The organism is Pseudomonas sp. NFACC37-1 (assembly GCF_900101575.1).
GTDB lineage: Bacteria > Pseudomonadota > Gammaproteobacteria > Pseudomonadales > Pseudomonadaceae > Aquipseudomonas > Aquipseudomonas fluorescens_AA.
The window spans coordinates 56,831-106,637 of record NZ_FMUZ01000022.1 but is presented as its reverse complement, the minus strand read 5'-3'; the positions used below and the strand labels follow the sequence as shown (position 1 = coordinate 106,637).

At 60.6% G+C, this 49,807-nt stretch carries 44 protein-coding genes; 26 read left to right on the top strand and 18 right to left on the bottom strand.

Going from position 1 to position 49,807, the window contains the following annotated elements; all coding sequences use genetic code 11:
- The first annotated feature begins 255 nt into the window (after nucleotides 1–255).
- Entirely contained in the window at nucleotides 256–1,224 is a 969-nt protein-coding gene (gene yjiA / locus BLP82_RS20950) for a GTPase (RefSeq protein ID WP_092172502.1), read from the top strand.
- A gap of 156 nt (nucleotides 1,225–1,380) precedes the next feature.
- Here the strand turns inward: yjiA and BLP82_RS20945 are convergent, their stop codons facing one another.
- The 3 genes from BLP82_RS20945 to BLP82_RS20935 form a co-directional block, all read right to left on the bottom strand.
- Nucleotides 1,381–1,920: a hypothetical protein gene (locus BLP82_RS20945; RefSeq protein ID WP_092172499.1), complete on the bottom strand. Its 540-nt coding sequence runs from the start codon at nucleotides 1,918–1,920 to the stop codon at nucleotides 1,381–1,383.
- Nucleotides 1,921–2,145: 225 nt separating this feature from the next.
- Nucleotides 2,146–3,399 (bottom strand): serine hydroxymethyltransferase, encoded by a 1,254-nt coding sequence (gene glyA, locus BLP82_RS20940; protein ID WP_060740543.1) that lies wholly within the window; start codon nucleotides 3,397–3,399, stop codon nucleotides 2,146–2,148.
- 222 nt (nucleotides 3,400–3,621) lie between these two features.
- Nucleotides 3,622–7,470 carry a sensor domain-containing protein gene (locus BLP82_RS20935; protein WP_092172496.1) on the bottom strand — a complete coding sequence of 1,283 codons (3,849 nt, stop codon included), beginning with the start codon at nucleotides 7,468–7,470 and terminating at the stop codon, nucleotides 3,622–3,624.
- A gap of 271 nt (nucleotides 7,471–7,741) precedes the next feature.
- On the opposite strand from BLP82_RS20935, the gene ettA reads away from it, so the two are divergent.
- Nucleotides 7,742–9,406 carry an energy-dependent translational throttle protein EttA gene (ettA, locus tag BLP82_RS20930; protein WP_018601028.1) on the top strand — a complete coding sequence of 555 codons (1,665 nt, stop codon included), beginning with the start codon at nucleotides 7,742–7,744 and terminating at the stop codon, nucleotides 9,404–9,406.
- 174 nt (nucleotides 9,407–9,580) lie between these two features.
- Here ettA and lanM read toward each other — a convergent pair whose 3' ends face one another.
- The 6 genes from lanM to BLP82_RS20900 all read right to left on the bottom strand — a co-directional run bounded on the left by lanM (nucleotide 9,581) and on the right by BLP82_RS20900 (nucleotide 16,842).
- Nucleotides 9,581–12,655, bottom strand: coding sequence for a type 2 lanthipeptide synthetase LanM (lanM, locus tag BLP82_RS20920; RefSeq protein WP_092172490.1), 3,075 nt, complete (start codon nucleotides 12,653–12,655; stop codon nucleotides 9,581–9,583).
- A gap of 84 nt (nucleotides 12,656–12,739) precedes the next feature.
- Nucleotides 12,740–12,898 (bottom strand): hypothetical protein, encoded by a 159-nt coding sequence (locus BLP82_RS31220; protein WP_170842353.1) that lies wholly within the window; start codon nucleotides 12,896–12,898, stop codon nucleotides 12,740–12,742.
- Nucleotides 12,899–13,374: 476 nt separating this feature from the next.
- On the bottom strand, nucleotides 13,375–13,866 hold the full coding sequence (locus BLP82_RS20915; RefSeq protein ID WP_092172486.1) for a GreA/GreB family elongation factor: 492 nt from the start codon (nucleotides 13,864–13,866) through the stop codon (nucleotides 13,375–13,377).
- A gap of 70 nt (nucleotides 13,867–13,936) precedes the next feature.
- A complete protein-coding gene (locus BLP82_RS20910; protein WP_092172483.1) occupies nucleotides 13,937–14,293 on the bottom strand; it encodes a hypothetical protein in 357 nt (118 codons plus the stop codon).
- A 116-nt stretch (nucleotides 14,294–14,409) separates the two neighbouring features.
- The gene (locus BLP82_RS20905; protein ID WP_092172478.1) at nucleotides 14,410–16,263 is read right to left on the bottom strand and encodes an Lnb N-terminal periplasmic domain-containing protein; all 1,854 of its coding nucleotides are present in this window, start codon (nucleotides 16,261–16,263) and stop codon (nucleotides 14,410–14,412) included.
- Nucleotides 16,264–16,353: 90 nt separating this feature from the next.
- The gene (locus BLP82_RS20900) at nucleotides 16,354–16,842 is read right to left on the bottom strand and encodes a DUF3015 domain-containing protein (RefSeq protein WP_057451579.1); all 489 of its coding nucleotides are present in this window, start codon (nucleotides 16,840–16,842) and stop codon (nucleotides 16,354–16,356) included.
- A 272-nt stretch (nucleotides 16,843–17,114) separates the two neighbouring features.
- Here BLP82_RS20900 and BLP82_RS20895 point away from each other — a divergent pair, with 272 nt between their 5' ends.
- The 4 genes from BLP82_RS20895 to BLP82_RS20880 all read left to right on the top strand — a co-directional run bounded on the left by BLP82_RS20895 (nucleotide 17,115) and on the right by BLP82_RS20880 (nucleotide 21,665).
- On the top strand, nucleotides 17,115–19,553 hold the full coding sequence (locus BLP82_RS20895; protein ID WP_060740549.1) for a Lon protease family protein: 2,439 nt from the start codon (nucleotides 17,115–17,117) through the stop codon (nucleotides 19,551–19,553).
- A gap of 328 nt (nucleotides 19,554–19,881) precedes the next feature.
- Complete coding sequence (locus tag BLP82_RS20890; protein ID WP_013694243.1) at nucleotides 19,882–20,223, top strand: PA4575 family protein; 342 nt, start codon at nucleotides 19,882–19,884, stop codon at nucleotides 20,221–20,223.
- Between the two features lie 132 nt (nucleotides 20,224–20,355).
- Nucleotides 20,356–20,844, top strand: coding sequence for a TIGR00645 family protein (locus BLP82_RS20885; RefSeq protein WP_025215565.1), 489 nt, complete (start codon nucleotides 20,356–20,358; stop codon nucleotides 20,842–20,844).
- Nucleotides 20,845–21,047: 203 nt separating this feature from the next.
- Nucleotides 21,048–21,665 (top strand): BamJ family beta-barrel-assembly machinery protein, encoded by a 618-nt coding sequence (locus BLP82_RS20880; protein ID WP_003205746.1) that lies wholly within the window; start codon nucleotides 21,048–21,050, stop codon nucleotides 21,663–21,665.
- Between the two features lie 132 nt (nucleotides 21,666–21,797).
- Here BLP82_RS20880 and BLP82_RS20875 read toward each other — a convergent pair whose 3' ends face one another.
- The 3 genes from BLP82_RS20875 to BLP82_RS20865 all read right to left on the bottom strand — a co-directional run bounded on the left by BLP82_RS20875 (nucleotide 21,798) and on the right by BLP82_RS20865 (nucleotide 23,813).
- Nucleotides 21,798–22,055, bottom strand: coding sequence for a PA4570 family protein (locus tag BLP82_RS20875; RefSeq protein ID WP_003205743.1), 258 nt, complete (start codon nucleotides 22,053–22,055; stop codon nucleotides 21,798–21,800).
- A gap of 205 nt (nucleotides 22,056–22,260) precedes the next feature.
- A complete protein-coding gene (locus BLP82_RS20870; RefSeq protein WP_018601013.1) occupies nucleotides 22,261–22,602 on the bottom strand; it encodes a zinc ribbon domain-containing protein YjdM in 342 nt (113 codons plus the stop codon).
- A 242-nt stretch (nucleotides 22,603–22,844) separates the two neighbouring features.
- The gene (locus BLP82_RS20865; RefSeq protein ID WP_092172475.1) at nucleotides 22,845–23,813 is read right to left on the bottom strand and encodes a polyprenyl synthetase family protein; all 969 of its coding nucleotides are present in this window, start codon (nucleotides 23,811–23,813) and stop codon (nucleotides 22,845–22,847) included.
- A 239-nt stretch (nucleotides 23,814–24,052) separates the two neighbouring features.
- On the opposite strand from BLP82_RS20865, the gene rplU reads away from it, so the two are divergent.
- The 5 genes from rplU (at nucleotide 24,053) to BLP82_RS20840 (ending at nucleotide 27,949) form a co-directional block, all read left to right on the top strand.
- Nucleotides 24,053–24,367 carry a 50S ribosomal protein L21 gene (gene rplU, locus BLP82_RS20860; RefSeq protein WP_003176051.1) on the top strand — a complete coding sequence of 105 codons (315 nt, stop codon included), beginning with the start codon at nucleotides 24,053–24,055 and terminating at the stop codon, nucleotides 24,365–24,367.
- Nucleotides 24,368–24,402: 35 nt separating this feature from the next.
- Nucleotides 24,403–24,660, top strand: a complete 258-nt coding sequence (gene rpmA, locus BLP82_RS20855) for a 50S ribosomal protein L27 (protein ID WP_003205738.1) — start codon at nucleotides 24,403–24,405, stop codon at nucleotides 24,658–24,660.
- A gap of 190 nt (nucleotides 24,661–24,850) precedes the next feature.
- Nucleotides 24,851–26,074, top strand: a complete 1,224-nt coding sequence (gene cgtA, locus BLP82_RS20850; RefSeq protein WP_060740551.1) for an Obg family GTPase CgtA — start codon at nucleotides 24,851–24,853, stop codon at nucleotides 26,072–26,074.
- A 282-nt stretch (nucleotides 26,075–26,356) separates the two neighbouring features.
- On the top strand, nucleotides 26,357–27,475 hold the full coding sequence (gene proB / locus BLP82_RS20845; RefSeq protein WP_072411890.1) for a glutamate 5-kinase: 1,119 nt from the start codon (nucleotides 26,357–26,359) through the stop codon (nucleotides 27,473–27,475).
- A gap of 9 nt (nucleotides 27,476–27,484) precedes the next feature.
- On the top strand, nucleotides 27,485–27,949 hold the full coding sequence (locus BLP82_RS20840) for a CreA family protein (protein WP_092172472.1): 465 nt from the start codon (nucleotides 27,485–27,487) through the stop codon (nucleotides 27,947–27,949).
- A gap of 112 nt (nucleotides 27,950–28,061) precedes the next feature.
- Here BLP82_RS20840 and rpsT read toward each other — a convergent pair whose 3' ends face one another.
- On the bottom strand, nucleotides 28,062–28,340 hold the full coding sequence (gene rpsT, locus BLP82_RS20835; RefSeq protein ID WP_003185593.1) for a 30S ribosomal protein S20: 279 nt from the start codon (nucleotides 28,338–28,340) through the stop codon (nucleotides 28,062–28,064).
- Nucleotides 28,341–28,594: 254 nt separating this feature from the next.
- Between rpsT and murJ the strand changes: the two genes are divergently transcribed.
- The 6 genes from murJ (at nucleotide 28,595) to ispH (ending at nucleotide 36,133) form a co-directional block, all read left to right on the top strand.
- On the top strand, nucleotides 28,595–30,133 hold the full coding sequence (murJ, locus tag BLP82_RS20830; RefSeq protein ID WP_092172469.1) for a murein biosynthesis integral membrane protein MurJ: 1,539 nt from the start codon (nucleotides 28,595–28,597) through the stop codon (nucleotides 30,131–30,133).
- 129 nt (nucleotides 30,134–30,262) lie between these two features.
- On the top strand, nucleotides 30,263–31,201 hold the full coding sequence (ribF, locus tag BLP82_RS20825; RefSeq protein ID WP_053125376.1) for a bifunctional riboflavin kinase/FAD synthetase: 939 nt from the start codon (nucleotides 30,263–30,265) through the stop codon (nucleotides 31,199–31,201).
- A gap of 13 nt (nucleotides 31,202–31,214) precedes the next feature.
- On the top strand, nucleotides 31,215–34,046 hold the full coding sequence (gene ileS, locus BLP82_RS20820) for an isoleucine--tRNA ligase (protein WP_092172463.1): 2,832 nt from the start codon (nucleotides 31,215–31,217) through the stop codon (nucleotides 34,044–34,046).
- Entirely contained in the window at nucleotides 34,039–34,563 is a 525-nt protein-coding gene (gene lspA, locus BLP82_RS20815) for a signal peptidase II (protein WP_092172460.1), read from the top strand. Before ileS ends, lspA begins: the two co-directional genes overlap by 8 nt.
- On the top strand, nucleotides 34,556–34,993 hold the full coding sequence (fkpB, locus tag BLP82_RS20810) for an FKBP-type peptidyl-prolyl cis-trans isomerase (RefSeq protein ID WP_072411902.1): 438 nt from the start codon (nucleotides 34,556–34,558) through the stop codon (nucleotides 34,991–34,993). Before lspA ends, fkpB begins: the two co-directional genes overlap by 8 nt.
- 192 nt (nucleotides 34,994–35,185) lie before the next feature.
- Entirely contained in the window at nucleotides 35,186–36,133 is a 948-nt protein-coding gene (ispH, locus tag BLP82_RS20805; RefSeq protein WP_092172457.1) for a 4-hydroxy-3-methylbut-2-enyl diphosphate reductase, read from the top strand.
- On the opposite strand, the gene BLP82_RS20800 is transcribed toward ispH, so the two are convergent.
- On the bottom strand, nucleotides 36,087–36,626 hold the full coding sequence (locus tag BLP82_RS20800) for a GspH/FimT family pseudopilin (RefSeq protein ID WP_092172453.1): 540 nt from the start codon (nucleotides 36,624–36,626) through the stop codon (nucleotides 36,087–36,089). The two genes, ispH and BLP82_RS20800, sit on opposite strands and share 47 nt — an antisense overlap.
- A 157-nt stretch (nucleotides 36,627–36,783) precedes the next feature.
- Between BLP82_RS20800 and BLP82_RS20795 the strand changes: the two genes are divergently transcribed.
- The 9 genes from BLP82_RS20795 (at nucleotide 36,784) to BLP82_RS20755 (ending at nucleotide 45,182) form a co-directional block, all read left to right on the top strand.
- Complete coding sequence (locus tag BLP82_RS20795) at nucleotides 36,784–37,257, top strand: GspH/FimT family pseudopilin (protein ID WP_092172450.1); 474 nt, start codon at nucleotides 36,784–36,786, stop codon at nucleotides 37,255–37,257.
- The gene (gene pilV / locus BLP82_RS20790) at nucleotides 37,254–37,715 is read left to right on the top strand and encodes a type IV pilus modification protein PilV (RefSeq protein WP_092172446.1); all 462 of its coding nucleotides are present in this window, start codon (nucleotides 37,254–37,256) and stop codon (nucleotides 37,713–37,715) included. The genes BLP82_RS20795 and pilV overlap by 4 nt, the downstream gene beginning before the upstream one ends.
- Nucleotides 37,712–38,425, top strand: coding sequence for a PilW family protein (locus tag BLP82_RS20785; RefSeq protein ID WP_092172443.1), 714 nt, complete (start codon nucleotides 37,712–37,714; stop codon nucleotides 38,423–38,425). The genes pilV and BLP82_RS20785 overlap by 4 nt, the downstream gene beginning before the upstream one ends.
- A 5-nt stretch (nucleotides 38,426–38,430) precedes the next feature.
- Nucleotides 38,431–38,910 (top strand): pilus assembly PilX family protein, encoded by a 480-nt coding sequence (locus tag BLP82_RS20780; protein WP_371856646.1) that lies wholly within the window; start codon nucleotides 38,431–38,433, stop codon nucleotides 38,908–38,910.
- Complete coding sequence (locus BLP82_RS20775) at nucleotides 38,897–42,007, top strand: pilus assembly protein (protein ID WP_092172440.1); 3,111 nt, start codon at nucleotides 38,897–38,899, stop codon at nucleotides 42,005–42,007. The genes BLP82_RS20780 and BLP82_RS20775 overlap by 14 nt, the downstream gene beginning before the upstream one ends.
- A gap of 9 nt (nucleotides 42,008–42,016) precedes the next feature.
- Complete coding sequence (locus tag BLP82_RS20770) at nucleotides 42,017–42,418, top strand: type IV pilin protein (RefSeq protein ID WP_092172437.1); 402 nt, start codon at nucleotides 42,017–42,019, stop codon at nucleotides 42,416–42,418.
- Between the two features lie 57 nt (nucleotides 42,419–42,475).
- Nucleotides 42,476–43,576 carry a glycine oxidase ThiO gene (gene thiO, locus BLP82_RS20765; RefSeq protein ID WP_092172434.1) on the top strand — a complete coding sequence of 367 codons (1,101 nt, stop codon included), beginning with the start codon at nucleotides 42,476–42,478 and terminating at the stop codon, nucleotides 43,574–43,576.
- A 223-nt stretch (nucleotides 43,577–43,799) separates the two neighbouring features.
- Nucleotides 43,800–43,964 carry a hypothetical protein gene (locus tag BLP82_RS31215; RefSeq protein WP_170842349.1) on the top strand — a complete coding sequence of 55 codons (165 nt, stop codon included), beginning with the start codon at nucleotides 43,800–43,802 and terminating at the stop codon, nucleotides 43,962–43,964.
- 855 nt (nucleotides 43,965–44,819) lie between these two features.
- Nucleotides 44,820–45,182 carry a DUF6124 family protein gene (locus BLP82_RS20755; protein ID WP_092172431.1) on the top strand — a complete coding sequence of 121 codons (363 nt, stop codon included), beginning with the start codon at nucleotides 44,820–44,822 and terminating at the stop codon, nucleotides 45,180–45,182.
- A 229-nt stretch (nucleotides 45,183–45,411) separates the two neighbouring features.
- On the opposite strand, the gene BLP82_RS20750 is transcribed toward BLP82_RS20755, so the two are convergent.
- The 4 genes from BLP82_RS20750 to BLP82_RS20735 form a co-directional block, all read right to left on the bottom strand.
- The gene (locus tag BLP82_RS20750) at nucleotides 45,412–46,758 is read right to left on the bottom strand and encodes a sigma-54-dependent transcriptional regulator (protein ID WP_092172428.1); all 1,347 of its coding nucleotides are present in this window, start codon (nucleotides 46,756–46,758) and stop codon (nucleotides 45,412–45,414) included.
- Nucleotides 46,755–48,344: a two-component system sensor histidine kinase NtrB gene (locus BLP82_RS20745; protein WP_092172425.1), complete on the bottom strand. Its 1,590-nt coding sequence runs from the start codon at nucleotides 48,342–48,344 to the stop codon at nucleotides 46,755–46,757. Before BLP82_RS20745 ends, BLP82_RS20750 begins: the two co-directional genes overlap by 4 nt.
- Nucleotides 48,334–48,567 (bottom strand): PP0621 family protein, encoded by a 234-nt coding sequence (locus BLP82_RS20740; RefSeq protein ID WP_092172422.1) that lies wholly within the window; start codon nucleotides 48,565–48,567, stop codon nucleotides 48,334–48,336. Before BLP82_RS20740 ends, BLP82_RS20745 begins: the two co-directional genes overlap by 11 nt.
- Before the next feature lie 125 nt (nucleotides 48,568–48,692).
- Nucleotides 48,693–49,709, bottom strand: coding sequence for an outer membrane protein assembly factor BamD (locus tag BLP82_RS20735; RefSeq protein ID WP_092172419.1), 1,017 nt, complete (start codon nucleotides 49,707–49,709; stop codon nucleotides 48,693–48,695).
- Between the last annotated feature and the right edge of the window lie 98 nt (nucleotides 49,710–49,807).

Sequence of the window (49,807 nt, the reverse complement as noted above, 5' to 3'; positions counted from 1 at the left end):
GCGGGCTTGCTCGCGAAGGCGTCGGGTCAGTCGCCATTGATGTGGCTGACACTCCGCTTTCGCGAGCCAGCCCGCTCCCACAGTTGTTTTTGGGGTGGTCTCAGGATTTGCTTACGCCACAGATCCCTGTGGGAGCGAGCTTGCTCGCGAAAGCGGAGTGTCAGTTAATGATAATGTCGACTGACCCGACGCCTTCGCGAGCAGGCTCGCTCCAACAAAACCGCTTTCCTTTTCCAGGCATCAAGGAGATTCAGTTTGTCCTCTCCCATCCCGGTCACCATCCTCAGCGGCTTCCTCGGCGCCGGCAAGACCACGCTGTTGCGCCATCTGCTCAAGGCCGAGCACGGCCTGAAAATCGCCGTGATCGAGAATGAATTCAGCGATGCCGGTATCGACACCCAACTGTTGGGCGACGAGCCGGTGCAAGTCATGACCCTGGCCAACGGCTGCGTGTGCTGCACCATTCACACCGACCTGACCAAAGCCCTGTACCTGTTGCTCGAGCGGCTGGACAGCGGCGAGATCGCCTTCGATCGTCTGGTGATCGAGTGCACCGGCCTGGCCGACCCGGCCCCGGTGGCGCAGACTTTCTTCATCGACGAGGATCTGCGCGAGCGCTATATCCTCGACGGGATCCTGACCCTGGTGGACGCGGCTCACGCTGACATCCACCTGACCCAGGCCATCGCCCAGGCCCAGGTCGGGTTTGCCGACCGCCTGCTCCTGAGCAAGACCGACCTGGTGGACGCCGCCCAGGTCCAGGCCCTTGGCGAGCGCCTGACGCGCATCAACCGACGGGCACCGATCAGGGTGGTTGAACACGGCCAGATCGACCTGGCCGAGCTGCTCGACATTCGTGGCTTCAATCTCAATGCGGACCTGGGCGCAGGGTTCAGCCTGCGACCGGTGGGCAAGGCAACCCCGGGCGATCGCATCAGCAGCCTGGTGCTGCGCACCGACAAGGCCCTGGATATCGACAAGCTCAGCGAGTTCATGAACCAGCTGCTGGAAGAGCACGGCAAGCAATTGCTGCGCTACAAAGGCGTGCTGAACATCGCCGGCGAACCCCGCCGGCTGGTGTTCCAAGGCGTGCTCAAGCTGTACGGTTTCGATTGGGACACTGAATGGGGGCCCGGCGAAGTCCGGGAAAGCGTGATCGTGTTCATCGCCGACGAACTGCCCGAAGAGAAAATCCGTGCCGGTTTTGAAGCGATTCTGTTTTGATGTCCCCTGCCTGCGACTGGCGAAGCCGCTATGAAAACCAGGCACCTGGATGTGCCTGGTAGATTGGATCGTTCCTGTAAGGACTGCTTCGCAGTCCAGCGGGGATAAATCCCCTCGCCACAAAGGGTTGCCTGGTTTTATATGTTTTGGCTGGCCTCACTTTCCTTCACGCAGGCTCAAGATAAAAGTGATCTTTGATTTTTCTTCGGTCTCGGCAAGATAGAGATAAGGTGAGCCGCGCACTCTTAATCCACCGACATATTTATGAGTGGCGGTCATGAGCGAGACGGGTGTGTGCAGGGTGTTAATGTTTTTCCGTGTGATGATGTTTTGTCGATGATCGATAAGAATAAAGCGCGTCGGATTAACGGTGTTTGGATTTTCTGCGCCGAGCACTTCAAGCCAACTCTTGCTGATCAGTTTATTATAGTGTTCTCCGGGGTTTTTCAGGGTCAGAATATAGCCATTGGGTGTAGGACGAAAATGCAGGATCAATTGAGCGCGCTCCATGCCCTGGGTTTCGGCGCGGATGCCGAGCAAGTGTGAGTGATCATGGGTTTGCGGTTTGCCGGTAAAGAATCCACCGCTGAATGAACTGACGGTTGCCATCGCGGGTTTGCCATGCAATTTTTCAAGTAGATTTACGCGGGCGTCAAACATGCTAAGTGTTGCATGAAAAGAATGTTCACTGTCCATGTGATAAATGAATCCTGTATTGAGTTTTGAAGTGTGGGTGCGGCGAGCTGGATCTTATTGGTTTATTGCTTGTTGGTGGTGTTATCTGTATTGCAGAAAGTTAAGTGCAATGGCAGATGTTGAGTGTTGTAAAGGTGGTTTGGTTAGGTGGCGTGGTCTTTTAAAGGCCAATAAAAAAGCCCGCATCGAAAGATGCGGGCCTTTTATTGCGGTCTGACGGGCTGATTAAGCGCCGTATACCGGCAGCTTCTTGCAGATTGCCTTGACCTTCTCACGCACGGCGTCGATGACCGCTTCGTTGTTCAGGTCCGCCAGGATGTCGCAGATCCAGCCGGCCAGTTCCTTGCACTCGGCTTCCTTGAAGCCGCGAGTGGTCACGGCCGGGGTGCCGAAGCGCAGGCCCGAAGTGACGAACGGGGAGCGTGGGTCGTTGGGTACCGAGTTCTTGTTCACGGTGATGAACGCCTTGCCCAGCGCCGCGTCCGCGTCTTTGCCGGAGATGTCCTGCTTGATCAGCGAGAGCAGGAACAAGTGGTTTTCAGTACCGCCGGACACCACGTCGAAGCCGCGCTCGATGAACACGCCGGCCATGGCCTTGGCATTCTTCACCACTTGTTGCTGGTAAGCCTTGAACTCAGGCTGCAGCGCTTCCTTGAAGCAGATCGCCTTGGCTGCGATCACGTGCTCCAGCGGGCCACCCTGGGCGCCCGGGAAGACGGCGGAGTTCAGCTTCTTCTCGATGTCGGCGTTGGCGCGTGCCAGGATCAGGCCGCCACGTGGACCGCGCAGGGTCTTGTGGGTGGTGGTGGTGACCACGTCGGCGAATGGCACCGGGTTCGGGTACACGCCCGCGGCGACCAGGCCGGCCACGTGGGCCATGTCGACGAACAGGTAGGCACCGACCTTGTCGGCGATTGCGCGGAAACGCGGGAAGTCGAGGATCTGCGAGTAGGCGGAGAAACCGGCCACGATCATTTTCGGCTTGTGCTCGAGGGCCAGGCGCTCGACTTCGTCGTAGTCGATCAGGCCATTGCCGTCGATGCCGTACTGGATGGCGTTGTACAGCTTGCCGGAGGAGGAAACGCTGGCGCCGTGGGTCAGGTGACCGCCGTGGGCCAGGCTCATGCCCAGGATGGTGTCACCGGCCGACAGCAGCGCCAGGTACACGGCGGCGTTGGCTTGGGAACCGGCGTGCGGCTGGACGTTGGCGTAATCGGCGCCGAACAGTTCCTTGGCGCGGTCGATGGCCAGTTGCTCGACCACGTCGACGTACTCGCAACCACCGTAGTAGCGCTTGCCCGGGTAACCTTCGGCGTACTTGTTGGTCAGTACCGAGCCTTGAGCTTCCATCACCGCGGGGCTGGTGTAGTTTTCCGAAGCGATCAGCTCAATGTGCTCTTCCTGGCGCTGAGCTTCTTGCTCCATGGCGGCAAAGAGATCGGCGTCGTACTTGGCAATAGTCAAATCACGGCTGAACATGGCGGTCCTCAAGGATCGGGGGCAGAAAAGGGGGGCATTCTACCTCAACCGGTTTTGGAAGGCATATGAAAGGGCGTCATGTCGCGGACGAATGGGATTCACGTGCCATTCCGCGTCGCCTTGGCGGGCCTCATCGCGAGCAAGCTCGCTCCCACATTTGGGCCTGCGTGCCTGTGGGAGCGAGCTTGCTCGCGATGAGGCCACTACAGGCACCGAAGAACCTCAGTCGAGCATGAACAACGCATCATTGCTGAACTGCGCTTCGAACCGATTGGCCGGCATCGGCCGGCCGAACAGGTAGCCCTGGACTTCGTCGCAACCATGCTCGCGCAGGAAATCCAACTGCTCGTGGGTCTCGACGCCCTCGGCGATCACCGCCAGGTTGAGGCTGTGGGCCATGGCGATGATTGCCCGGGCGATCTGCGCATCCTGTTCGCCGGACGGCAGGCCGTCGACGAAGGTGCGGTCGATCTTCAGCACGTCGATGGGGAATTGCTTGAGGTAGTTGAGCGATGAATAACCAGTGCCGAAGTCATCGACGGCGATGCTCAGGCCCAGGTTTTTCAGCCCCGCGAGGATCTGCATCGCCTCGCTGACTTCGCGCATCAGGATACTTTCGGTCAGTTCCAGCTCCAGGCAGGCCGGTGGCAGACCGGTGCTGCGCAGGATATTGGCGATGCGCGTGCCCAACTGGCCGTCGGAGAACTGCCGGGCCGAAATGTTGACCGAGACCTTCGGTACCCGGACCTTGGCCTGGTGCCAGGTCCTGAGTTGCCGGCAGGCTTCGGTGATGACCCAGTCGCCGACGTCCACCACCAGCCCGAGCTCTTCGAGCACCGGGATGAAATCCCCCGGCGGCACCAGCCCACGTCGCGGATGGCGCCAGCGCAGCAGGGCCTCGGCACCGGTCAGCCGTTTGCCATCGCCGCTGAACTGCGGCTGGTAATACAGCACGAACTCGTTCTGCTCCAAGGCGTGGCGCAGGTCGCTTTCCAGTTCCAGGCGCTCCAGGGCGCTGGCGTTCATGTCGGCCTGGTAGAACTGGAAGTTGTTCTTGCCACGCTCCTTGGCGTGATACATGGCCGTGTCGGCGTTCTTCATCAACTGGCTCAGTTCGTTGCCGTCCTGGGGGCTCAGGGCGATACCGATACTGGCGGTGACGAAAAACTCGCGGCCTTCGAGCACGAATGGCCGGACCAGGCTGGCGAGGATCTGCTCGGCCACAGTGATGGCCCGGTTCAGCGCCATTTCGCGGCTGACGCGTGGTTGCAGCAGCAGGGTGAACTCGTCGCCGCCCATGCGCGCCACGGTGTCGTCGTCGGCGACGCAGCCGAGCAGGCGCGTGGCCATCTCCTTGAGCATCCGGTCGCCGGCGGCGTGGCCCAGGGAGTCGTTGATCGGCTTGAAGCGGTCGAGGTCGAGGAACATGAGCACGACCCAGGTCTTCTGCCGCTCGGCCGATTGCAGCGCGGTGTGCAGGCGATCCTGGAACAGCGTGCGGTTGGGCAGGTGGGTCAGGGCGTCGTAATAGGCCAGGCGATGGATGCGCTGCTCGCTGGCCTTGCGTTCGCTGATGTCGCTGAAGAAGCACACATAACTGGCCAGGTCGCCTTCGTCGTCCAGCACGGCGGTGATGCCGACCCAGGCCGGGTAGTGTTCGCCATTGCGGCGCTTGAGCCAGACTTCGCCTTCCCAAGTGCTGTGCTGTTGCAACTGCTTGAGCACGTAGCGCAAGTGGGCTTCCTGTTGCTCGTCCACGGTCAGCATGTTGGGCAACTGGTCCAGCACTTGCGACACGGCATAACCACTGACGCGACTGAACGCTTCGTTGGCCTGGACAATGTAGCCGGCCGGGTCGGTGATCAGGATCGCCGAGGTCGAGTGCTCGAAGACCGTGGCGGCCATGCGCAGGTCTTTTTCGGCGCGACGCTGCTGGCTGATGTCGCGGCCAACGCCCAGTACGCCTTCGAACGCGCCGTGCTCATCCCACACCAGCACCAGCCGCAACTCGATGGGGATCTTGCGCCCATCGGCGCGCAGGCAGTCGAACAGGAACAGTTGGGTCTGCATCTGGTTGCGCAGCTCGGCCAGTTGCTCGGGCTGGTCGAGGGCCTTGCTGACGCGGTCCATCAGGCTGTAGATGCCGGTCAGTTGTTGCGGGTTGGCGATGATCGATTGCCAGCCGTTCTGGAAAATCCAGTCGGCGGTGTAGCCCAGTACCGCTTGCACCGACGGGCTGACATAGTTGAGCGAAAGCTTGTTGTCGGTGGAGAAGATCACGTCGCTGATGCTTTCGGCGAGCATCCGGTAGCGTTGCTCGCTGTCGCGCAGCGATTCGCTGGCCTCGATCTGCTCGGTGACGTCCTTGGCCACGCCGATGATCCGGGTCACCTGGTCATGCCGGTCCCGGGCCAGTGCCTGTTCGCGAATATCGAAACAGCGCCATTTGCCATTGCGATGGCGAAAGCGCAATTGGCATTGCAACAACTGCGTGTACCCGCCACGCCGTTGTTCCTGGCGCAGGTTGTGGTAGTGATCGGCGTCGTCGCTGTGCAGCAGGATCTCCCAGAAGTACTCGCCCATCTGGTGCAGTTCGGTGCGATCGTACCCCAGGGTCTGGCCCAGGTGATGGTTGCTGAAGATCATCCGCTGGCTGATGACATCCTGCACGTAGAGATGATCCGGAACGGTGCGTACCACGTCGGACCAGAAACCTTCGCGTTCGAGCAGCGAGAGTTCGATCAGCTTGCGGCTGGTGATGTCGCTGATGCTCAGGATGACCGCGCTATAGTCGGGCTGTTTTTCCGGCAGGCGCAGTACCAGCCACAGGTGCTGGTCGCGGCCATGGGCGTCCTGGAGCTTGATTTCCAGCTCCAGTTGCTTGTGTTGGTCGAGCAGCGCTTCGAGCAGTTTCGAGCCGATGGGGTTGCTGTCGGGCGTGCCCTTGCCGACCAGCAACTGCCAAGCCTGGGCACAGGAGTCGACGTTGAGCAGTTTCAACGCCATCTGGTTGACTTCGGTGACGTGAACTTCCTGGCGCAATTGCTCGAGTTGGTGAGCGGTTTGCAGCCAGGCGCGCAATTGATCGCCATTGTGCAGGCCCGCTCGCTCAAAAAAGGCCTTGAGCCCCGACAGGTCCAGCACGCACAGGGCCACGCCGGTGCCTTCGAAAATATCCTGGTAACGCCGTCGACCTTCGTGCAGCTGTCGCTGGCGCCGGCGTATGTTCAAGAGCGCGATGACGGGCAGCAACGAAAACGCCAGGCCCAGCAGGCACTTGCCGATGAAGGCCGGCAGCAGTTGCTCGATCACCTGGCGACGGTCGAACAGCCCGCGCAGTTGCCAGTCGCTGCTGCTCAGGGGCACGGTCAGTACCGTGTTCTCCAGGTCATCCGGTGACAGGTGGGTAGGGCTGCTCGAGGGCAGGCTCTCGTCGCGGCTGATGATCTGCTGGTTGAGGCGGTTTTCCACCAGCCACAGTGGGCGCAGCCCCACATCGGCTTGCTTGGTCAAGGTGGCGAAAAAATCCGGGGTCAGGCGCAGGGCCCAATAGCCACGGCTGCTGCCGCTGGCCTGGTGCAACAACAGATGCACCACGGAGCCGTCTTCGGCATTGCTGAAATAATGGGCCTGGGCCCGGCTGCGCCGCACCAGTTCACTCAGGTAGTCGGCGTCATGGCTGTCGGCGTCGCTGTCACTGAGCACTCGGCCGGAAGGGCTCAGCAGTGCCAGGCTGCGCAATTCGGGTAACGATCGCTGGAGTTTACGAACCAGCGCCTGCTGTTCGTCGGCACTTTGTGGCTGTTCGACGATCGGTAGCAGATTGAGGGCAATTTGCGCGTTCAGGGCCATGTTCAGGCTGACTTGCGCGGCGAGATCGGCGGTGTAGTCGATGGTGTATTGGCGCTGTTGCTGTTGGGTTTCACGCAGTTGGTCAAGCAACTGCCAGAACAGCAGGCCGAGCAACAGCAGCACCAGGGTGGCCAGCGCGCCCTTCAGTGTCCCGCGCAGGGGCGAGCCGGGCACGACAGCGGGTGCGCGAGGGGACAGAGGCGGAGTGACGTTGGACAAGCTGTAATCCTGCGGTTTGCTGGACTGGCGCGACGTGCACTATAAGCCGGACGCCCGAAGGGCGGCTAGCATGCCTTGAGTTGTGGCAAAGTGCCAGCCCCTGGCGGCTGGACCTTGACCGACGGTTGAGGTAGCTTTGCCGGTCAAACAAGAGCGTTCCAGCTCCAGATTCCCAGGCTCTATCCGCCCGCAGGCATTGATGACCGTCAAGTGCCGGCGCCGCGCATGGCCTGGCTCGTTCTTTTCACCTGTCACTGACGCTAGGTTCACCATGGCTCAATACGTCTTCACCATGCATCGGCTGAGCAAAGTTGTTCCGCCGAAGCGGGAAATCCTGAAAAACATTTCATTGTCGTTCTTCCCCGGGGCCAAGATCGGCGTACTGGGTCTCAACGGCTCGGGTAAGTCCACGCTGCTGAAAATCATGGCCGGCGTCGATAACGAATTCGACGGTGAAGCCCGCCCGATGCCGGACCTGAACATCGGCTACCTGCCCCAGGAACCGCAACTGGACCCGAGCAAGACCGTGCGTGAAGTGGTCGAGGAAGCGGTCAGCGTGATCAAGGACGCCCAGGCGCGCCTCGACGAGGTCTATGCCGCCTACGCTGACCCGGATGCCGACTTCGACAAGCTGGCCGCCGAACAGGCCAAGCTCGAAGCGATCCTGCAGGCCAGCGACGGCCACAACCTGGATCGCCAGCTGGAAGTCGCCGCCGATGCACTGCGCCTGCCGGCCTGGGACGCGAAGGTCGAGCACCTCTCCGGTGGTGAAAAGCGCCGCGTGGCCTTGTGCCGCCTGCTGCTGTCGGCCCCGGACATGCTGCTGCTCGACGAACCGACCAACCACTTGGACGCCGATTCCGTCGCCTGGCTCGAACACTTCCTGCATGACTTCCCAGGCACCGTGGTTGCGATCACGCACGACCGTTACTTCCTGGACAACGTCGCCGGCTGGATCCTGGAACTCGACCGCGGCGCAGGCATTCCGTACGAGGGCAACTATTCGGGCTGGCTGGAAGCCAAGTCCGATCGTCTGGCCCAGGAGTCCAAGCAGCAGTCGGCCCATGAAAAAGCCATGAAGGAAGAACTGGAGTGGGTGCGCAAAGGCGCCAAGGCCCGCCAGTCCAAATCCAAGGCACGTCTGCAGCGCTTCGAGGAAATGCAGTCCCAGGAATTCCAGAAGCGCAGCGAAACCAACGAGATCTACATCCCGGCCGGTCCACGCCTGGGCGACAAGGTCATCGAGTTCAAGAACGTCACCAAGGGTTATGGCGACCGCGTGCTGATCGACAACCTGTCGTTCTCCATGCCCAAAGGCGCCATTGTCGGTGTGATCGGTGGTAACGGCGCGGGTAAATCCACGCTGTTCCGCATGCTGATGGGCAAGGAAACCCCGGATTCGGGCAGCATCGAAATCGGTGAAACCGTGCAACTGGCCTGCGTCGACCAGAGCCGCGAGGACCTGGACGGCAGCAAGACCGTGTTCCAGCAGATCTCCGACGGTTCCGACCAGATCCGCATCGGCAACTATGAAATCCCGTCGCGCACTTACGTCGGCCGTTTCAACTTCAAGGGCGGCGACCAGCAGAAGTTCGTCAAGGACCTGTCCGGCGGTGAGCGCGGTCGCTTGCACCTGGCGTTGACCTTGAAAGAGGGCGGCAACGTCCTGCTGCTCGACGAACCGTCCAACGACCTCGACGTCGAAACCCTGCGTTCCCTGGAAGAAGCCTTGCTGGACTTCCCGGGCGCCGCCATTGTGATCTCCCACGATCGGTGGTTCCTCGACCGTGTGGCGACCCACATCCTGGCGTACGAAGACGACTCCCAAGCGGTCTTCTTCGAAGGCAACTACACCGAGTACGAAGCCGATCGCAAGAAACGCCTCGGCGAAGCGGCCGCCCAGCCGCATCGTGTACGGCACAAGAAACTGGCCTGATTCGCGGTCAGTTGCAAAAAACGGAGCCTTCGAAGGCTCCGTTTTCTTTGGCCACCGCAAATTCCCTGTGGGAGCGGGCTTGCTCGCGAAGGCGTCGGATCGGCAAGCACTGTGGTCGACTGACCCAGCGCTTTCGCGAGCAAGCCCGCTCCCACAAGGTATTGTGGCTGTTTTTTATCCTGCGGATTGCTTCGCGAAATCGAGCGAAAGAATATTTGGAAGGGTCGGATCGATCTCATACAGCAAGGCATAACCTGCGCCTGTAATGCCCGTCAGCAGGCTGACGTCGGGAACCCGATCCTGGTCCAGGAAGGGGCCTTCGAAAAACTGCCGGGCGACCTCGCCAAGCGCCTGCTTGACCCTGCTGATGCCCTCGGAGTCATCGGTGTGCCGATACAAGTCATACAGGCAGATCAGATTGCCGAAATCGCCATGGCACAGGTTATAGCCATCGCCCAATCCGTGCTGCCAGAGATTGTTCTCGCAACGCTGGATGTCGTCGAGCACCGTCTGCCGGGTGTTTTCGTCCAAGGCCTCTCCCATCGACTGCATGAGTTGTCGCCTGGCGATGAGGATGCCGCCGTCTCCGTGACACCACTTGGTGGCATGGTCGACAGGGCCCAGCTCTCTCAGGTCCAGCCAGAAACCCTCCCGACTCAAGCGATTTTCACCCTCCAGTACCTGGATGACCAAGGGCACCAACGCCCCATCGCCGGTCACATCATAGGCTTTGCACAAGGCCTGGATGACGCCGGAGAGACCATGGGACAGGCCCGTTAAAATGACGGAGCGGTCATCGCGTCGAAGAAGCTGGCCTTCTTCGATCAGTATCTGGTCCTTTATGTAGGCAACCATGCGCCGAATGGCCGGCCGCACATCCGCTTGCGCCGATAACCCATGGATATTGGCCAACAACGTCACCGCACCACAACAGCCGCCCAGGAAGTCGAAATCGTAGTCTTCAGGGGGGACATCGATCAGTTGGGTCAGCAGGCTGGCAATTTTCTCATCGTGTTGCGGATCGCCGGTGATTTGGCGACGATTGATGAGCAGATAGAGATAAGAGCCCAGGCCATGATAGGCACTGACGGTCAGGTCGGCTTTGAAAAAGCCAAAGTGTTGTTCCAGTGAGGCCAGTATCTGATCCAGGAGCGACAGTAAGCGTGGTTTGCCGCTTACCTTGAACAGGCTCAGATAAAACAACCCAATCCCGGCGATACCGGAGTACAACCCATGATCCATGGGTGAAGGGTATTTTCCACGAGTCGTTGGGTGCGTATGGAACGCCAACCAACTGACGTCCGTTGCCGTTCCCTTGATCGCGAGCGCTTCGAGGCGGGAACTGATGCCGAGTATTGCGTCGAGTCGATCCGCTTGGGGCGCTTTTTTCAGGGTGGCAGGTGACGACGGCTGTCCGTTCGACTCCGGATACAAACACATTTCAAGCAGTGTGAGTTGTAATGCCCTGTCCGCTGCGGACAGATTGGCTATTTTCTGTAAGCAGCTTTTTATCGGGGGGTGTACTTTCGTCATGTCTATTGTTTCACCTTGGGCGCTCATCAAAGCGTTGGAGTTGAGCGGCATGGTGAAACACGGAATGCTGGATCTTTGCAGGTCGGCTATTTCATGGCGCGGAATGCCTTTTGCTCGATAGGGCTCTTTCAAGTCTTTCCACAGGGTTGCTAGCAGAAGCTCCCGGTCCAACATGTTTTTCATGAAGCGAGGGTGGCGGCTCAGCCCGATAAAGTCCGCATAACGCTGAGAGTTTTTGAGCAATACACGGGTTGATAATTCGCCTGCGGATTGCTCGAGCATCTGCATGATCGCGTACCGATGCGTCATCAGTTCGCCATACGCATATTCAAAGCCGTGGACAAGTTCGGCTTTATACGTTTCATGCCCCTTGTGTTCTCCGTGCAAAAGCGGCAAATGCTTTTGTACCAGCAGGTGCTCGAACTCGACTTTACGTAAATGGTAAAAGCCATCTTCGAAAACCAGCGAGTGGCGGGTGGAAATGAATAGCGCTTGCCGAGTCAACCCGCTCTGGTCGTTATTGGACTTTTGTGAAAAGGGTACGAAGCCGCTGGAGCACACCGACTGCTGGATCAATTTAAAGGTGTTGGACAGCGCGCTATCTAGCGGCAGTTCGAGTAGCAGGTCGCTGGTGGATGCAGTGAACAAGCACTCAAGGTCGATCATGACAGGGCTGCTGCCACACGCAATGATGTTTTCGTAATGGAAGTCGATGCCGTTGAGTGCATGAATGACGGCGATCTGTGCGCCCATCTTTTTATAGAACAGCGCCACGTCCGCTGCGCTGTCACAAGGCGTGTTGTCGACCTTTTCTATCCAGCTATGTCGCTCACGGCTGAGGATTCTTGGCGCGCGGATGGCAAAACAATCCGCGCCAGTCCACTCACGTAATTGTCCCAGCAGGCGATTGAAAAAAACTGCTTCGCGGCTTGCCCGTGGTTTGTAGACCAAGGAGGTTGCGCAGAATTTGACCTGGCAGACCGTTTCACCGCGACCGTGAGGGTCACCCAGGCCGAACTCGATAGCGTCGATTTTTCGGGATGGGATTGAGAATGCCATCTGCAGCGCGTCAACATCGCCGGCGAAGTCGAGTATGACCGTATAAAGATAGTTGAGGGTGTCTTCCAGCAAATCAAAAAGCAGTGTCGCCAATACAGGATAGGCGTCGAAAAACTCAAGGAGCGGCAACGTGCGCAGTTGTTCGCTGAACCCGCTCAGGTCAATCTCGTCGCCATCCGCAATCCGCGTATTAAGAGAGTGGACCAGGCTTTGTTCCGAGGTGCGTCCGACACGGGCCAAGACATAGTGCTCAAGGCTTGCCAGCAGCGCGGGTTCATCAATGTGCAGTGACGCTTTGGCGTAGCGCCCATCCGCTTTGAACGTATCGATGAAATAAAGAAAAAAGCGGTAGCCAAACCAATAAAAATTGTCTTTGCCGCTCGCGGCCTTTTCCGTGCCGACGTGAAGGCTGTCAAGGCGAGCAAGCTTTTCCTTCAAGGCCCTCAAGACGGTTTCGCCGTCGTCAGGCTGGTGCGGCGGGTTACCAGGTTCCTTGGCATACGACACCAGTTGTTCCCGGTTCAATCCGAAATAGTCCAGCAAGGCCTGATCATCAGCATGCAGGCGGGTCAGGTTGTTTACAAAAAGGGCGATGTCGTCGTCGGAAGTGAATCTGCACTGACCTCGCTGATTCAACTTCAAAGCGTTAACAAGCATGCCGTCGCTCCTGAAATGGATAGAGCAGGCGTTGCCTGCTCTATGGTTATGGGTGTTGCCTGATTGGACGATCAGTGGAAGGGCTTAGCAGCCGAGTGTCGAGCACTCGAGATTGGTGCACGTGCCAAAGGTGTTGCATTCCATTGTCGTTGCCAGTATCGAGCCCATGTTTTTGGTCGGCGCTTGATAAGCGTCGAAGTCGCTATAGAAGTCACCGGACATGTTCAGGATCTGTTCGCTCATGGTGTTTTCCTCATCAGTTATCAAACATCAAGTACAGTCAGTTGGGTGCGAGCAAGCGCATCCGAACTGTAGGATGTTGGTGAAGTTGTTTTATAGGCGGATTAGGGGGTATCAAAGACCTGTTGGGCAGGTCCATGTTGTTGAAAAAGGATTTAGCATAAAAGAGCGCTGCAGTGTATGGCGGAAATGGTCAGTGCTACTGGTTCGATAGCGAGGTCAACTACCTGTCGATAGTCTTTGAGGTTGCTGTCGAAGTTGCCTGGCATTAGCCGTGCCTGCTCGCTCATTAATGCCGCTCCTTTGTTGTTGCAGTACACCGGTTGTGGTGCGGGAAAAACAGTAGCATGGTCCTGGTTTAACGCAAACTTGTTGTTATGACCTCATGTTGCAGTTACATATGGCTACAGGCAAGTAACAGATTGTTGTCGGGTCTTGATGTTAGGGACTTTTAATCATGTTTAAAGAAATCGGCAATATCATGGAGTATCTATCGCCACGACCTCGATGACGAGATCTCCCAGTGGTCGCTTCCATGTCACTTCATCCCCCACCTTCGCCCCCAATAACGCCCGCCCCAGCGGCGAGCCCCAGTTGATCAAGCCACTGGCCGCATCGGCCTGGTCTTCACCCACCAGTTGCACTCGCTGTTCCTGATCCTGTTCATCGACAAAGGTTACCCAATGCCCGATCCGCACTTGATCGGACGACGTCGGTGCAACGACCTGGGCGCTTTGCAGGCGCTGCTTGAAATAGCGCAGGTCCCGTTCAAGATCGGCGATTCGTTGTTTGTCCGCCAAATCTCCCCCGGTCGCCTGCTGGCTGTGCAGAGCCTGCAACTCGGCGAACCGGGCCTGGAGCAGGGCAAGCCCGGTGGGCGTGACGTAATTGGGTTGCGCACTGACCTGACGTTCGACCGGCTGGTCGGCCTGGGCAGCGGCGTTGTCTTCGTTGACGAAAGCGCGGCTCATGGTGTTCTCCTCTATTGGAGTTTGGTCCATGGTCGCAGGCTTTTGGTTTCGACGAATGTCTATGCGCGACTCACGGCGAGCGATAAGCCCGGGCGGCGTCCCGGTCCCTCTCTTGTTGCCAGGCACGTTCGTGGTCATCCCAATGACGATCGCGATAGGCATTGCGCTCCTCGCTTTCGCGCATCGCCTGGCACTGCCGGAAGCCATCGCTCCAGCCTTCGGCGTAGCGCGGATCCTTGAGATAACGCGGCACGTCTTTCCTGAACTGGCCGGTAATCACCCCCGCCGCTTGCCGACCACTGCTGCAACCGTCGTCGTAGCCGTCGGCGAACGCCGGTGGATAACCTCGGGCGATCAGGTCTTCATGAGTGGTTTCACAGCCACCGAGCAACATCAACATACCCAGTACCACTGCCGCGCGCCTCATTTGAGCCTTCCTGCCGTATCCACTTATACGAGAAGTCTAGAAGCGTATTCGTCAGGCCGATGTGAAAGCCCTGTGATTAATCCGTTTGTCTCTGTGCGCGCGCAGAGCGGTCCCGGTCAATAGTGATACCACTTCACCTCGAGCATCACCTCGTTCTCCGGAGAAGCCAGGTGGCTGAACTCCCGCTGGGCACTCAAGCGCAGGCCGAGGTTGCGGGACAATTCCCATTGCTGGTTGAGGCTCAGGCTACGACGCACTTCGCCGTTGACGAAATAATCGCCCTTGGCTTCCAGGCTCAAGTTGCCCAGCGGGTTTTTCCACAGCACGCCGCTGTTGAAACCGGCGGCCGGGGCGATGAACTGGGCGAAATCGTTGTTGTGCTCGACCCGCACCGTGCCCAAGGCAAAGCCCAACACATCTTCGCCTAGCGCCCAAGTGCCACCGGCACCGCCGTTGACGTGGCTGACCAAGGTTTCATCGTCGTGTTTGCCCGGCACCCGCTCCAGGCCGCCGGTAACCTGCCAGGACAGCGGTTGCAGCAGCTCGTTGCGTGGGGTCAGGGAGCGAATGGTCGCCAGATCCAGTTGCTGCACCTGCCAGTCATTGCCTTCGTACTGGCGCAGTTTCAATTGCAGGATTTCGATCTGTGCCCCCAGGGGGAAACTTTCGGCGTTGTCGTTGAGGTCGTGATAGGCCATGCGCAAGCCGTACTCGCCGAACGCCCGGTCGCCCCGCGTGCCGAGGCCGGCCTGCCAGGTGCGGGACTCATGGCCATCCTCGGGCAGGCCCGGTTGCGGGATGTCGAGTTCCGGTGCGGGGTTCTGGTTGATCGCCCGCAACAGCTCGAAGCTGCGCTGGGCCCGTTGCGGATCGCGTTCCTGGCCGTTGGCGCGATAGCGTTCCAGGCGATACGCCGCGTCGATGATCAGCGCCTGGCGTTCGCGGGGCAGCGCCTTGAATGCCGGTGTTTGCAGTTGCTGCTGATCGGCGCTGACGTTCAGTACCCATTGTTGTTCGTCATCGCTGAGCGGTTCGGCGCGGCTGAGCAGTTCCCGTTCCCGGGACGGCCGATACTGGATGCTTTCCACCAGGCCGGCTTCTTTCACCGCCTTGACGGTGTCGGTGGGAATCGCCGTCAGCGGGAATTGTTCGGTCAGGCGCAGGCTGGGGCGGGCCACTTGGAGCAATTCGAGCAGGCGATAGGAGCAGTTTTCGTCGAAGAAGAAATAGTCGAACTGGATCTGCTTGAGCTCCCACACATGCTCGACCATGCGCGCGGTTTCCGCCTGGCTCAGGTTGAGGCGGTATTCCCACAGGTCGCGGTTCTCCAGGCTACGGTATTCGGAGAGTTTTTCCTGGTACGGCACCAGGGCGAACAGGCCGGGATAGCCCCCCATCAGGCCCTTCCAGGCATAGAGGATGCTGTTGTCCGAGCCTTCGATGTAGGCGCCGAAGTTGATCGCGTAGCTCAGCAGGGCGGTCTTGTCGCTTTGCACATCGGCCTGGTCGATGCGCAGCAGGGTGTGGCCGAACATCGAGGACGGGCTGTTGAGGTACGCGGCGGGGAAAATCATCACCGCACTGTGGGGCGACACGTCCTTGAACCACTGGGTGAAATCGCTGCAGTTCACCGCCGGCAGGTCAGTCAGGTTGAGCTGCGCCTTCAGCCAGCGGGTGCGCGCCGGGTATACGCACTGGGCATGTTGCTGGCCGGCGCTGGCCGGGCCATACAAGGCTTGCAGCGTGGCGGTCAGTTCACGGTCAGGGTGTTCATTGCCATCGGGGGCGAGGAAGAATTTTTTGTCGCTGATATAGCTGCGCCAGCCACCCAGCTTGGCGGTTTCGTAATGGCCCAGGGAAATCCAGAAGCGATCATTGGCCAGTTGCTGCAAACGTTGAGGGTCGACATGGGGCGCGGCGGACAGCGGGGCGCACACACAGAGCGCCAGCCAGGCAAGGCGTTTGAGCATAGTCGGCTACTTGGAAAGTCGGAAAAAATAAAGACCGAAGGGGCCCCAAAAAGAAAACCCGCTCCCCGAGAGGAGCGAGTGGTGTCCAGCTTAAGCTTGAGTGGCGTACTTGGCCAGGCGAGGGTCGCTTTTCAGTACGGCCAGGGTGTTGGTATGCACGTCTTCTGCGGTCACGTCAGCCTTGCTGAAGATCTGCTGGAAGTGCTCGTGGGTAACGGCGGAGAAGTGTGCGCGATCTTCCGGCGCTACGCCCAGTACCACGGCATAGGTGGTCAGCGCTTCGCCCTGACCCTTGGCCATGTCTTCGGACAGCTCGTTCATCATGCCATTCATGGCCAGCCAGGACTTGCCACCGTAGGTCAGTGCCGCGTTGGTCGAGCAGCCGTTGGTGCCGGAGGTCATGCCGAAGGTGGCGTTACCGGAAGTGCCGTTGGTGGTGGATGCCAGGAAGTGTGCCGGAGTGCCACGCTGACCTTCGAACAGCATGTTGCCCCAGCCGCAATCCGGGCCGCCCGGCGCCTGAGCCATGGCGTTGAGGGATACAGCGGTGAAGAGAGTACCGAGAAGAATCCGTTTCATAGCTATGTTCTCTTTATGTGCATACCAATGGACAGGGTCTGGCCCCTACAGCTGCCAGTGGGCCGGTTATGTTCCAGCCGCGCACTTTGGAGTTTAGGCACGATCCCAGGGTTCCGTGACATTTTGCAAAAACATTACGGGGATCGCTTGTTTACGGGGCTGCGCCCGGGGTTTTTCCATTGACTATGCTTTGGCCTGAGGCGCTCCTTGCCAGTCAGGTGCAGGCAGCGCCAGAATGCCGCTATCTGCCCCGCCTGATGTAAGGAAGCCCGATGCCTGATCCTGTTGCTGCCAGCTTGCGTCTAGCGCCCGAAGCGCTGACCCGTCCGTTTTCCGCTGAACAGTTCAGCTTCTCTACCACCAATGATCTGGAGCCCTTCCGCGGTGTGCTCGGCCAGGAACGTGCGGTCGAAGCCTTGCAGTTCGGCGTGGCCATGCCGCGCCCCGGTTACAACGTATTTGTCATGGGCGAGCCCGGCACCGGCCGGTTTTCCTTCGTCAAACGCTACCTCAAGGCCGAAGGCAAGCGCCTGCAGACCCCGGCGGACTGGGTCTACGTCAACAATTTCGATGAGCCCCGCGAGCCCCGTGCCCTGGAGCTGCCGTCCGGCACGGCCGGTGCGTTCATCGGTGACATCAACGGCCTGATCGACAACCTGCTGGCGACCTTCCCGGCGGTGTTCGAGCACCCGTCCTACCAGCAGAAGAAAAGTGCCATCGATCGCGCCTTCAACCAGCGCTACGACCGGGCCCTGGATGTGATCGAGCGCCTGGCACTGGAGAAGGATGTCGCGCTGTACCGTGACAGCAGCAACATCGCCTTCACGCCGATGAGCGAAGGCAAGGCCCTGGACGAGGCGGAATTCGCCCAGTTGCCGGAAGCCGAGCGTGAGCGTTTCCACGAGGACATCTCCGGCCTGGAAGAGCGCTTGAACGAAGAACTCGCCAGCCTGCCGCAATGGAAGCGCGAGTCCAGCAACCAGTTGCGCCAGCTCAACGAAGAAACCATCACCCTGGCCCTGCAACCCTTGCTGGCGCCGCTGTCGGAAAAGTACGCGGAGAACGCCGCGGTCTGTGGCTACCTGCAAGCCATGCAGGTCTATCTGCTCAAGACTGTGGTCGAGCAACTGGTGGACGACAGCAAGACCGACGCCATCGCCCGCAAGCTGCTGGAAGAGCAGTACGCGCCAAGCCTGGTGGTCGGGCATCCGTCCAGCGGTGGCGCGCCGGTGGTGTTCGAGCCGCACCCGACCTACGACAACCTGTTCGGCCGGATTGAGTACAGTACCGACCAGGGCGCGCTCTACACCACGTACCGACAGCTACGTCCGGGTGCCTTGCACCGGGCCAATGGCGGTTTCCTGATCCTTGAAGCGGAAAAAATGCTTGGCGAGCCGTTCGTATGGGATGCGCTCAAGCGCGCCCTGCAATCGCGCAAGCTGAAGATGGAGTCGCCCCTGGGTGAGCTGGGACGGCTGGCCACGGTGACCCTGACGCCGCAACACATCCCGTTGCAGGTCAAGGTCGTGATCATCGGCGCCCGTCAGCTCTATTACGCCTTGCAGGACCTGGATCCGGACTTCCAGGAAATGTTTCGCGTGCTGGTGGATTTCGACGAAGACATCCCGATGGGCGACGAGAGCCTGGAGCAGTTCGCCCAGTTGCTCAAGACCCGCACTTCGGAAGAAGGCATGGCCCCGCTGACCGCCGATGCGGTGGCGCGCCTGGCGACCTACAGCGCCCGGCTGGCCGAACACCAGGGACGCTTGTCGGCGCGTATCGGCGACTTGTTCCAACTGGTCAGCGAGGCGGACTTCATCCGCCAGCTGGCCGGTGACGAGATGACCGATGCCGGCCATATCGAACGTGCCCTCAAGGCCAAGGCCACCCGCACCGGACGCGTCTCGGCGCGGATCCTCGACGACATGCTGGCGGGGATCATCCTGATCGACACCGCAGGTGCGGCCGTTGGCAAATGCAACGGCCTGACGGTGCTGGAGGTCGGCGATTCGGCGTTTGGCGTGCCGGCGCGAATTTCCGCCACGGTGTACCCGGGCGGCAGCGGCATCGTCGACATCGAGCGGGAGGTCAACCTTGGCCAACCGATCCACTCCAAAGGCGTAATGATCCTCACCGGTTACCTGGGCAGCCGTTATGCCCAGGAATTCCCGCTGGCGATCTCGGCCAGCATCGCCCTGGAGCAATCCTACGGCTATGTGGACGGCGACAGTGCGTCCCTGGGGGAAGCGTGTACGCTGATCTCGGCCTTGTCGAAGACGCCGCTGAAGCAATGCTTCGCCATCACCGGCTCGATCAACCAGTTCGGTGAAGTGCAGGCGGTGGGTGGAGTCAACGAGAAGATCGAAGGCTTCTTCCGCCTCTGCGAAGCCCGGGGGTTGACCGGTGAGCAGGGGGCGATCATTCCCCAGGCCAACGTCGCGACACTGATGCTCGATGAGAAAGTGCTGGCCGCCGTGCGCGCCGGGCAGTTCCATGTCTATGCGGTGCGTCAGGCCGACGAAGCCCTGAGCCTGCTGGTGGGCGAGCCTGCCGGTGAGCCGGATGAAAACGGCGAGTTCCCGGAGGGCAGCGTCAACGCCCGGGTGGTGGAGCGGCTGCGGGTGATCGCGGAAATGATCAGCGAAGACGACATCAAGGAAGCGGAAAAGGAACTGGCGCAGCAGGCCTTGGCGGAGGCCAAGCCGGCTTGATGTTCTCCTGACCGCCGCAAGCCTCCGGTGGAAGTTCCTTGTGGGAGCGAGCTTGCTCGCGATAGCGGAGTTTCAGTTACTCATCAGTCGACTGTCACACTGCTATCGCGAGCAAGCTCGCTCCCACAATTTTTGGGGCTGTTTCAAAAAAACGCCGCCACTTTGGCGTCAATATTCACACTATGACCGCTCGGCGTATTCTGGTCTTGAAAACCCGTGGGGCCGGAACTTTTCTTCTATCCTCAGCTCAAGGATAACGAGAGTCATCATTGGATCGAAACAGTCTCCCTCCCGAGACTGAATACCGGATCTACCGAGGGGCGCCGCCATGTCGCGCAACCTTTGCCTCACTCGTCAATGCCTGGGCCTTGTCACCCGTATCGAATGCGCCATCCGCCCCCTGGCGGGAGATACCGGTATGTGGACCTTGCTCTTCGCCGCCGGAATGGCTGGCGAACAACCCTCCGCCATCAAGGCGCAGGGGCCATTTCCCGGCCCGACTGCCGCCGAATCCATACTCGATACCATTGTGCAGAGCCTGACCTTGCACGGTTATGAGCTGGCCGACGACCCGCAGATCTGGTCCTTGCACATGCAGGCCCAACTGCGTGAAATCAATGGAGGCCGTTGTCGCAATGTCGGCGGCTTCGAGTTTCGTCCGCTGCATTGAAGGCCATCGCCGCACGGGCACTCGCAGAAAAATTTTGACACAAGAGCTGGGGCCAGGGATGGCCCCGGCATTTGTGGGGCAGGTCGTGGCTGATATACTCGCCGCGATTTTTCAGCCCAGGTGTGAGACTCAATGGAACGCTTTATCGAAAATGCAATGTACGCCTCCCGCTGGCTGCTGGCGCCGATCTATTTCGGGCTGTCCCTGGGCTTGCTGGCCTTGGCGCTGAAATTCTTCCAGGAAGTGTTTCACGTCATCCCCAATGTGTTCGCCATGGCCGAGTCCGAGCTGATCCTGGTGCTGCTGTCGCTGATCGACATGGCGCTGGTGGGCGGCCTGCTGGTGATGGTGATGATTTCCGGCTACGAAAACTTCGTTTCGCAACTGGACATCGACTCCGACAAGGAAAAGCTCAACTGGCTGGGCACCATGGACTCTTCATCGCTGAAGATGAAAGTCGCCGCCTCGATCGTGGCCATTTCCTCCATCCACCTGCTGCGCATTTTCATGGACGCCAAGAACGTCGATCCCGAGCACCTGATGTGGTACGTAATCATCCACATGACCTTCGTGGTCTCGGCCTTTGCCATGGGCTACCTGGACAAACTGACCAAGCACTGAGGCCCGTTCATCGCGCTGGCGCAACGCCCGCCTGGCGAACTGCAGGCGGGCGTTGTCGTTTCTGACGGGTTGCTTTGACGTGGGGGCTCGTCACCCGCCGTGGCATCTGTGCTAGTCTGCTCGCCCTTTTGGTTCCGGGCGCTCCGGGAGGCGCTGTGTCACGCACGGCCACTCTCGAGCCGTCCGCACAGCGGAGCAGCATCATGTCCGAAGTTAACCTGTCCACCGACGAAACCCGCGTCAGCTACGGCATTGGCCGTCAGTTGGGCGACCAACTGCGCGACAACCCGCCACCGGGTGTCAGCCTGGACGCGATCCTGGCCGGCCTGACCGACGCGTTCGCCGGCAAGCCAAGCCGCGTGGGCCAGGACGAGATGTCCGCCAGCTTCAAGGTCATTCGTGAAATCATGCAAGCCGAAGCAGCCGCCAAGGCTGAAGCCGCTGCCGGTGAAGGCCGTGCGTTCCTGGCGGAAAACGCCAAGCGTGAAGGCATCACCACCCTGGCTTCCGGCCTGCAGTTCGAAGTGCTGACCCAGGGTGAAGGCGCCAAGCCGACCCGTGAGGATCAGGTGCGTACCCACTATCACGGCACCCTGATCGACGGCACTGTGTTCGACAGCTCCTATGATCGTGGCCAGCCAGCCGAATTCCCGGTAGGCGGCGTGATCCCAGGCTGGACCGAAGCACTGCAACTGATGAATGCCGGCAGCAAATGGCGCCTGTACGTGCCGAGCGAACTTGCTTACGGCGCTCAAGGCGTTGGCAGCATTCCACCGCACAGCGTGCTGGTGTTCGACGTCGAGTTGCTGGACGTACTGTAAGACCCTGCCTGGTTTAATGCCGGGCAAATATGTGGGAGCGGGCTTGCTCGCGAATGCGGACTGTCAGTCGACATTATCGTGAACTGGCCCACCGCTTTCGCGAGCAAGCCCGCTCCCACATGACCTCTGCGTTCATCCGTGAAACCTGCCGCTGAAATCCCCCGTAGGGCGCAACGCCCGGGCATAGCAGAACAGGAACAGATTGCGCACCAGCTCCTTGAGCACCAGCGGCTCACTGGAATTGAGGCTGTTGAGGTCCAGGTCTCCTTGGTCCTGCAGCTCGTTCAAGGCTTCTTCTTCAAGCACCGCACAGACTTCCCCGGTTTCCCGATGCAGGATCCTGAGGTAGGGATGTGGGCGGTCCAGCCAGGCATCGATCAAATACGTCATGGTTCTCATCTCCTTGATGGGTTCGATGAGAATAATTCTTATTCGCTAAATAGCAAGTCTCTATTGGCGTTGCGATTGTTTTTCTGACGATGGGTTGTGCTAGCTCAAGGCGGCTGGCACCTGGCTAGAGCCCGAGAAAGGGGGGGAAGCGGGGGAGGGTGAAGCTCCATCCCACACGCTGGGCATGGGATGGAATACAGCCGAATCAGACTTTTCTGACGAACTCGGATTTGAGTTTCATCGGGCCGATGCCGTCGATCTTGCAGTCGATATCGTGGTCGCCATCGCACAGGCGGATGTTCTTGACCTTGGTGCCGACCTTGACCACCAGCGAGGTGCCCTTGACCTTGAGGTCCTTGATCACGGTGATGGTGTCGCCGTCCTGCAAGACATTGCCGACCGAATCTTTCTTCACGGTGTCATCGGGCGCCGCTTCAGCTTCGCCGCTGGCGGACCATTCGTGGGCACACTCCGGGCAGACCAGCTGAGTGCCGTCTTCGTAGGTGTATTCGGAATTGCATTTCGGGCAGGGAGGCAACGTGCTCACTAAGGTTCCTTGGGTATCAGGAGGGCAAAAGGGCGCACATTATATAGGGTTTTGTTGTGAGGAGGGTGATGGTGCTGCGTTCGGAGATCTGTGGCGAGGGGATTTATCCCCGCTGGGCTGCGTAGCAGCCCCAAGAGCAGCGCTCAACCCAATCTACCTGGAACACCGGGAATGGCTTTTAGGGCTGCTACGCAGCCCAGCGGGGATAAATCCCCTCGCCACAAAAAAAGCCCCAGGGATGTTTAGTGGGTACGGGCGACCGCAAACTCGCTCAGTTCCACCAGGGCATCGCGGTATTCGCTGGGCGGCAGGGCGTCGAGGCATTTGATCGCGCGGGCGACGTAGTCCCGGGCCAGTTGCGCGGTGTATTCCAGCGAGCCGGAAGCTTCGACCGCGATACGGATGCTTTCCAGGTCTTCGATCCCGCCTTTCTGGATCGCCTGGCGTACCAGCGCCGCCTGCTCTGGCGTGCCTTCGCGCATGGTGTAGATCAGCGGCAGGGTCGGCTTGCCTTCGGCCAGGTCGTCACCGACGTTCTTGCCCAGGGTCTCGGCGTCGCCCTTGTAGTCGAGCAGGTCGTCCACCAACTGGAAGGCCACGCCCAGGTGGTCGCCGAACGTGCGCAGCGCTTCGCTCTGCTCGGCGCTGGCACCGGCCAGGGCAGCGGCGCTGTGGGTCGAGGCTTCGAAGAGCATCGCGGTCTTGCCGCGGATGACTTCCATGTAGGTCTCTTCCGTGGTGCTGGCATCGCGTACCTTGGACAACTGCAGCACTTCGCCTTCGGCGATGATGCGCGTGGCCTGGGACAGGATCTTCATCACCGGCATCGAGCCCAGCTCGACCATCATTTCGAACGAGCGCGAATACAGGAAGTCGCCCACCAGCACGCTCGGGGCATTGCCCCACATGGCGTTGGCGGTCGAACGGCCACGGCGCATGCCCGACATGTCGACCACGTCGTCGTGCAGCAGGGTCGCGGTGTGCAGGAATTCGATGGTAGCGGCCAGCAGGCGCATGTCGTCGCCTTCGCGACCCAGGGCCTTGCCGCACAGCAGCACCAATAAAGGACGCAGGCGTTTACCACCCGCCGAAGTGATGTAGTCGCCGATTTTCGATACCAGAGGCACGCGGGAAGTCAGCTGCTTCTTGATGATGCCGTCGACGGCGCTAAAATCGTCCGCCACCGCGCGGTAGAAAGCTTGGGGTTGCATCAGCGACAGGTGCTCCAGAAGGGTTGCGCGGCATGCTAGGACCCACGTCCGCAGGTGTCAAGGCGCGATAGACGGCTACTTGCAAGGCTCTCGCGGCTTGCGTACAATCGCGCACCCTGAACTTCCTGGGCAGCACCTGCCTTACGCAATTGCATCCGGGCCTTCCAGCCCATGCAGCCATGCCAGCCAATACCTCTTCCTATAAAGCGCTGGGTGAGCAGGATTATCGGAGAAATACCATGTCGTACGCAGTAATTGTTACTGGTGGCAAGCAATACAAGGTCGCCCCAGGTGAATACCTGAAGATCGAAAAACTGGAAATCGCTACCGGCGAATCCGTGACTTTTGATCGCGTTCTGTTGGTCGCCAATGGCGATGACGTGAATATCGGCGCTCCAGTCGTTGCTGGCGCTACCGTTGTGGCTGAAGTGATCTCCCAAGGTCGTCACGATAAAGTCCGCATCATCAAGTTCCGTCGTCGTAAGCACCACATGAAGCGCATGGGCCACCGCCAGTGGTACACCGAGATCAAAATCACCGGTATTCAGGCTTAATTTCAGCCTAATTCCTCACTAGGAGAATTGAACTCATGGCACACAAAAAAGCTGGTGGTAGTACCCGTAACGGTCGCGACTCAGAAGCCAAACGCCTTGGCGTGAAGATGTATGGCGGCCAGGCTATCAAAGCAGGCAACATCATCGTGCGTCAGCGCGGCACCCAATTCCACGCTGGCTACGGCGTGGGCATGGGTAAAGATCACACCCTCTTCGCTAAAGTCGAAGGCGTGATCAAGTTCGAAGTAAAAGGCGCCTTCGGTCGTCGTTACGTAAGCGTTATCGCAGCTTAATTGCGAGACCGCTGGAAAAGCCCTGTCTTGCGACGGGGCTTTTTCGTTTGTGGGGTGAGTCTCTTGCAAAACTGTTTGTATGGGCTGTCGGTGCTGCGGTTGGGGCGTGTCATCAGGTCGCTGCGCTCATTTTTGCAAGAGTCTTATGTCTTGTTTTTTTGGCTCGTCCGTATGGCGAGAGGCGTGTGTCATGAAGTTTGTTGATGAAGTATCGATTCGAGTGAAGGCCGGCGACGGCGGCAATGGTTGCATGAGTTTCCGTCGGGAAAAATTCATTGAAAACGGTGGCCCGAACGGCGGTGATGGGGGTGACGGCGGCTCGATCTACATGCTCGCCGACGAAAACCTCAACACCCTGGTGGACTACCGTTACACCCGGCACTTCGATGCCGAGCGTGGCTCCAACGGCGGCAGCACCGACTGCACCGGCAAGAAGGGCGAAGACCTGATCCTGCGCGTGCCAGTCGGCACCACGGTGATCGATTCGGCCACCCAGGAAGTGATCGGCGACCTGACCAAGGCCGGCCAGCGTCTGCTGGTCGCCCATGGCGGCTGGCACGGCCTGGGCAACACCCGTTTCAAGTCCAGCACCAACCGTGCGCCGCGCCAGACCACGCCAGGCAAGCCCGGCGAGCAGCGTGACCTGAAGCTGGAAATGAAAGTGTTGGCCGACGTGGGCCTGCTGGGCCTGCCGAACGCCGGTAAAAGTACCTTCATTCGCTCGGTATCGGCGGCCAAGCCGAAAGTGGCCGATTACCCGTTCACCACCCTGGTGCCGAACCTGGGCGTGGTCAGCGTCGACCGCTGGAAGAGTTTCGTGATCGCCGACATTCCGGGGTTGATCGAAGGGGCTTCCGAGGGCGCGGGTCTGGGGATTCGTTTCCTCAAGCACTTGTCCCGTACCCGCCTGTTGCTGCACCTCGTCGACATGGCGCCGCTGGATGAAACCGATGCCGCCGATGCTGCCGAAGTCATCGTCAACGAACTGACCAAGTTCAGCCCGGCCCTGGCCGAGCGTGATCGTTGGCTGGTGCTGAACAAGTGCGACCAGATCCTTGAAGAAGAGCATGAGGAGCGGGTCAAGGAAATCGTCGACCGCCTGGAGTGGGAAGGTCCGGTCTATGTGATCTCGGCCATCGCCAAAGAAGGCACCGAGCGCCTGTGCCACGACATCATGCGTTACCTGGAAGATCGCGCCGACCGCCTGGCCAACGATCCGGCCTACAAGGAAGAGCTGGCTGAGCTCGATCAGCGCATCGAAGACGAGGCCCGTGCCCAGTTGCAGGCGCTGGATGACCAGCGCGCCCTGCGCCGCAGTGGCGTCAAGTCGGTCCATGACATCGGTGACGACGATTGGGACGAAGAAGATGTGGATGACGAAGACGGTCCGGAAATCATCTACGTTCGCGACTGATCTTGTGCTGGCGTGAAGCCAGGACCTGTGGGAGCCCTGTGGGAGCGAGCTTGCTCGCGAAAGCGGTCTGTCAGTTGACATAGTCGTTAGCTGACACGCCGCTATCGCGAGCAAGCTCGCTCCCACAGGTTCAAGTGTTTCAGCGCAGTGTTATCATCGCCGGCAAGCCGGTTCCCAAGGCGCCGCTCATTCGAGCGGCGTTTTGGTATCTGTAAAACGCAAATACGAATAATCCCATGGGCGGCGCTGGGTCGCGCCGTTCGCTGGCAAAGGTTGAAGATGATGCGGAGCAAGGTGACGGGTGCGCGGCGCTGGGTCGTGAAGATCGGTAGCGCACTGCTGACGGCGGATGGCAAGGGGCTGGATCGCCAGGCAATGGCGGTGTGGGTCGAGCAGATGGTGGCCTTGCATGAGGCTGGCGTCGAGTTGGTATTGGTCTCTTCGGGGGCTGTGGCGGCCGGTATGAGCCGTTTGGGCTGGACGTCGCGACCCAGCGCGATGCATGAGCTGCAGGCCGCCGCCGCCATCGGCCAGATGGGCCTGGTGCAGGCTTGGGAGTCGAGCTTTGCCGAGCACGGTCGCCATACGGCGCAGATTCTGCTGACCCACGACGACCTGTCCGATCGCAAGCGCTACCTCAATGCCCGCAGTACCTTGCGTGCGCTGGTGGAGTTGAAGGTCATCCCGGTGATCAACGAGAACGACACGGTGGTCACCGATGAGATCCGTTTCGGCGATAACGACACCCTGGCTGCGCTGGTGGCGAACCTGGTGGAGGCGGATCTGTTGGTGATCCTCACGGATCGCGACGGCATGTTCGACGCCGATCCGCGCAATAACCCCGATGCCAAGCTGATCTACGAAGCCCGTGCCGACGACCCGGCGCTGGATGCGGTGGCGGGCGGCACGGGCGGTGCGCTGGGGCGCGGCGGCATGCAGACCAAACTGCGTGCGGCGCGTCTGGCGGCGCGCTCCGGGGCTCACACTATCATTGTCGGCGGTCGGCTGGAGCGGGTGCTGGATCGTCTGAAGGCGGGCGAGCGCATCGGCACTTTGCTGTCCCCTGAGCGCGGCATGCTGGCGGCGCGCAAGCAATGGCTGGCCGGGCACCTGCAAACCCGTGGCACGTTGGTGCTGGATGCGGGGGCCGTGACGGCGTTGTCCCAGGGCAACAAAAGCCTGCTGCCGGTGGGTGTGAAACTGGTCCAGGGCAGTTTCCGTCGCGGCGAAATGGTGGTGTGCGTGGCGCCGGACGGTCGCGAGATCGCCCGTGGCCTGGCCAACTACAGCGCCCTGGAAGCGCAGAAAATCATCGGTCAATCGTCTGATGCGATTGTCGGTCTGTTGGGTTACATGGCGGAGCCTGAGCTGGTCCACCGTGACAACCTGATCCTCGTCTAAGGAAAAATCATGGGTTTGGCAAAAGGATTGATCGGCTTGCTGCTGGCAGTGCCGCTGTTGGCGTCGGCCGAGGAAATTGGCCAGGTGTCGACGGTGTTCAAGTTTGTCGGGCCGAACGACCGGATCGTGGTCGAGGCATTCGATGATCCCAAGGTGGAGGGTGTGACCTGTTACCTGTCGCGGGCCAAGACCGGCGGCGTGAAGGGTGGCCTGGGCCTTGCCGAGGATCGCGCCGAGGCGTCCATTGCCTGTCGCCAGGTGGGGCCCATCAACTTCAAGGGTGAGCTCAAGGATGGCGAGGAAGTGTTCAAGGAGCGTACTTCCCTGGTATTCAAGACCATGCAAGTGGTGCGCTTTCTCGACAAGAAGCGCAATACGCTGGTGTACCTGGTCTACAGCGACCGCGTGATCGAGGGCAGCCCGCAGAATGCGGTGACGGCTATTCCGATCTTGCCGTGGGCTCGTACTCAATAATCAACACATAGCCCTGTGGGGGCGAGCAAGCTCGCTCCCACAATGTTCTGAATGAAGAATCCCGGGCAATAAAAAACCGACCCTGAGGTCGGTTTTTTAACGAGCGCGTCGCTTAGGCAGCAGCGGCAACGTTCAGGGCCTTTACGTGGCCATTCAGACGGCTCTTATGGCGAGCAGCCTTGTTCTTGTGGATGATGCCTTTATCGGCCATACGGTCGATAACTGGCACAGCCAGAACGTAAGCAGCTTGAGCTTTTTCAGCGTCTTTTGCGTCGATGGCCTTGACTACGTTCTTGATGTAGGTACGGACCATGGAACGCAGGCTGGCGTTGTGGCTGCGACGCTTCTCAGCCTGTTTTGCACGTTTTTTGGCGGAAGGTGTGTTGGCCACCGTCGAGCTCCTCGAAAGACTTTTTGGGAAATAGCAAACAAAATAGGCCGCGAATCATGCCGATGAGTTGAAGTCTTGTCAAGGGCGGGTGACGCGTTCCGCTGAATGGCAGGTGCTGCGCACCGAAGGATTTCTTTCCGGCGTGCGACCTGTAAACTCGCGGGCTTTGGCTCTGCACTGTTTAGCGGCGCGGAGTATCGCACAAGTGGGCGCGTTGTTCGCCTGCTGTTTATCGACAGGCAAAAACTCTTTTCATGAATCTGCTCAAATCGTTGGCCGCCGTCAGCTCTATCACGATGCTTTCCCGCATCCTGGGGTTCGTTCGCGATACGCTGATCGCACGGATATTCGGCGCCGGGATGGCGACGGACGCCTTCTTCATCGCCTTCAAGCTGCCCAACCTGTTGCGGCGGATCTTCGCCGAGGGAGCGTTCTCCCAGGCCTTCGTGCCGATCCTGGCGGAATATAAAAGCCAGAAAGGCGATGAGGCAACCCGCACATTCATTGCCTACGTCACCGGCCTGCTGACCTTGGTGCTGGCGCTGGTCACAGCCGCCGGCATGCTCGCCGCGCCCTGGGTGATCTGGGCCACGGCGCCGGGCTTCACCGACACCCCGGAAAAATTCCAGCTCACCACGGATCTGCTGCGGGTGACCTTTCCTTATATATTGCTGATTTCCCTGTCGTCCCTGGCCGGGGCGATCCTCAACACCTGGAACCGCTTTTCCGTGCCGGCCTTTGTGCCGACCTTGCTCAACGTCAGCATGATTGTCTTCGCCGTATTCCTGACACCGTACTTCGACCCGCCGGTGATGGCCCTGGGCTGGGCGGTGCTGGTGGGTGGCCTGGCGCAACTGCTCTATCAACTGCCGCACCTGAAAAAGATCGGCATGCTGGTGCTGCCGCGGCTGAACCTGCGCGACAGCGGCGTGTGGCGGGTGATGAAGCAGATGCTGCCGGCGATCCTCGGGGTGTCGGTGAGCCAGATTTCCTTGATCATCAACACCATCTTCGCCTCGTTCCTGGTGGCCGGCTCGGTGTCGTGGATGTACTACGCCGACCGCCTGATGGAGTTGCCGTCCGGCGTGCTGGGCGTGGCCCTGGGCACGATCCTGCTGCCCACCCTGGCCAAGACCTACGCCAGCCAGGACCGCCACGAATACTCGCGAATTCTCGATTGGGGCCTGCGCCTGTGCTTTGTGCTGGTGCTGCCGTGTTCCCTGGCGCTGGGGATCCTGGCCGAGCCGTTGACCGTCTCGTTGTTCCAGTACGGCCAGTTCAATGCGTTCGACGCCTTGATGACCCAGCGTGCGCTGATCGCTTACTCGGTGGGCTTGCTTGGGATCATCGTGATCAAGGTGCTGGCGCCAGGGTTCTACGCCCAGCAGAACATCCGCACACCGGTGAAAATCGCCATTTTCACCCTGGTGATGACCCAGTTGTTCAACCTGTTGCTGATCGGTCCGTTGGCTCATGCCGGCCTGGCCCTGGCGATCAGTGCCGGCGCTTGCCTCAACGCCGGGCTGCTGTTTTATCAACTGCGCAAGCAAAAGATGTATCAGCCACAGCCGGGCTGGGGCAAGTTCGGCCTCAAGCTGCTGGTGGCCGTGGCCGTGATGTCGGCGGTCCTGCTGGGGGCGATGCATTTCATGCCGGCCTGGGGCGAGGGGCAGATGCTCGCGCGTTTCCTGCGCCTGGGTGGGCTGGTGGTTGCCGGTGTGGTGGCGTATTTCGGCATGTTGCTGCTGATGGGGTTCCGTCTGCGCGACTTCAATCGCAAGGCCTTGGGCTAAGGGCGAGCCCTCGATAATGCCGGGCCGGGCAGTGGTTTTGTCGGTTCGATCACTTTGGCGTGCGGTGTTGCCTGTCGTCGGCCGCCGGGTGTGGTTATAATCGGCCACTTTATGAGCAAGAAGCGCGTTATGCAGCTGGTTCGAGGCCTCCACAACCTGCGCCCCCAGCATCGGGGCTGTGTCGCCACTATTGGCAACTTTGACGGTGTTCACCGTGGCCACCAGGCTATCCTGGCGCGACTGCGCGAGCGTGCGCTGGAGTTGGGCGTGCCCAGCTGCGTGGTGATTTTCGAGCCGCAGCCACGGGAGTTTTTCGCCCCGGACACCGCCCCGGCCCGTCTGGCCCGGTTGCGGGACAAACTGCAACTGCTGGCTGCCGAAGGTGTCGACCGGGTCCTGTGCCTGGCCTTCAACCAGCGCCTGAGCAAGCTCAGTGCCGCCGAATTCGTCGATACCATCCTGGTGGACGGTCTCGATGTGAAGCATCTGGAAGTCGGCGATGATTTCCGTTTCGGCTGTGATCGGTCCGGGGATTTCGATTACCTGCAACAGGCCGGTATCGCCCAGGGGTTCACCGTCGAGGCGGCGCAGACCGTCGAGATGGATGGCTTGCGCGTCAGCAGCACCCAGGTCCGCAATGCCCTGGCGGCTGCCGACTTCGAATTGGCCGAGCGCTTGCTCGGCCGGCCGTACCGGATTGCCGGGCGGATCCTGCACGGGCAGAAGTTGGCGCGCCAATTGGGCACGCCGACGGCCAACGTGCAACTCAAGCGACGTCGCGTGCCGCTGACCGGGGTGTTCCTGGTGAGTGTCGAGATCGACGGCAAGACCTGGCCCGGCGTCGCCAACATCGGCGTGCGCCCCACGGTCCAGGGCGATGGCAAGGCCCATCTTGAAGTACATGTTCTGGATTTTGCCGGCGATCTGTATGACCGGCGTTTGACGGTGGTTTTCCACCATAAGCTGCGTGAAGAGCAGCGTTTTGCCTCTCTGGAGGCGCTCAAGACGGCGATCCATGCAGATATCGCCGCCGCCCGTGCCCTTGTCGCAACCAGCGCCAATCGCTAATGAAGAGCCTTAAATGACCGACTATAAAGCCACGCTAAACCTTCCGGACACCGCCTTCCCAATGAAGGCCGGCCTGCCTCAGCGCGAACCACAGATTCTGCAGCGTTGGGACAGCATTGGCCTGTACGGAAAGTTGCGCGAAATTGGCAAGGATCGTCCGAAGTTCGTCCTGCACGACGGCCCTCCGTACGCCAACGGCACCATCCACATCGGTCACGCGCTGAACAAAATTCTCAAGGACATGATCATCCGCTCCAAGACCCTGTCGGGTTTTGATGCGCCGTATGTCCCGGGCTGGGACTGCCATGGCCTGCCGATCGAGCACAAGGTCGAAGTGACCCATGGCAAGAACCTGGGCGCGGACAAGACCCGCGAGCTGTGCCGTGCCTACGCCACCGAGCAGATCGAAGGGCAGAAGTCCGAATTCATTCGCCTCGGCGTGCTGGGCGACTTTGCCAACCCGTACAAGACCATGGACTTCAAGAACGAAGCCGGCGAAATCCGTGCCCTGGCGAAAATCGTCGAGGGTGGTTTCGTGTTCAAGGGCCTCAAGCCAGTGAACTGGTGCTTCGATTGCGGTTCGGCCTTGGCCGAGGCGGAAGTCGAGTACGAGAACAAGAAGTCCTCGACCATCGACGTCGCGTTCCCGATCGCCGATGAAGACAAGCTCGCCGCCGCGTTCGGCCTGGGCAAGCTGGCCAAGCCAGCGTCGATCGTGATCTGGACCACCACCCCGTGGACCATCCCGGCCAACCAGGCGCTGAACGTCCACCCGGAATTCACCTACGCCCTGGTCGACGTTGGCGACAAACTGCTGGTGCTGGCCGAAGAACTGGTCGAAGCCTGCCTGGCCCGCTACAACCTCGAAGGTTCGGTGGTTGCCACCGCCCCGGGTTCGGCGCTGGAACTGATCAATTTCCGTCATCCGTTCTATGACCGCCTGTCGCCGGTGTACCTGGCCGACTACGTGGAACTGGGCGCAGGCACTGGCGTGGTTCACTCCGCGCCGGCCTATGGCGTCGACGACTTCGTGACCTGCAAGAAGTACGGCATGGTCAACGACGACATCCTCAACCCGGTGCAGAGCAATGGCGTGTACGCGCCGTCGCTGGAGTTCTTTGGCGGCCAGTTCATCTGGAAAGCCAACCCGGTCATCGTCGACAAGCTGACCGAAGTCGGCGCGCTGCTGCACACCACCGTCATCGAACACAGCTACATGCACTGCTGGCGCCACAAGACCCCGCTGATCTACCGCGCCACCGCGCAGTGGTTCATCGGCATGGACAAGCAGCCCACCAGCGGCGACACCCTGCGCCAGCGTTCGCTCAAGGCCATCGAAGAGACCCGGTTCGTACCGGCCTGGGGCCAGGCGCGCCTGCACTCGATGATCGCCAATCGTCCGGACTGGTGCATCTCCCGCCAGCGCAACTGGGGTGTACCGATCCCGTTCTTCCTGAACAAGGAAAGCGGCGAGTTGCACCCGCGCACCGTCGAACTGATGGAAGTCGTGGCCAAGCGCGTCGAAGCCGAAGGCATCGAAGCCTGGTTCAAGCTCGATGCCGCTGAGCTGTTGGGCGACGAAGCACCGCTGTACGACAAGATCAGCGACACGCTGGACGTCTGGTTCGATTCCGGCACCACCCACTGGCACGTGCTGCGTGGTTCGCACCCAATGGGCCATGAGAGCGGCCCGCGCGCCGACCTGTACCTGGAAGGCTCCGACCAGCACCGTGGCTGGTTCCACTCGTCGTTGCTGACCGGTTGCGCCATCGACAACCACGCGCCGTACCGCGAGCTGCTGACCCACGGCTTCACCGTCGACGAGTCCGGCCGCAAGATGTCCAAGTCCCTGGGCAACGTGATCGCGCCGCAAAAGGTCAACGACACCCTGGGTGCCGACATCATGCGCCTGTGGGTGGCCTCCACCGACTATTCCGGCGAGATGGCCGTTTCCGAGCAGATCCTGCAGCGCAGTGCGGACGCCTACCGGCGGATCCGTAACACCGCGCGCTTCCTGCTCTCGAACCTGACCGGCTTCAACCCGGCCACCGACCTGCTGCCGGCCGAAGAAATGCTCGCGCTGGACCGTTGGGCCGTGGACCGTACCCTGTTGCTGCAACGCGAATTGCAGGAGCACTACGGCGAATACCGCTTCTGGAACGTCTACTCCAAGATCCACAATTTCTGCGTGCAGGAGCTCGGTGGTTTCTACCTCGACATCATCAAGGACCGCCAGTACACCACCGGCGCCAACAGCAAGGCGCGCCGTTCGTGCCAGACCGCGCTGTTCCACATCAGCGAGGCCTTGGTGCGCTGGATCGCGCCGATCCTGGCGTTCACCGCCGATGAGCTGTGGCAATACCTGCCGGGCGAGCGCAACGAGTCGGTGATGCTCAACACCTGGTACGAAGGCCTGACCGAACTGCCGCAAGGCTTCGAGCTGGACCGTGCGTACTGGGATCGGGTCATGGCGGTCAAGGCCGCGGTCAACAAGGAAATGGAGATCCAGCGGGCGGCCAAGGCCGTCGGCGGCAACCTGCAGGCCGAAGTCACCCTCTACGCCGAAGAGGCCCTGGGTGCCGACCTGGCCAAGTTGGGCAACGAGCTGCGCTTCGTGCTGATCACCTCCACCGCCAGTGTTGCACCTTTCGTGCAGGCCCCGGCCGATGCGGTAACCACTGAAGTCAGCGGCCTGAAGCTGAAGATCGTCAAGTCGAACCACACCAAGTGCGCCCGCTGCTGGCACTGCCGCGAAGACGTCGGCGTGAACCCGGAGCATCCGGAAATCTGTGGTCGTTGCGTCGACAACATCAGCGGTGCTGGCGAGGTTCGCCACTATGCCTAATGTGGCGCCTAACGCAGCGGGCCGTTTCGGGCGGCTGGGCTGGCTCTGGTTGAGCGTGCTGGTACTGGTCATCGACCAGGCCAGCAAGTTCTACTTTGAAAGCTCGTTGACCCTGTACCAGCAGATCGTGATCATCCCGGATTACTTCAGCTGGACCCTGGCCTACAACACCGGGGCGGCGTTCAGTTTCCTGGCCGACAGTTCCGGCTGGCAGCGCTGGCTGTTCGCCCTGATTGCCGTAGTGGTCAGTGCCGTGCTGGTGGTCTGGCTCAAGCGCCTGGGGCGCAATGAGACCTGGCTGGCTGTGGCACTGGCCTTGGTGCTGGGGGGGGCGTTGGGCAATCTCTATGACCGCATCGCCCTGGGCCACGTCATCGATTTCATTCTGGTGCATTGGCAGAACCGCTGGTATTTCCCGGCGTTCAACTTTGCCGACAGTGCCATCAGTGTGGGCGCCGTGATGCTCGCCCTGGACATGTTCAAGAGCAAGAAAACCGGAGAAGCCGTCCATGACTGAGCAGCGTATCGCTCAAAACACCGAAGTGAAGCTTCACTTCGCCCTGCACCTGGAAAACGGCGACACCGTCGACAGCACCTTCGACAAGGCCCCGGCGGTGTTCAAGGTCGGTGATGGCAACCTGCTGCCAGGCTTCGAAGCGGCGATCCTCGGTTTCAAGGCCGGCGACAAGCGCACCGTGGTCGTGCCACCGGAAAATGCCTTTGGTCAGCCCAACCCGCAAAACGTGCAGACCATGCCACGCTCCCAGTTCCAGGACATGGAGCTGTCCGAGGGCCTGCTGGTGATCTTCAACGACGCGGCCAATACCGAGCTGCCGGGTGTGGTGAAGGCGTTCGATGACGCCCAGGTGACCGTGGACTTCAATCATCCGCTGGCGGGCAAGACCTTGAACTTCGAAGTGGAAATCCTTGAGGTCAAGGCGTTGTAACTGAGTGAATGCGGTTTAGTGTGGGAGCGGGCTTGCTCGCGAAAGCGTCGGCACATCCAATATCTGTGCTGACTGACACTCCGCTTTCGCGAGCAAGCCCGCTCCCACATGGGATCTCCATTGTTTTCGGTTTTTTTTGCTTGATCGACAAGCACTGATTCAATTTCTTGCGCGCAAGACACGAGGCACAGCATGCAAATCAAACTCGCCAACCCCCGTGGCTTTTGCGCCGGTGTGGACCGGGCGATCGAAATCGTCAACCGCGCCCTGGAAGTCTTCGGGCCGCCGATCTACGTGCGCCACGAAGTGGTCCACAACAAATTCGTCGTCGAGGACCTGCGCAGCCGCGGGGCCATTTTCGTCGAGGAACTGGACCAGGTACCGGACGACGTCATAGTGATCTTCAGTGCCCACGGGGTTTCCCAGGCCGTGCGCAGTGAAGCCGCCGGGCGGGGCCTGAAGGTGTTCGACGCGACGTGCCCATTGGTGACCAAGGTGCACATCGAAGTGGCGCGCTACAGCCGTGACGGTCGCGAGTGCGTCCTGATCGGCCATGAAGGCCACCCGGAAGTCGAAGGCACCATGGGCCAATACGATGCCAGCAACGGCGGTGCCATCTACCTGGTCGAAGACGAGGATGACGTTGCGGCCTTGCAAGTACGCAACCCCGATAGCCTGGCTTTCGTGACCCAGACGACCCTGTCCATGGACGACACCAGCCGTGTGATCGACGCCCTGCGCGCGCGTTTTCCGGCCATCGGTGGTCCGCGCAAGGATGACATCTGCTACGCCACCCAGAACCGTCAGGATGCGGTCAAGCAACTGGCCAACGAATGCGATGTGGTGCTGGTGGTCGGCAGCCCGAACAGTTCCAACTCCAACCGCTTGCGCGAGCTGGCCGAGCGCATGTCCACGCCCGCTTACCTGATCGACGGGGCCGAGGACATGCAACGCAGCTGGTTCGAGGGCGTCGAGCGTATCGGCATCACTGCCGGTGCTTCCGCGCCGGAAGTCCTGGTGCGTGGCGTGATCCAGCAATTGCAGGCTTGGGGCGCCACTGGTGCCGATGAGCTGGCCGGTCGCGAGGAGAACATCACGTTCTCGATGCCGAAGGAGCTGCGCGTGCGCTCCTTGCTGTAAGTCCTTTTTCGCACAGCGCCTGTTTGGCTTCGACGCTTTCCAGGCGCACGCGGCCGGAAGGCGCCAGTATCACTTGATGATGACTGACCGGCCCGCGTTTGGCGCAGACATGCAGTGTGCCCGCCTGGAATGCGCCACTGGGGTGCAGGGCTTCCCCTTGGCTGCCGAACCTCACCCGGCGTTTCATCGGCTGGTTGCCGACCACCCGGGCGCTGGCGCTGCGCTCCATCAGCACGGTCTTCTCCTTATCGTCCAGGGTGATGCGCCAGCCCCGGCCCCAATCGTTGTCTATCCCCCTGAGCACGACCGTCCGGTTGCGCGTGATGGCCTCGCTGCGTGCGCTGCGTAACCCGCTGATCAGCAACTGCGCGGTGTCCTTGCGCTCGATGGATGCGATCAGTTCTTTGTAGCCCGCGTTGGCCCACGGCAGAACAATTGCGGCAATTGCCAGTCCCATGAGCAGTTCGATCAGGCTGAAGCCCTGTTGGTGCATGACATCTCCTCCCTGGAGAATGTGAAGCGGATTCAAGATTAATGGCCCATTGTGGCGAGGGGATAAATCCCCTCACCACAGGGCAGTATCGAGCATACGGCAGTGGTTTGTTCTAGCGTGTAGAGGCAGGTATAGCCGACGGCAACGGAGGGCACCGATGGATCTTCGTACAAAAGGTTTCACGCTGATCGAGGTGCTGGTGGCCCTTGGCGTGCTGCTGATCCTGATTACCATGGCGGTGCCGTCATTCACTGGCTCGCTGCAAAGCACCAAGGCCGACACCGAGGTTGACGATTTGCGCCGGGCTCTGAACTTTGCCCGGCTGGAGGCGATCGACCGTGGTATCACCACGCGCATCCGGCCGACGGCCGAGGGCAGCGTCTGGAGCGGCGAACTGACGGTGTATGACAGTACTGGCACGCCGGCCAATGTATTGCGGGTTGTTCCAGCGATGAGCAGTGGTGCGACTCTGACGCTAACCTCAGCGGTGAACAACATCGATTTCAACAACCTCGGCGGGTTATCGGCACCGGCCACGCCGGTGAGTTTCAATTATGTGCGAGGGACGCAGAGCAGGACGCTGAATGTTTGTCTCAATGGACGAATCGTATTGGGTGGAAGTTGCGGATGAAGGTTTGCGGTAAAAGGACACAGAGGGGCATGACGCTGATCGAGGTGCTGGTGGCGGTGCTGATTCTCGGCGTCGGCTTGCTGGGGGCCGCGATGATCCAGCTCAATGCGCTCAAGTACACCGACAGTTCGCGCATGACCAGTCAGGCCAGTTTCATTGCCTACGACCTGCTGGACCGCATACGCGCCAACTCCGGCGCCGACTACACCGTCACACCGCCCAGCTCGCCGAACCTCAACGTGGCCCGGGACCAGGACCTCTATGATTTCAAGACCAACATCATCGCGTTCGGCGGCGCCACGGCCACCGGCACCATTGCCCTGAACCAGCGGGTCTACACCATCACCATTTCCTGGGACGACGCACGGGCCGCCAACACCACCGACGCGGCCGAGGCGCGGCGCAGCTTCGTACTGACCAGCCGCGTCGCCGTCGATCCGCCGGGGACGCCGCCATGAACAGGCGTTGCCGGGGATTCGGCCTGATCGAATTGATGATTGCCCTGGTGCTCAGCCTGATCGTCATCCTGGGTGTCGTGCAGATTTTCATCGCCGCCAAGAACACCTACATCAGCCAAAGTGCGGCAGCGGTGATGCAGGAGGACGCCCGGTTCGTCCTGAGCAAAATGGTCCAGGAAATTCGCATGGTGGGTATGTTCGGTTGCCTGGGGACCATTACCGATGCTTCCACGGCCAATGACTTCAATGCCAGCCAGATCACCCCGATCCGCTGGGATAACGCCAACCGCAGACTGACCCTGGTGACCGCCGACATAGGGAGTGGCGGTAGCGCTCCGACCTGGACCGTTGTCTCCGATTGCCGCACCTCGGCGACGGCCTATACCAACGCGCGACTACCGGCGACGGGGCAGTTGGCCTTCCCGATCCGCCGGCTGGTCTACAGCTTCAACAACAACCAATTGCTGCTGGGCAGCGGCGCCGGCAACCCGACCTTGTCGGTGCTGGTGGACAACGTGCGGGCGTTCGACGTGACGTTTGGCGTGGCCGGCAGCGCGACGGACATCGCGGCGTCGAGCTACACCAGCAATCCGCCTGACCCGGCACTGATCCGCAGCGTGCGCCTGACCCTGACGCTTTTTGATCCAAGGAACGCAGTGCGCGAGCAGACCTTCAACGTGGTTGCCGCCTTGCGCAACCGGTTGCTATGAAGGAGATGACTTCGATGGGGCAGGTGCACCGCCAGCGGGGCATGGCATTGCTGGTCAGCCTGGTCTTCCTGTTGCTGCTGACGCTGATCGGTCTGTCATCGATGCAGAGCGCCACCCTCCAGGAAAAGATGACCAGCAGCGTCATGCAGCGCAATCAGTCGTTCCAGGTGGCCGAGGCGGCGCTGAGGGTGGGTGAGAGCGCGGTGCAGGTCGAAACCTATTCATTGCCGGTGTGTACCACCACGACCCAGTGCGCGCCGCCGGCCGAGTCGGCAACGCTGACGGGAGCCGGGCGCAATTCGTCATCGGGGGTGCTCTGGGTTGCCGCCGCCGGTGGGTTTTATGGCGTGCAGAACATTGGCACGACGCTCACGGCGGTCAACGTGCCGGTCAATACGTCGGCGACGTTGTATCGGATCACAGCGGTGGCGGTGGTGGGGAATAACCAGCGCAGCGTGGTGGAGAGCATCTATGCGAAGTACTGAGGTGCGGGGTAGTTGGAAGCATGGGCTGTGGGGGGCGTTGCTCAGCCTTTACCTGGCGGTGCCGGCCTATGCGTTCACGCCTTCGGATTCGCCGTTGCTGAGTGCGGCCGCCGTCACGCCGAACGTGATGCTGCTGATCGATGATTCGGGGAGCATGAACAATATTATCTGGGCGGCGGGGTTTGATCCGGCGGCGACGCAAACACGCACATTTGCATGCAGTTCCAGCAGCAATTGCAATGACAGGTATGAGCTGGACCAGGACGACTCGAATATCCTGTTGTTGAGCCTGTTGCGTGGCGGCTGCTCGTCTGGTTGGTACGGCTTCTATCGATCCAGCATCGGGCGGATCTGTCTGCGGTTGCCGGACCCGGTAGGGAACGGGGATACCCGTTACACCGCTAAATACCTGGCATACCTGGTGACCTTGGCCAACGGTTCGAGCCGAGACTTCACCACCGGCACCATTCCCAATGACTACCGCATCAACGTGGCACGGGATGTCTCCAACGACCTGGTCGCCAATAACCGCGCCCTGCGTATTGGCCTCGCCACGTTCAATCCACCTAATTTCAGCAACTCCGGCCCCGGGGGCTACATCGCTCGCGCCATCAGCGACTTGTCGCCCGTCAGCGGCAGCGTGACCCAGACCCAGGCCAACAGCAACTACAGCGCGCTGATCAACGCCATCAACGGCCTGGGTGCGGTCGCCAATACCCCGTTGGCCGAGAGCTACTACGAGGTCACCCGTTATTTCAGGGGGATGGCGCCTTACTACAATGGAACGCCCGCCACCTACACCAGCCCGATCCAGTACCGTTGCCAGAAAAACTTCGGCGTGGTGATCACCGACGGCTTGCCTACCTATGACCGGACATTTCCCACCAACGACCCGCAGGCTACTGCCGCGGGTGGTCCCCGGTTGCCGAATTGGGACAGCATCAATAACGATGGCGACGATCTCAATGGTGATGGCGAGGGCGACACGCTGTACCTGGATGACATCGCCAAGTTCGCCTTCGACATCGACATGCGTTCCACCGGCACCGACGCCACGGGCAAGAGTTGGAACGCCACGGATTTTCCCCGGCAGTATCTCAATACCTACACCGTGGGTTTTGCCGTCACCAACCAGATGTTGTCCGATGCTGCCCGCTACGGGGCGGGCAAGTATTATCCGGCGAGCGATAGCGAAGGCTTGAACTCGGCCCTGTCGTCAGCCTTGAGCGACATCACTTCCAAGGCTGGCTCCGGGGGCGGCGGCACCACCAACGCCGCCACCTTGTCGAGCACCTCCAGCTACTACCAGACCACGTATGACCCCAAGGACTGGCGCGGCACCATCCGGGCGTTTGGCTTTACCTCGGCGGGCACGGTCAACACGGCAGCGGTGCAATGGACCACCGATACCGCCATCGTGCCCGGCGCGACGGCACCGATCTATCAGTCCTGGAACACCGCGACCAACGTGCCGGTGGCCCTGGCCTACGGCAACTTTTCGCCGGCCCAGCAAACCAGCCTCAGCCAGAACCTGCCCACGGGAATCACCGGCAATGACCTGGTGGAGTGGAGCAAGGGCGTCAACAAGACCGGCCTGAAGGTGCGCAGCGCGTTGCTGGGGGACATCATCAACTCGCCGCTGGTGCTGGCATCGCCCAACGACCAGACCGCTGCGGACCTGCTCAACGACACCAGCTATAGCACCTACCTGGCGACCAAGGCGACGAACATGAGCACCAGCCTGGTGGTGAACGGCAACGATGGTTTTTTCAGTGTCATCAACAGTGCCAACGGCACCCGGCGTTACGCCTACATGCCTTCGAACGTGCTGCCCTCGTTGCAGGACATCGCCGACACCAACTACATCAACGGCGTGAGCCACAAGTTCCTGGTGGATGGACAGGTTGGTGTATTCGACGTGCAATCGGGGAGCGCCTGGAAGACCGTGGCCCTGGGCGGTACGGGGGCCGGCGGCAAGACGTTCTTTGCGGTGCAGCTGTTCGATGCGGCGGCGGGCAATGCGTTTCGGGCGCTGTGGGAAATCAGCGCGCCAACCGTTGCCAACACCGCCAACGCCTTCAATGACTTGGGCTATGCCTACGCACGCCCCGAAGTCGCGCGCCTGGCGGACGGTCGCTGGGCGGCGTTCATCGCCAACGGCTATGGCAGCAACAGCGGCGTGGCGGCGTTGTACGTCGTGGATATCCGCGACGGTTCGCTGATCCGCAAAATCGTCATCAACGGCAGTGAGACCGATAACGGCCTGTCGTCGGTCAAGTTGCGGGTCAACTCCCAGAATGTGGTGCAGGCGGCGTACGGTGGCGACTTGAAGGGGCGGATGTGGAAATTCGACCTCAGCGGCACCTCGCCCACCGCGTGGGGCCTGGCGTTTGCCGGCCAGCCGCTGTTCACCGCCCCCGGCGGCGCGACCCAGCCGATCACCGTGCAGCCTCTGCTGGCAGACAATCCCCAAGGCGGCACCCAGGTTTTTTTCGGTACCGGTAAGTTCAACGAAGCGGCAGACAAGCTCAACAAGGATCTGCAAGCGTTCTATTCGATCTGGGACGCCACTGGCGGCGGGGGGCAAATCACCGTCTCGAGCCTGCAGGCCCAGTCGATCACAGGAGTGTTTTCAGGCAGCACCGGGCAGTTCGTGACCACCAGCCAGACCGACGTGACGTACCCTGCGAAGAAGGGCTGGTACCTGCCTCTGGTGTACAACAATGTGCTGACCGGGGAGCGGGTTATCAACCCGGCCAACCTGGTGCTCGGGCGCGTGATCTTTACCACGGCCGCCGTAGACACCTCCGACCCTTGCGCCAGCTTCGGTACCGGCAAACTGATCGAATTGGATGCATTCAACGGTAAGATGCTCAACTATGCGGTACTCGATACCAACAACGATGGTTCGCTCACCAGCCTCGATACGATTTCCGCCGGCGTGGTGTTTACGGGCGGTATTCCGACCCTGAGCGCCGTCGTCAGCGCCAATGGGGCCACCAATATGATCGTGAACGATTCCAGTGGCGGTATCACTGACCTGCTGGGCAAAACCGTCGGCGGCAGCCGCCGCATCATGTGGCGGCAAATACAATGAGGGCAAGGCATGCGCAGATCCAACCGGGGTTTCACCTTGATCGAAATCATGATCGTGATCGCGATCATCGGTATTGTGATCACCGTCGGCTATCCGAGCCTGACCGAATACATGAAGAAGGGCCGACGCACTGAAATTGCCGGGCTCTTATCCGAGCAGGCGCAGATTCTCGAGCGCTACTACTCGAAGAACAACGTCTACACCAATGCAACCGGGCTGAGCAGTGGCAACGATTTCTACACCATTACCCAGACGCTGGCGGACCAGAGTTTCACCCTGACCGCCGTACGCAAGAGCGGTTCGTCCATGGCCACGGACAAGTGCGGTGATTTCACCCTCAACAATACCGGCGTACGCAGCATGCTCAACGCCACTGCGGGGCTGACCACCAAGGATTGTTGGGGGCGCTGAGTTTCTTTCATCCGGGCGCGCTTTTGCGCCCTTTGTTTTAGTGAGTCGAATCAGAACATGACCAGGCAACAGCAAGTGGTGATCGTCGGTGGCGGAGTCATCGGCCTGCTGACGGCGTTCAATCTGGCGTCCGAAGGGCAACGTGTGGTGCTGCTGGACCGTTCCAATGTCGGCCAGGAATCGTCCTGGGCCGGCGGCGGCATCGTTTCACCGTTGTACCCTTGGCGCTACAGCCCGGCGGTCACGGCGCTGGCCCATTGGTCGCAGGATTTTTATCCACAGCTGGGTGAGCGTTTGTTCGCGGCCACCGGGATCGATCCACAAGTGCACGTGACCGGGCTGTATTGGCTGGACCTGGACGACCAGGACGAAGCGCTGGCCTGGGCCGAGCGGGAAGGGCGTCCGCTGCGGGCTGTGGATATCTCGACGGTCTACGATGCAGTGCCGGTACTGGGCGCGGGTTTTTCCCGGGCGATCTACATGGCTGGCGTGGCCAACGTGCGTAACCCTCGGCTGGTGAAATCCCTCAAGGCGGCGTTGCAGGCATTGCCCAATGTCACGCTTCATGAACATTGCGAGGTCAGCGGGTTCATCCGCGATGGCGGGCGTGTCGTGGGGGTGGACAGTTCGGCGGGACCGATGCGTGGCGATCAGGTGGTGCTGGCGGCGGGAGCCTGGAGTGGTGAACTGCTCAAGACGCTGGGACTGAAGTTGCCGGTCGAGCCGGTCAAGGGCCAGATGATTCTGTACAAATGCGCGTCGGACTTTTTGTCGAGTATGGTGTTGGCCAAGGGGCGTTATGCGATCCCGCGTCGTGATGGGCACATTCTGGTTGGCAGTACGCTGGAGCGCGAAGGTTTCGACAAGACCCCGACCGAGGTTGCGCTGGAGAGCCTGAAGGCTTCGGCGCAGCAACTGATTCCAGCGCTGTCGGGCGCCGAGGTGGTGGGGCATTGGGCCGGGTTGCGGCCTGGCTCGCCTGAAGGTATTCCCTATATCGGCGAGGTGCCGGGGGTTGCCGGGTTGTGGTTGAACTGTGGGCATTATCGTAATGGACTGGTGTTGGCGCCGGCGTCGTGTCAGTTGTTTACGGATCTGATGTTGGGGCGTGAGCCGGTGATCGATTCTGTGCCGTATGCGCCGGCTGGGCGCTTGTAAGGTCCGGCTTTGATACTGCGCCTGTGCTCAGATCCAATTGTGGGAGCGAGCTTGCTCGCGATGGCGGCCTGATAGCCGGTCGGGATTTTGTTGACCGGGTACATATCCATTGCTGCGGTAACGGCCGCTTAAGGTTCCGCCCTGACGGCGGGTCACTTTCGAAAAGCGCGAAAGTAACCAAAGCGCTTCTGCCCCACCACTCGGTGCCTCGCCTAGGCTCGGCATGCCCGAACGCAGGCATTGCTCCGTGGGCCGCCGCGAAGGGCCATCCATGGCCCAGCGCGGCTATCCCGGCATCCATGCCGGGATGCCCACTGCGCAACACCTTCGTTCGGCCAGCGTGGTTAACGGGGCGCCCCAGATCAAGATCAAAAGCGAGGCGGCCTGACAGCCGGCCTGGCTCTCCCGCTCGTACACCTGTCAGATCTGTGGGAGCAAAGCTTGCTCGCGAGGCGGCCTTATAGCCGACCTGGCTCTTCCGGTCCTAGTGCGATCCCATTGTGGGAGCGAGCTTGTTCGCGAAGACGGCGGTACATCCAACGCTGATGCAAGCTGATCCACCGCCATCGCGAGCAAGCTTTGCTCCCAGAGGGATTTGCAGTGGCCGAAAATCTGTAGATCGTTCCCGATCCAGTGTGGGAGCGAGCTTGCTCGCGAAGGCGATGGCACAGTCGATGAATATGTTGAATGCTCCGGCCTCTTCGCGAGCAAGCCCGCTCCCACAGGAGAAACGCGATCACCCAGAGCCAGGTCGGCTATCAGGCCGCCTCGCGGTGGACGTTGATCTCGGAGCCCCGTTAACCACGATGGCCGAACGCAGGTATTGAGTAGTGGGCATCCCGGCATGGATGCCGGGATAGCCGCGCTGGGCCATGGATGGCCCTTCGCGGCGGGCCCACGGAGCAATGCCGGAGTGAGGGCACACCGAGCCAAAGCGAGGTGCCAAGTGGTGGGGCAGAAGCGTTTTGCTTACTTTTGCGCTTCTCAAAAGTGAGCCGCCGTAAGGGCGGAACCGCCAGCGGCCGCAACCGCAGAAACGGATATACACACCACCCTCACAGTCAACCAGGCTTTTGTGGGAATGGTCGGACAAAAATTTGATTCAAAAAGAATTTTCCGACGAGTTCTGGCGGTTGCCGGGTGGGAAGAACTCTGGCTAACCTTTCCCGGTCGCTGCCAATTCAGCGTCCGGGCGTCGCGGCCCGAAAAACTTGGTAATCCATTCCCTCTTTGGAGTACCGCAATGAGTGACAAACCCCTACCACCTTCAGAAACCAATAACGCTTCTCCTGACTCCAGCCTTAACCCAAAAGGGCTTGATGAAGCCGCCAAGCGCGCCCTCGACTATTACCTTGGCCCAAAGCCCGAAGCCAAAAAGAAACCCACCTCAAACCAGCTATTCACTGTCGTGGACGGCATCGACACCGAATGCCTCCTCACCAACCTCAGCGAAACCCTGGCCTCAGCCAACGCAACGATCAGCGACCTGGCCTTCGAACTTGAAGGCTCACGACGGCATGTTGCCTTGGGAGTGCAACAACTGATCGAGCTGAGCGAGTTGTTGGCCAATCGCGTGCTGGATAAGCAGGTGCCGGTGGAGGGCTAGAAGGACCAACAGAGCTATCAGGTTGAACATTATTTTGTGGCGAGGGGATTTATCCCCGTTGGGCTGCGAAGCGGCCCTGAAAACCATCTCCTCGGTATGTCAGGCTGATTGAGGTCGGTCTCCTGGGGGGCTGCTTCGCAGCCCAATGGGGATAAATCCCCTCACCACAGGTAAATCCACACAGTTCGGTGTAGGCCTTGCCATTGGCTGAGCTGCGCCGGACGCCGGCTCAATCCAACCCGAGTTTCTTCAACCGATACCGCATCGACCGAAACGACAATTTCAACCGCTGCGCCGCGGCCGTGCGGTTCCAGCGGGTTTCCTCCAGGGCTTGGAGGATGAGTTTACGTTCGACGTCTTCGAGGTAGTCTTCCAAGTTGTCGACCTGCATCAAGTCGGGGTTGCCCGCCTCAGAGCTGGCATTACCCTCAGCCAGTCGCAGGTCGTCGGCTTCGATCAGCTGTTGTTCGCACAGGGTGTAGGCCCGTTCGAGCATGTTCTCCAGTTCCCGCACATTGCCCGGGAAACGGTAGTTTTGCAGGGCTTCCAAGGCTTGTGGATGTAGCTTGGCCGCCGGGCTGCCGGTGCTGCTGGCCAGCCGCTGAAGCATGTGATTGGCCAGCGGTTCGATGTCTTCGCGGCGTTCGCGCAAGGGCGGGACGCGCAATTCGATGACATTCAGCCGGTAATACAGGTCCTGGCGAAAGCGCCCGGCGGCCACTTCGCCGTCCAGGTCCTTGTGGGTGGCGCAGAGGATTCGCACATCCACCACTTCTTCCTGCTGGCCGCCCACGGCGCGCACGGCCTTTTCCTGGATGGCTCGCAACAGCTTGACCTGCATCGCCAGGGGCAGGTCGGCCACTTCATCAAGGAACAAGGTCCCGCCATGGGCAGCCTGGAACAGTCCTGGCTTGTCTTCGATGGCGCCGCTGAAGCTGCCCTTGCGGTGGCCAAAAAACTCGCTTTCCATCAGTTCCGTGGGAATTGCCCCACAGTTGACCGGCACAAAGCTCTGGCTGGCGCGGGGGCCTTGTTCGTGGATCAGCCGGGCGACCAGTTCCTTGCCGGAGCCTGATTCCCCACTGATGTACACCGGTGCCTGGCTGCGGGCGAGCTTTTCGATCTGTTTGCGCACGTTGCGCATTGGCGGCGAGTCGCCCAGCAGGCAGCGATCGATGGTGCTGGTCGGTGTGGCGACCGGCGGCAGGCGCAGGGCACTGGTGACCAGTTCCCGCAGCCGCCCCAGGTCGACCGGTTTGGTCAGGAAATCGAAGGCGCCGGCCTTGAGGGCGTCGATGGCGGTTTCCAGGCTGCCATAGGCGGTGATCATCGCCACGGGCAGCTGTGGATAACGTTGCTGGATGTGCTGCACCAGCTCCAGGCCGGTGCCGTCGGGCAGACGCATGTCGGTCAGGCACAGGTCGAAGGCATCCCCCGTCAGCAGGGCTTGGGCCTCGGTAAGGTTTTTGGCGCTGCGGGTGTCGAGTTTCATCCGGCCCAGGGTGATGTCCAGGAGTTCGCGGATGTCCGGTTCGTCATCGACGATCAGGATTCGTTGCCGTGAGCGATTATTCAAAGCTGTTTCCGTCCGTGAGCAAAGGTGATGCGAAAGCAACCGCCGCCTTGGCGTGGTTTGAAGTCTAGGCGGGCTTGATTGCTTTCGCACAGCTCACGGGACAGATAGAGCCCAAGGCCGGTGCCCTGGCTACTGGTGGTAAAGAAGGGTTCGAACAAATGCGCCTGCTGCTCGGGCGTTACACCGGGGCCGTTGTCGATGATGTCCAGTGTCGACAGCTGGCTGAGGGGGTCGATGAACAGTTTCAACCAGGCCTCGGCCTGTTCATGGACCATTGCGCTATGGCGCCAGGCGTTGCGCAGCAGGTTGTCGAGTACCTGGGTGAGCTGGTCGGGGTCCATCAGCGTGGTGTAGTCCCCCGGGTCGATGCTCAGGTGCAATCGCTGGTGTTCGGCCATGCTTTCGCGGGCCTGTCGGACGAATTGGTCGAGCCAAGTGCGTAGGTCGAGGCGCTGGGGTGTGGTTTGTTGGCGGCGAGACAGCAGCAGAACGTTTTCAATGACGCGATTCATTCGTTGGGAGTGATCTTGAATAATCTGCGTCAGACGCCGATCCGCGTCGTTCAGTTCCTCGGATTCGCGCAGCAATTGCGCCGCGTGACTGATGGCGCCCAAGGGGTTGCGGATTTCATGGGCGATACCGGCGGTGAGGCGCCCGAGGGACGCGAGTTTCAACTGCTGGGCCTGCTGGGCAACCTGGGCCAGGTCTTCAAGGAACACCAGGACCTGCTGCTGATCGTGATGCCCCAGGGCGATGAAGCTCGGTTGCAGGGTCAGGCCCGTGCCGGTAACGGTCAGGCTGGACGGGCGCAGGCTGGGGTTGTTGCGCCACAATTGCAGGCGTTCGACCAGTGCCGTGGCGTAATCGTCGAGCGGCTGGCCGACCAGATCGTGCATGCCCAGCAGGGTCAGCGCGCTTTCGTTGGCCAATTGCACCCGACGCTCACGGTCAAGCACCAGGATGCCGGTGCGCATGCGTTGCAGGATCAGGGCGTTGAGTGCTTCCAGCCCGATCACTTCGCTGGCCCGTTGCTCGGCCAGGGTTTCGCTGGCTTCCAAGCGTCGGGTCAGGCCTTGCACCAGCAGCGCGGCGGCAAAGCACAGTGCCCCGAGAGTACCGGCTTGCAAGTAACTGCTGGGACGGTTCGAGTCGCCCAAGCCAAGAAAGAAGCTCGAACCGACGATGCCGAGGGTGGCAACGGCGGCGATCAACAGGCCGATCCGGCCTCGCAGCAGCGTGTTGCCGATGGCCACCGAGACAATGAGCAGGTTGCCGATGGCACTGGGCACGCCGCCAGCGGCGAAAAACAGCCACGAAAGCAACAGCACGTCGGTGAGGGCCAGGCCGAACAGCCGGGCAGGGCGACGCGTGTTCTCGAGGAACACCACCAGCAGGATGTTCAGCACCAGGTACAACCAGCTGCCGCTGCGCAGCAGGTCGTCGTTGGCGAACTCCAGCAGGCGGTTGTCCATGTTGCTGGAGATCAGCAGCACCAGGGTGATGCCGATGCTCAGGCGGTACAGGTGATAGAGACGCAGCAGGCGCTGCGTCTGTTTGACGCGTGGGCTTGAGGCCTCAGCGCTCACGATTGCCCGGGCCTTGCTCGAGGTGAGCCTGGCTGCAATACCATTGTTGTTCGAGGGCCAGCGCCCGGTCGCGGGGCAGGTGTACGCCGCATTGGGCGCAGCGCACCATGGGCGGTGCGTCCTGTTCCCGGGGAGCGTTCGGCGCGGAGGAGGCGCCCTTGAACTTGCGCCAGAACCATACAGCGGCGGCAATCAGGGCTATCCAGAACAGTAAACGAAGCATGATGGGCGGCTTTTCGGCTAATGATCCGGCAGTTTAGCCAAGGACTGGAACGGCGCACAGCGCAATAAAAGCCAGGCACAAAAAAGGGAGACCGCTGGGTCTCCCTTTTTACCGATGCCTTGGCCTCAGTCGAACATGCCGAAGGTCATGTAGCTGAACCAGGAACGGTCGCTGGACTCCTTCTCAGGCTCTTCTTCTTCGATCACGTCGCCATTTTCATCCTTGGGCTTGAGTTCGTTCGGAATGGCTTCCTTGGCATCCTGGAACTGACGCTGTACGTCCTGGTTGGCGCGGGTTTCGCCCGGCGGCAGCGGTGGACGGGACTCGATCAGGCCCAGGGTCGCCTTGCTCAGCCACGAACGGTTGTCCGCTTCGTCGACCCGTGGGGTGAACTGGCCATCGACCAGCGACGGGTGATCCGGGTAGTTCAGCTTGAGGGTTTCCAGGCTGGTGGCCGCCAAGTCGTCCAGGTGCAGGCGCTGGTAGGCTTCGGTCATCACCGCCAGGCCGTCACCCACCGAAGGGGTTTCCTGGAAGTTTTCCACCACGTAGCGGCCACGGTTGGCGGCGGCGACGTAGGCCTGACGGGTCAGGTAGTAGTCGGCCACGTGGATTTCGTAGGAGGCCAGCAGGTTGCGCAGGTAGATCATGCGCTGCTTGGCGTCCGGCGAGTAGCGGCTGTTGGGGAAGCGGCTGGTCAGCTGGGCGAACTCGTTGTAGGAGTCGCGCGCGGCACCCGGGTCACGCTTGGTCATGTCCAGCGGCAGGAAGCGCGCCAGCAGGCCGACGTCCTGGTCGAAGGAGGTCAGGCCCTTGAGGTAATAGGCGTAATCGACGTTCGGGTGCTGCGGGTGCAGACGAATGAAACGCTCGGCGGCGGATTTGGCGGCTTCCGGCTCGGCGTTCTTGTAGTTGGCGTAGATCAGCTCCAATTGGGCCTGATCGGCGTAGCGCCCGAACGGATACCGCGACTCCAGCGCCTTCAGCTTGGCGGTGGCGCTGGTATAGCTGTTGTTATCCAGGTCGTTCTGCGCCTGTTGGTACAGTTCGACTTCGCTCAGGTTTTCGTCTACGACTTCCTTCGACGAGCAAGCAGCAGTCAATGCGAGGATGGCGATCAGCAGCAGGTGTTTCACTTGCATGGCGGCTTGCGTCCCTATGACGGCCGCTGTCTTGGGCGGGGCCGTCCTGTTATGATGAGCGCCCCGTTGAAAGCCTCGGGGCAAAAGACGCCGTATTT

Coding starts and splice junctions, on each gene's coding strand:
- BLP82_RS31215 (WP_170842349.1), top strand. CDS start 43,800: ATGCCCGAACGCAGGCATTGCTCCGTGGGCCGCCGCGAAGGGCCATCC.
- BLP82_RS20945 (WP_092172499.1), bottom strand. CDS start 1,920: ATGGACAGTGAACATTCTTTTCATGCAACACTTAGCATGTTTGACGCC.
- BLP82_RS20770 (WP_092172437.1), top strand. CDS start 42,017: ATGCGCAGATCCAACCGGGGTTTCACCTTGATCGAAATCATGATCGTG.
- BLP82_RS20895 (WP_060740549.1), top strand. CDS start 17,115: ATGCCTGATCCTGTTGCTGCCAGCTTGCGTCTAGCGCCCGAAGCGCTG.
- BLP82_RS20775 (WP_092172440.1), top strand. CDS start 38,897: ATGCGAAGTACTGAGGTGCGGGGTAGTTGGAAGCATGGGCTGTGGGGG.
- BLP82_RS20905 (WP_092172478.1), bottom strand. CDS start 16,263: ATGCTCAAACGCCTTGCCTGGCTGGCGCTCTGTGTGTGCGCCCCGCTG.
- BLP82_RS20875 (WP_003205743.1), bottom strand. CDS start 22,055: ATGACGTATTTGATCGATGCCTGGCTGGACCGCCCACATCCCTACCTC.
- BLP82_RS20910 (WP_092172483.1), bottom strand. CDS start 14,293: ATGAGGCGCGCGGCAGTGGTACTGGGTATGTTGATGTTGCTCGGTGGC.
- BLP82_RS20880 (WP_003205746.1), top strand. CDS start 21,048: ATGTCCGAAGTTAACCTGTCCACCGACGAAACCCGCGTCAGCTACGGC.
- BLP82_RS20800 (WP_092172453.1), bottom strand. CDS start 36,626: ATGCACCAACAGGGCTTCAGCCTGATCGAACTGCTCATGGGACTGGCA.
- lanM (WP_092172490.1), bottom strand. CDS start 12,655: ATGCTTGTTAACGCTTTGAAGTTGAATCAGCGAGGTCAGTGCAGATTC.
- thiO (WP_092172434.1), top strand. CDS start 42,476: ATGACCAGGCAACAGCAAGTGGTGATCGTCGGTGGCGGAGTCATCGGC.
- BLP82_RS20900 (WP_057451579.1), bottom strand. CDS start 16,842: ATGAAACGGATTCTTCTCGGTACTCTCTTCACCGCTGTATCCCTCAAC.
- BLP82_RS20735 (WP_092172419.1), bottom strand. CDS start 49,709: ATGCAAGTGAAACACCTGCTGCTGATCGCCATCCTCGCATTGACTGCT.
- BLP82_RS20795 (WP_092172450.1), top strand. CDS start 36,784: ATGGATCTTCGTACAAAAGGTTTCACGCTGATCGAGGTGCTGGTGGCC.
- ileS (WP_092172463.1), top strand. CDS start 31,215: ATGACCGACTATAAAGCCACGCTAAACCTTCCGGACACCGCCTTCCCA.
- BLP82_RS20740 (WP_092172422.1), bottom strand. CDS start 48,567: ATGCTTCGTTTACTGTTCTGGATAGCCCTGATTGCCGCCGCTGTATGG.
- fkpB (WP_072411902.1), top strand. CDS start 34,556: ATGACTGAGCAGCGTATCGCTCAAAACACCGAAGTGAAGCTTCACTTC.
- ribF (WP_053125376.1), top strand. CDS start 30,263: ATGCAGCTGGTTCGAGGCCTCCACAACCTGCGCCCCCAGCATCGGGGC.
- BLP82_RS20755 (WP_092172431.1), top strand. CDS start 44,820: ATGAGTGACAAACCCCTACCACCTTCAGAAACCAATAACGCTTCTCCT.
- BLP82_RS20890 (WP_013694243.1), top strand. CDS start 19,882: ATGTCGCGCAACCTTTGCCTCACTCGTCAATGCCTGGGCCTTGTCACC.
- BLP82_RS20780 (WP_371856646.1), top strand. CDS start 38,431: ATGACTTCGATGGGGCAGGTGCACCGCCAGCGGGGCATGGCATTGCTG.
- BLP82_RS20865 (WP_092172475.1), bottom strand. CDS start 23,813: ATGCAACCCCAAGCTTTCTACCGCGCGGTGGCGGACGATTTTAGCGCC.
- BLP82_RS20840 (WP_092172472.1), top strand. CDS start 27,485: ATGGGTTTGGCAAAAGGATTGATCGGCTTGCTGCTGGCAGTGCCGCTG.
- pilV (WP_092172446.1), top strand. CDS start 37,254: ATGAAGGTTTGCGGTAAAAGGACACAGAGGGGCATGACGCTGATCGAG.
- ispH (WP_092172457.1), top strand. CDS start 35,186: ATGCAAATCAAACTCGCCAACCCCCGTGGCTTTTGCGCCGGTGTGGAC.
- cgtA (WP_060740551.1), top strand. CDS start 24,851: ATGAAGTTTGTTGATGAAGTATCGATTCGAGTGAAGGCCGGCGACGGC.
- rplU (WP_003176051.1), top strand. CDS start 24,053: ATGTCGTACGCAGTAATTGTTACTGGTGGCAAGCAATACAAGGTCGCC.
- ettA (WP_018601028.1), top strand. CDS start 7,742: ATGGCTCAATACGTCTTCACCATGCATCGGCTGAGCAAAGTTGTTCCG.
- murJ (WP_092172469.1), top strand. CDS start 28,595: ATGAATCTGCTCAAATCGTTGGCCGCCGTCAGCTCTATCACGATGCTT.
- glyA (WP_060740543.1), bottom strand. CDS start 3,399: ATGTTCAGCCGTGATTTGACTATTGCCAAGTACGACGCCGATCTCTTT.
- BLP82_RS20915 (WP_092172486.1), bottom strand. CDS start 13,866: ATGAGCCGCGCTTTCGTCAACGAAGACAACGCCGCTGCCCAGGCCGAC.
- proB (WP_072411890.1), top strand. CDS start 26,357: ATGCGGAGCAAGGTGACGGGTGCGCGGCGCTGGGTCGTGAAGATCGGT.
- BLP82_RS31220 (WP_170842353.1), bottom strand. CDS start 12,898: ATGAGCGAACAGATCCTGAACATGTCCGGTGACTTCTATAGCGACTTC.
- lspA (WP_092172460.1), top strand. CDS start 34,039: ATGCCTAATGTGGCGCCTAACGCAGCGGGCCGTTTCGGGCGGCTGGGC.
- BLP82_RS20785 (WP_092172443.1), top strand. CDS start 37,712: ATGAACAGGCGTTGCCGGGGATTCGGCCTGATCGAATTGATGATTGCC.
- BLP82_RS20885 (WP_025215565.1), top strand. CDS start 20,356: ATGGAACGCTTTATCGAAAATGCAATGTACGCCTCCCGCTGGCTGCTG.
- rpmA (WP_003205738.1), top strand. CDS start 24,403: ATGGCACACAAAAAAGCTGGTGGTAGTACCCGTAACGGTCGCGACTCA.